Genomic DNA, 57,671 nt, shown 5'->3' on the forward strand with positions numbered 1-57,671 from the left:
ACTCTTCCCATGTTTCCTCTTGGATCGCTTCCTCGGCCTCTTCTTCAAACTCTTCCCATGTTTCCTCCTGGACCGCTTCCTGGGTCTTTTCTTCAACTTCTTCCCTTGTTTCCTCTTGGACCGCTTCCTGGGTCTCTTCTTCAACTTCTTCCCTTGTTTCCTCTTGGACCGCTCCCCGAGTCTCTTCTTCAAACTCTTCCCATGTTTCCTCTCGGATCGCTTCCTCGGCCTCTTCCCACATCACCACTTGGCGTTCAACGTGTTTTGATGCAGCAATTTCATCAAAATTAGCTCCACTCTTCTCTTCATACGTAGGTTGCATTTTCTTTCCTATAACAAAATCAGGTTCGATTTGCTTCTCTTCTTTTACAGGCACTTGTTCGATGTTTTCAAGGTTGTTTTTATAGATTTCTTCAAGGTTTTCACTAGGTTTAGTTGGGACTTCTTCCTTTCGTCCTGCTCTTATATCCTCCATATGAAATGGAGAAAAAGCCGAGCTTTCCCTCTTTGTATCTTGAGTCGACTGATTTCGAAACCCATGAATAGGAGAAGGAATTGAAGTCGGTTTAAACTGGTTATTTGAGAAAGGTTTTTTTTCAGAAGAGCCTTCACTGTTTGGGTTTGACTTATTCTCTTCACGCTTCTTATGTATCTTTCTATCAGTAGGTCTATTTTTAGGCTCCGCTCTCACATCTTTAACATTATCTTCTATTAAAGGGAAGCGAAATTTTCCTGCTTTCGCATATTGATAGGTTACCCTTGCTTCACTATATGATTCATCACGCTCAATGAATCCATATGCTCTCTTATCCTTCTCGGTTCTTTTTGGCTCCTCATGCTGTTTCTCTGCTATCTTCTCATTAGTAGAAAAAAGCTGCTGCACTCGTTTAAACCAATTTTGCAACATACTCAATGCTCCTCACTCGCTTTCACTAACGATTCAAAGATGATGTTATTTTAGGAGTCGTTATACTCTTGTACTCACTATTTCAGGGGTGTCTCAAAAGGTAGTCGTTCCTTTAAGACACCCCTTAACGTGAAGTATCCTATCCGTACGTATACCCCACCTATTTTTGTACGAATGGAGCACCAACTTCATACCCATCGTTAAGTACTAAAATCCCTTTCTCCTGCGGCGCATTCGGCAAACCAAGTTCCTTTGCCGAACAAATCATCCCAGAAGATTCAACCCCACGTAAAGCAGCCTCCTTTATAACTAAACCACTTGGCATGACTGCTCCTACTAATGCAACTACGACCTTTTGATCTTGATCAACATTTGGGGCACCACAAACAATCTGTAATGTTTCATTTCCTACATTCACATGACAAATGCTTAACTTGTCTGCATTTGGATGTTTTTCTTTCTTTTCTACATAACCTACAACAAAGGAAGGTCCACTTTCTAGCTTAACATTTTCCTCAATGCCGTTTTTCGAAAATGCCTGCTCAATTAATGCTTTAACTTTGTCGTTTAGCTCAATTGGGCCATTTCCTTCAACCTTTCCGTAAATTGATGCATTAAATAGGTTGTAGCCAGCTGTTTCATTTGATTCTCTATGATAGATTCGGACTACATCACCTTTTTTCTCAAACGTACGCTGCTTAAGCTCGATATCTTTGATAGAAAGTATTAGTGTATCACCAATACCATCATTATTATAAAAAACATTCATTCTCACATACCCCTTTTATATTAACTCTAGTTCTTATTGTACCATACTGGTCTATTTTCAGTTTTTTGGTTTTCTTTGAGCCAAAATAAACGTTGGTTCTAATTCTCCATTTTCGTACAGAAAAGGTAAAGCCGTAACAGGAACTCTCCCTTGGCCAAAAAACTGCAAGGCAACCTGCGCTAAGACATCATAACCACTATCATTAACAATATCAGCAAATATTAATACATCTTGATGGGGGATTGCAACGGCCAATTGTCCCTTTATTCTACTAGCCATTTTCTCTAATAAGGACTGATCAAGAATTCTACTCGCATCATAGCCATCCTTAGCCCTAAGAAAATAGAACGTATTACCAGCTACGACATCTTCTTTTAACGGTTGTGGCAACGATCTAACATTAAACAAGGCGATTTCTTTAAGTTTCGCTGCTGTAAAATCTGAATCAGCTAAAAGAGACTCGTCGATTAAAGTATAAGATTCTCCTAAATCTAATGCGTAGTATACTCTCGTTTCCGCTGTATGCACTTCATAGATAAGTTTCTGACCTTCTTTTGTTTCAGTAGGAAAGGAGGTCGCACGAATAACTGGGAATATCTTCTTCTCATTCCCTTTCAAAATGACTTGTTGCTTCATTGATTGTAAGCCAACTTCAACATAGCGAATCACTTCATCAATGGAATCAAATTCATTTCTCTCCCATTTTGCTAATAGTGGTTTTAATGATACCGTGACCCCTTTTTTTATCGTTACATCCTCGATGCGAAGTGTAGCCTCCTTATGATTGTAAGAAAATATCCATCCATCTCTTTGTAATTTATTTTCAATTTCTTTTCGAAACTCTCTTAATTCCATCACTAATCCTCTCCTTCATTCCATTCAAGTTTAACATGTTCTTGAGGGAGGTCCAAATTATCAGACATGAAAAAAGGATGTATTATAAGGGCTGTTTCACCTCTAATACATCCTTTTGTGAAGCCTTCAATTAATGTGCTTAAACACTTTTTGATTCTGCACGTGTTAGGAATTCTTCGATCTCTTCCTGTGTCTTTCGGTCCTTGCTAACAAATCTCTCTACTTCAGACCCATTGGCGTAAACCACAAAGCTAGGAATTCCAAAGACATCGAGCTCACCACATAAATCAATAAACTCATCACGGTCAACATAATAAAATGAGAACATTGGAAAATCCGCTTCAATCCGTGGTAGGATTGGCTCGATTACTTTACAATCTGGACACCAATCGGCTGAAAAAACAAAAACGACTGTCTCCTTTTCGGTTAACTCTCGAAATTGCTCAATACTTTTTAATGCTTCCATCTTTATTCTCTCCTTTATTAAGATTGTTCAATCTTCATATCCCCTAAACGAATCCAACCAATTTTCCGAAGCCACTCAGAGAAAATTAGACTTAAGAGCGCAGGTGCCACAAACTGTAACACCACTACAGCAATCACAACGTTCGTCGTAAATCCCATATCCGTGAAGGTCATAATCGGTCCAACAAACCCACTAGTTCCCATTCCGGCACCTGCAGGAATGTTTGTCATCCCGACTCCAACAGTAGCAACTGGCCCCAGTATAGCACCTGCTAACGTTGGGGGAATTAATATCAAAGGATTTTTGACGATATTTGGAACTTGCAGCATTGACGTTCCAATTCCTAATGATATTAGTCCAGACCAACCATTCTCACGATAACTACTAACTGCAAAGCCAACCATTTGTGCCGCACATCCGACTGTGGCTGCACCTGCTGCAATTCCTTCTAACTCTAACATAATAGCAAGTGCTGCACTAGAAATTGGCGCAGTTAAAGCCAACCCCATTAAGATAGCTATAATGATTCCCATAATAATCGGCTGCTGCTCTGTCGCCCACATGATTAATTGTCCAAAGTTTGTCATACCACTTTGAATCCACGGTCCAACCCATGTTGCTGTCAAAAAACCTGTCAAGATTGTAACGAACGGTGTAACGATAATATCAACCTTTGTTTCCTGAGACACGAGCTTTCCGATTTCTGTTGAAACGACTGCTGCAATAAAACTACCAGCAGGCCCCCCCAATGTTGCGCCAGCAGCGCCACTAATAACAGCTGAAAATAAGACCAATCTCGGTGCCTTGAGCCCAAACGCAACAGCGACACCGATAGCAGGACCCATTAACCCCATTGCTAGACCGCCGATCTCAACAAATAGGTTAGCAAACGGTACATTTATTCTTTCGCCTTGCTCTCCAAGTGTTCGAATAATTAAACCGATTATTAGTGACGAGAACAAGCCTAGTGCCATATGACTTAACGCAGTTATCAAATAAACGCGCCAAGAAAGATGCACTCCTTTTTTTTCAAAGAACGCTTTCAAATAAAAACCTCCTTATTCGACATCATAGGAATGTACGATTTCAAGCATTGTTTCTACATCATTCTGTAAATTCTCATATGAAGTTATTGTTGACAATTTTGCACCTCCTACACCTACAATTACTAGTAAATGCTCCTCTTTGTTTGGAACAACAACTAGATAAGAGTGAGCCTCACTAGACTGCTTCTCTTCAAAAAGAAGTGAGTTAGTCTTGTCTTCCCTATCCCTTTTTAAATTGATGTCACTCATTTTTCCTTCAAGAGGATTATGAAATAGAACAAAGGTCTGTCCACTTTTTTCAAGGACAACATTGTAGTCTACTTCCTCTACTATGTTAAAACCACTAGGTAGATAGAAAGATGCATCGGTTATCTCCGTATTTACGGACGTTGAGAGAACTTGATAATCCGCAAAATATTGTTTAACTGTATCTAGTGTCTCTTCTTGTGAGACAGAACAAGCTGTGGCCGTTAGACAAATCATGATCAACATTGCAAAGTGTTGGATTTTTTTTAATTGCATGAACGTTGACACCCCTTACTCATATGTTCCAGCATCCTTATAATCATAACTCTAAGCGACATAATATGACAAGCTGAGTTTTTCAATTGTTTTGATAAATGAGCTTACTTATAATTAAGAGGATCACAATTTTAGGAGGGAATTTTAATGGAATTGCATGTTTACTTAGCAGGAGAAATTCATAGTCCATGGCGAAAAGAACTCCAACAACTTGCAAGTCAAATGAATATACCAATTCATTTTAGTGGACCGATGGAGAATCACGACCGTTCCGATCAGATCGGGGAAGAAATAGTAGGAAAACAACCAAACGCCATATTAAAAGACGAGGCAGCTTCAAGTATAAATAATTTACGAACACAGATTTTACTACATAAAGCGGATGTTGTAATTGCTTTGTTTGGTGAACAATATAGACAATGGAACAGTGCTATGGATGCAGCAACGGCTGTTGCATTACAAAAGCCACTAATTCTCATAAGACCTGAGTCACTACATCATCCTTTAAAGGAGTTAGCAAATAAAGCACAAGTTGTAGTGGAAACACCGGAACAAGCAATGAAAGCACTTGCCTATATTTTTGAGTAAGACTATTTAAGCAAAGAACGAAGGTGCCATCTTTTATCTTTTTGGGTCACCTTCGTTTCTTTATAGTGAAACTATTGCCGTTGGGCATGTCGGAACAGACCAATGGCCATTGCGATGCTTGTTGCATAAATAAGTCCTGTAAATGAAAGCACAACTGCTAATATCGCCCCATCCATTCTCCTCACCCTTTCAGATAAGATTTACTCCCATCTTTATTTTAATTGAGAATGTGTAATTAAGAGCGGCTAAATGTGGCAATCATACGACATTTATAGGTATTTTTACCTATAACTACTGTATGTATAGTGTAAAGGTTAATGTTTAAATTCCTTATATTCAAATTGATATTGACCGTAAAGTAATTGAACAATATGACTAAACATGTTTTTACGAGTCATCCTTCCCCCAGTTAAAACACCAACCGCTCCTTCTTTTTTTCTTATGTCCTTATCTGTTGTTAATCGTGCCATCACGTCACCTAACTCTTCGCCATGTTGCAGCGCCTTTGCTATTTCTGTTGGCAACGGTAGCTTAGCTCCACTTGCAACCCATATTTGTCCTGAGCGGTGAACTAATGCCCCCCAATTACAAAGCATTAACCCTAAAGACGTTTCGGTAACGCCCCCTTCTAATCCTAAGCCTAATATCGCATCAGGAATCATCTCTATACTGGCTTTCGCTCGATTTATCGCGCCTTGCATTGTTTCCTCGTCTGAGAATGGCTGTGCTGATACTTCCGATGGCACATCCATGCTAATAACCGTGAACGGCTCACGTATGAAAGCTTCTTGTACAGCGTGTACTTTGGCTGGATTTTTCGTTCCAACAACTAGTTTCATTTATACCACCTCTGTCCGGTTTCTCTATCAAAAAGGGGCTGCCTCAGCTATGAGACACTCCCCCTCTTCTTTATACGTTAGCTGTTATCGTCTCCATCGTTGTCTTATCCGTTGCTTTTACTAAATTCACAAGTAATTCCTTTGCAGCAGCATAATCATCAATATGAATAATCGAAGCCGCTGTATGGATATAGCGAGAACAAATCCCAATCACGGCTGAAGGTACACCATGGCCTGACATATGTACACGACCAGCATCTGTCCCACCTTGTGAAATAAAAAATTGATAAGGAATATTCTTGGACTCTGCGGTGTCTAACACAAACTCCCTCATGCCTCGATGGGTGACCATCGTTCGGTCAAAAATCCGCAAAAGGGCCCCTTTCCCTAATTGTCCAAATGCATCCTTACCACCTGTTGCATCATTAGCTGGACTTGCATCTAATGCGTAAAACACATCTGGCTTAATCATATTTGCCGACGTAGCAGCTCCTCGTAAACCAACCTCTTCCTGAACGGTTGCACCAGAATATAATACATTCGGCAAGCTTATCTCTTGAATTTCTTTTAACAATTCAATTGATAAACCAACACCATATCGATTATCCCAAGCCTTAGCTAATATTTTCTTTTGATTGGCCATCGGCGTAAAAGGACAAATCGGGACTATTTGTTGACCAGGTTTTATTCCAATTTTCAGTGCATCATCTTTATCATCAGCACCAATATCAATATACATTTGTTTCATATCCATCGGTTTATTACGTTGAGCTTCTTCTAACAAATGAGGCGGAGTTGAACCAATCACACCAATAACCGGGCCTTCATCTGTGATAATTTGAACTCGCTGCGCAAGTAAGACCTGACTCCACCACCCACCAAGTGGTTGAAATCGAATTAATCCTTTTTCGTTAATGGATGTCACCATAAAACCGACTTCATCCATGTGTCCTGCTACCATAACAGTAGGCCCGTTTACGTCCCCTCTTTTCACACCGAAAATGCTGCCTAAACGATCTTGAACAATTTCATTTGTATACTTTTGAAGCTCGGAACGTACAAAATTCCTTATCTTATGCTCAAACCCAGGAGCTCCTTGTAATTCTGTTAACGTTTTGAATAACTTCAATGTATCTTGATTCATTATTTGCCCCTTTCACCTCATGTTATCTTTAGTTTAACTAAATTCGGAAATCTTTACCACTCTGTAAGTAAAATCAATTCGATTTGGAAAAGCTTGTCGATATTAGTATACTTTATACTAACGTAACAAAATAAATAGTTATCATCACGAAACACATACTAGAAATACCTTTTTAAATTTCAGGTACAGAAAGGATGAAATGACTGTTATGGGAATGAAACGATTCATCTTTGGGGTAGGTCTTGGGATTGCTGCAGGCTATATTCTTCGTCCAACATTGTCCGATAGAATCACCCCTGAGAAAGCATTGAAGCAAGTTAAGAAGACACTTTCACAAACATATGCAATTACAGGATCTTGGATTCAAATGATTCCAGAAACAATAGAGCGTCATCAAGTTACATATGACGTGTATCGCGGCGGTGTTTCCACAACATCTGAACAAGGAACGACTCAATATGAATTTACAATCGACACAAAAACGGGAACGATTTTGGACCTAATTGAGTCATAACATCAATGTGACAAAAGTTTGGATAACTTTTGTCACATTTTTATTTTATAAGCTCTTACGTTCAATGACCTGACTGATGTTTCCATCTGAATCCCTTTTTAATGCTCGATACATGCAGTCATGGTAAAACAAATACCAAGCCTTCCTTTCTTGCGCAAAAGCCGTCCATTGCAGCTTTGCTGCAATCGAGTCTAGTGGAAAGTCATCATAGGCAGTTACCCAAAGTGCATTTTCATGAGCATGAGTTGGCATAATATCTGCTAAATGAATATAAGTCTCTTCCTCATGCTCGAGAATGACAATACTATGACCATCACTATGACCACCTGTATGAATAACTTTAATACCTGGGATAACTTCCTTTTCATTTGTAAATGTTTCAACTTGATGTTCAATCGGTCGCCAGTTTTTCTCCCAATATGTATTTTGTGAACGAATATTTGGCTCCCTCATTTCACTCCACTCCACCTCCGATACGATGATTTTCGCATGACTAAAACACGGACGCTCCTTTCCTTCTTCCCCTTTCACAAGACCTGTAGCATGATCAAAATGTAGATGGGTCATAATAACCAAATCAATATCTTCTGGACCAAGGTCAAGCTTCTTAAGGTCGTTTTCCACCATTGACTCTCTAGTTACACCATAATTTCGTTTTTGTTTGTCCGTTAAACGCCCCTTTCCTATTCCTGCATCAACTAAAATCGTGTAGCCATCCTTTTGAATTAACATCGGATCGGTTGGAGTTTCAACTTGGTTTCGCTCATTCACTGGATATTTCCGTTCCCAAAGTGGTTTTGGTACAACACCAAACATCGCGCCACCATCTAAATTAACAACCCCTCCATTTAACCAAGTGATAGTTAACCCATTTCTTTGTAAAGAATCCATTATTACCTCCTATTGATGTTCTTAGTGCCTTCACTAGGGCACCTTCCTCATTTCAATTATACTAAAAGCAGAATTCTATTCTTATGAAAAAAAACCTCCAAGTTATTTGGAGGTTTTATACGTTAATCCCGATAAACAGCTTCACACCGATAAATACGCATGTTTTTCTTTGAAAATTTCTCTTCATATTCAGTCATAACATTTCCCTCAATATCGCTTTGATGGAGATCTAAACTTACATTGTTTAAAATCATTCCGTACTTAGAAAAGCTATGTAATGAATATTCAAAGAGCCCTTGATTATCTGTCTTAAAATGAATGTCTCCTCCTGGCTTAAGCACTTGTTCATATAAGCGCAAAAAGCCTTCAGATGTCAATCGACGCTTTTCGTGTCGTTTTTTAGGCCATGGATCTGTGAAGTTAATAAATAGGCGTTCAATCTCATTGTCAGCAAAAAACTCCAAAAGATTTTCAACATCTTCATTCAAAAACTTTACGTTTTCTTGTTTCGTTTCTTTTATTCGTTCTAATGCAGTAACGAGGACACTATCGTATTTTTCAATTCCGATAAAATTTATGTTCGGATAAAGCTTCCCCATTCCTGAAAGAAATTGTCCTTTCCCTGTTCCTACCTCAACATAGATCGGTTGATTATTGCCAAAAACCTTATTCCAGTTTCCTTTACACTCTTTAGGATTTGGAATAACAATATGAGGATATTTGCTCATCTCTTCTTTAGCCCAGGGCTTATTACGTAATCGCAACAAACTCACTCCTTATTCTCGTTAACGTATGCGTGTTTCATTTTGTAAGAACATCAATGCTTATTCCTGTATATTCCTCCTCATATCTACGCACGATATGAGTACGATTTAAGATAAATATAGTGCTCCCATCCTGTGGAAAATTTTAAAAAAGGAGCGATAAAACACATGAGCATGTCCAATTATGATAAATTAGGTTTGCTCCGCGATTTGCTTCAATCTCAAGCTACTGAAAAGTATATGACAACAGATGAGGCTACTCAGATTGAGCGGTTGTTATCTTCACTTGCAAACGATCAAAACTTCAGTCCTAGTATTCAACAAGTTCTTCAAGAAATGCGCTCAATGCATCGAATGAATCATGAGCCATTTCAACAAGAGTTTGTTGAACAATGGCTAAATACTATTTCCATTGATTAGTCGACATGTTATTTGCTAATTCCCCAGGAAATAGAAACTTTCTACAATCGATGAGCAATTTGGGGTAAGTCAAGGCTGACTTACCCCAAATCCCCCTATAGTAACGACTTTAAATAGTCCTTAAATTGACTAACCTGATCGAGTTGCTGACGTTCTAAATGCCAAAGCAGTACAGAGATCGTTTGCGAAACGACATACCAATGCATACGTTCACGTAAGGAATCACTAAGAGTGAGGCCATATTGCTTAAGCCATTGCTCCCACTCATACTCTGGGATATACGAGTACAAGAGTAACCCTAAATCAAGAGCTGGATCTGCAACCATTGCTCCGTCCCAATCGATTAAATATAAATGGTCTTCCTCAGCTAGCATCCAATTGTTATGATTAATATCACAATGACAAACGACATACTTAGAATAATGTACCTTTTCCATTCGCCTCTTCAAGTACGTCATGCCTTCCTCAATTACCGAATCCTCAACTTTGAAAAACTGTAATTTCTCACGTAAGTTCTCAATAATGACGTTAGGTGTTAGTGGTTCATTTCCAATACGCTTAAACATATATAGCAATTCACTTGAACCGTGAATTTTTGCTAATAGTTCAGCAACAATACGCTCTTTCATTTCATATGCTTTCAGTTCACGGCCTTGAACCCAGCGTTGCGCAGTAATCACATCGCCGTTTTCTAGCCTCCTTGTCCATAATAACTTCGGAACAATTCCTTCAGCAGAAAGAACGGCGAGAAATGGTGAAGAATTACGCTTTAAAAAAACCTTTTGGTCACCTTGCTGGGCAATATATGCTTCTCCCGTTGCACCTCCAGCTGGTTTTACCTTCCAGCCTTCTCCTAAGAACTCCAACCAATTCACCCTCAATTTCTTTTACTTTCCCACATTAGTATAGCTTATTTTTTAACATCTACATAGATCAAATCTTTCATTCATCAAAAAACACAAAGAGAGCAGAGCTCTACCACTTGGCTCTGCTCGAGTCATTACTGGACACATACAGTCGTTGATAGTGGGGCTACCCGCACATAATCCTTATTATATAATGTATATAATGGTATCAAAGATGCGCTATTCTCGTCAACGACTACTTCCCAATTCCCTTTTTTAGGTAGAAGGATTTGTTTAGCTTTTTCATTTGCATTATGGACGACAATAATATCGTTCCACCTGCCAAAGGCATTAACATTCTTTAAGGAATAAGCAATACAAAGTGGGTCTGTAACCATCCATTCTAAATGCTTATGAATATCAGAATAAGTTTCTAATCGAAAGGCTCCATGTGCTCTTCTAATGTTAATTAAACCTTTTACATAAGAAACATAATGATGAAAAAGGCGGCGACGCTCCCAATCAAATTGATTAATCCAATCAGGTGAACAATAACTGTTCTCAACACCATATTTTGTCCGATACCACTCCTGTCCAGCATGTAGAAATGGAATTCCCTGTGCCAAAAGGATAATGGAAGTAGCTAATCGGTGCCTTCTCATTAGTGTTGATGGAAGTTCTTTAGGGAGAGAAACTCTTAACTTATCCCATAGGGTATGATTATCATGAGACTCAACATAATGAATCGCTTGAGCAGGCTGTAAAAAACGGTACTCACTACCTGAAATTCCAGCTAAGATTTGATTAAGTGACGTTTCATTCCCACTGCAAAACCCGGTATCTGTTTGATGAAAGGTACTTCCTTTCAGTGCATCGCGGAATTCGTCTTGAAAAAATCCAATATCTGAAACGTCTTTCGCTTGATTCGTTGTTGCACGTTTTTCTTCAGGAAAAGCTGTCGGCAAATCCCACCCTTCTCCTAATAGAAAGACATTTGGATTTATATTCTTTGCTGTTGTAGCAATCGATTTTATCGTCTCAAGATCAAGAATCCCCATTAAATCAAAACGAAAGCCATCAATTTTGTATTCTTTCATCCAAAAAGAAATGCAGTCAACAATTAATTTTCGAACCATTCTTCTTTCTGTCGCCAAATCATTTCCGACACCAGTACCATTGCTTATTTCACCATTTTCTTGATAACGAAAATAATAACCTGGAACTATCTTTTCTAAATGTGAGAGCTCCCATATGTAAATATGATTAAAGACAACATCAAGAATAACTCGAAGCTGAGAACGGTGGCAAGCAGCAATTAATCGCTTCAACTCTCTCACTCTTGTATAGCCGTTATACGGGTCCGTTGCATAGCTTCCCTCGGGTACAAAATAGTGGACAGGATCATATCCCCAATTATAGCTAGTAAAACGATTGGATTCATCAACACTTCCATAATCATTTACAGGCAATAACTCAATATGTGTCACCCCTAATTGCTTTAAATAATCAAGCCCTGTTGGATTTCCCTCTTTATCTGATTTATTTACTTCCGTTAACCCAGTATATAAAGCTTTCCCTTCAATCCCATTATTTCTACCAATTGTAAAATCTCTAATATGAAGCTCATATATAATTGTTTCATTTAACTTTAACGCTTGTGTAAGTTCGGGCCATTCCGCTGGCTCTGTTTTATCCATCGAACCAACCATTGCCCTTTCACCATTCACTGACACAAAGGTAGCGTACGGATCGACAGCCCGATTCCATTTTCCATTAACATATACTTCATACACATACCAAACCGTTTCTAAATCTTCTTTAATTTTCACTCGCCAAGTCCCACTATTTTCACGTGAAAGCATAACCATCCTTCTAGTTTCGGTGTACCATGTTTTATATAGCACAACGCGAACTTCCATTGCAGTTGGAGCCCAACAAGTGAAAGTTGTTTCCTCTTTTGTATAAATAGCACCTAAATCCGTGCCATTATAGAAAAATCGTTCATCAAATTCCTTTGTTCTCACAATACTAGATAAATCAATGAAACAGTTTTTTTCTCCTAACGAAAGGTAACAATTCTCTCCAAACGGATAATCTTCTTTCAATGCCAAATAGACAACTTCTTGTTGTTGATTCATACGAGCTATTGGAAAAGATTGTTTGCCACAATGAAGGTTAATCATTGCTCGTTCTTCTTCTGTAAGTACTTTATTGAAGAGTACTTTAATGCAACGAAACGTAATAAGTTCAGCTTTTTCAAAAAGATAATTGACAGACTGTGGGTAGTTTTGCTTCAATGATTAAGGCCCCCTAACTTCCTTAGATTATTTCTCAGGCTGTTAAGACCATATCTTTCCAATTCCGTGTGTGGAAATAAAGAACTGAACGAGACAAGCTTTAAACAGATGATATTGATTTTCTACTTTATTAACTTTTCCTTATAATTATGAAGGGTTGATATAAACTGTTCATAGAAGATTATTTCAACGCACGATAAGGTAACAATGAATGGAGGAGCAAGGATGTTAAAAGAAACACCTTCAAATCGCGCACGTTTACTTATTTCATGTCATGACCGTCCAGGTATTGTGTCTGCTGTTTCAACTTTCCTTCATCAGCATGAAGCAAATATTGTACAATCTGACCAGTACTCAACAGACCCTAAGGGCGGCATGTTTTTTATGAGAATTGAGTTTGACTTACAATCAGATGACCGTTTTGAAAACGTAAAGTCTGCATTTCAAAGTGTTGCCGCAGCATTTGAAATGGATTGGCGAATGGAATTAGCGCTACGAAAAAAGAAAATGGCTATTTTTGTATCGAAAGAAGACCATTGTTTACTTGAATTACTGTGGAAATGGCGTGCAGGAGAGCTACACGTTGATATCCCGCTCGTCATAAGTAATCATGACGACAATCGAAGTGAAGTTGAGGCATATGGTATTCCTTTCTATTACATTAAAGTGACAAAGGAAACCAAACAAGAAGCCGAACAGCAAGCGATTGATTTACTAAAGGAACACGATGTTGATTTTATTGTTTTAGCACGTTATATGCAAATCCTATCTTCAACGTTCGTAAGTACTTTCCCTAGTCGAATCATTAATATTCACCATTCATTTCTTCCAGCATTCATCGGAGCAAATCCTTATGCAAAAGCATTTGACCGTGGTGTGAAATTAATTGGCGCAACCTCGCATTATGTGACAGATGATTTAGATGAAGGACCAATTATCGAGCAGGATGTGTTACGAGTCAATCACCGTTATACAGCAGATCAACTACGGGTAGCAGGGCGTAACGTTGAACGAATTGCACTTGCCCGTGCTGTATCTTGGCATACCAATGACCAAGTTATCGTTCACGGAAATAAAACGGTTATTTTCTCTTAGAAAAAAAGCAGCGATTCCAAATCACTGCTTCGGGGGGACCTAAAAGGTTAGAAGCAAACCTTTATGTCACCCCTTCTTTATGTTAATTTTTTTAATTCTGTATTAATATACTGGTATTCTTCATCTGTCATAGGTGGCTCTAAAAATACAATTTGGGCACCTTCCCTTGTTTCCGGTAGTGCATACTCACCAAAATGACGGATCCATACTAGAAGGGCTTCATATAACCCCTCTTTAGCCTGCTTGACTGAATCTCCGTAGCTCACACAGCCTTCAGCTCCGACAATTTCAATCATAATTGATGTTCCTCCTCGCCAGTTTGGGATTTTTCTCAGTTGCCAATTAAAGTCTTCAGGGCTGTTCATTTGTAAGACCCTTTCCATTTATGCCTCTCCTTTACTTTAGAGGATAATCTTAAACATTTATCCTTATTACCCTTTCTTCCCAACACTAAAACATCTATTCTTGTTCTGAAGAAACCTCTTGCTCTCGTTGATGTGCATTAGTTTGGCAATGACTTAACAAAAGACTTGTTACCTTCAGTTGATCATGCTTAAGTGGCGAAGGGTGCTTTTTTTGTTTTTCTTTCCAAGCTTCAAATGTTCGCTTGTCTATAAATTCAGCTCTTACACCTTGTACTTTATTATCGATGATACTATTTGGACATAAGACAACACTGCGGACCGGGAAATGAATCCCTGCTTCTTTAAGTAACGGTTTGACAACTCCAGTCATTCGGCTTAAAGATAATAAAGGGCTAATTCGTTTCTTACGTGTCTTTTCAACAAATTCAATCCAAAAACGGTCTGAACTAGCTTCAAAAACACTCAGTTCATCTCCTTCTAAGATCGTTAAGCAGATTAACTCCGTAGGGCTAATTAACAAAATATCCAAATCGATCGGGGCTTTCTTTATAAAAAATACAGGTTTGTACATTAAGAAATAATTATCGGGAATTTGTAATGAAAAAAAACGCAACCATGTATCCTGCTTATATCTCGGATGCAGTGTTGATTCTTCCATTAACGATGAACTTGCCCACCGTAGTTGTGAATAAAACAATTCATTTAAAAATTGTGCACGGAGCCTTTCCAAGCTTACGTTGGCTAATTGATGATCCATTTTCTCATACTCATTGAGCATGTCATCTTTTTTATGTCTTTTCCAGTTTTTAATGCGGTAAAGGGCTTGAGAGAAAAAACCTGCTTCAGGCTCAAGATCCTCTCCATGCCACATAGTCTGTTCACTCAGCGTAGCTTCAGACTGAGCTTGTTCCCATTCAGACTTCAAATAATACCACCGCTCTTTTTTCATTCTAGTAAATTGACTTGGATAACGGTTTAAATCATATTGATAACGCGAAATATAATCCTCAAGTTTAATTAAATGAGCCACGCTCAACCTCCAGCACTTTTATGAATTGATATTATCATAGTTTTTAATACAAAAGAAAGGTGATTACTGGACCAATAATTGAAACAAAAATCGCACTTAACGTCATCGCAACAGAGCTTAATGCTCCTTCTCTTTCCCCGTTTTCAAGCGCCTTCGCTGTTCCAATCGCATGTGAAGCAGTTCCAGTTCCAATCCCTCTTGCTAAATCATTTGTTACGTTAAATAACCGAAATGTATACGGTGCAATAACAGCTCCCCCAAGTCCCGCAAACATAACAAGAATAGCAGTTAATGGTGGAAGCCCACCAATTGATTGTGTAATTTCCATTGCCACTGGTGTCGTAACTGATTTCGGTAGCATGGAAAAAATAACTTCCTTCTCGAACCCAAACCATTGAGCGAGCCAAATCCCACTAAAAACCCCGATAAATGATCCGGTCATTACCCCTATTATAATTGGGAAGAAAAACTGTTTAAGCATATGAATTTGCTTATAAAGTGGATAAGCTAAGGCTACTACTGCCGGGCCTAATAATTGTTCTATCCACTGCCCTCCAAGATAATACGTATCATAAGGAATGTTAAACAGAAGTAGCAAGCTCACTAGCACTATCGTCGCAATTAATAATGGAAAAGTACAAGGATAATGATAGCGTTCATATAGCTTTTTAGCCCCTATATAAATAAAAATAGTTAACAGAAAAAAGAGGATCCCAAGAAAAAGACTCATAATTGAATCTCCTTTTTCTTTACAATGAATTGACATAGTATTCCTGTTATCCCCATAACAAGAACGGTGCTAAACATCGCAATAAAAAACAACCCAATTCCAATCGTTAGAAAAAGGTCGAGAAAATTAATGACGCCAACAGTAATTGGTACAAACAACAAAGGCATATGGCGAAGAATTAAGCCCGTCCCCTCTTCCAAAACGTGGAGAGGAAACAAGTTAAACAATAAACAAAGAAACAATAAAATCATCCCAATGATACTACCTGGAATAAATAAATTAAGCCAGTCTTGAATCCATCCCCCTGCTGTATAAAAACCGTAAAGAACACAGACCTGAATCGTAATTTTAAGTATATTCACCGTTCTCCCCCTTTTTAATTGAACGGTTTTACAAGTTTAAGTCATACTCCTGTTAATGGAAACCGTTCAACAACCTCATAACTTGGACGTTTATTCATATGCGTTTTGTATAAAACATACTCCTCGACTAACCAGCATTTCTCACTTAGCTGAAGGCTTGGGATATCGTTCGCGCTAAAGGGAAACGTCTCATTCCACTTCCTTGCCATCGTAATATGAGGAGAAAACGGACGTTGGTCAAGGGAGAAGCCTATTTCCTCCATTGCCGAAAAAACGTGCTGACGATGCCTATTCAACTGCTGCGACTTCTCGATACCAAGCCAGAAAATGCGAGGATGATTCGGACGACCAAATGTTCCAAACCCACTTACCGTTAAGTGATAAGGTTCATTAAAGGCATGTTGCTTACATGTGGTGATAACTTGTTCAACCTGCTCCTCAGAACAACCTCCTAAAAAGGCTAACGTAATATGTAAATCGTCATAATGAACCCAGCGTTTAAAGGCAAGTAACTCTTCAGATTGTTCTGCAAACACACGTAGTTCCTCTTTGAGTTGTTTTGGTAGCTGTATCGCCAAGAAGTAATTTGGTCGTATCATACAATTTCACTCCATTTCATTATATTTTAACGAAAATTGCCTTCGCTGTCTTTATATCTTTTCAAGTTTAGTATGAATGATACAGAACTCTTTCACATAAATAGGAATGACTATCTAACCTATGATAGACTGTTTAGTGAAAACTAAAGGAGACGTGAGTTTAGATGAACAAAATCGTTGAAAACATTTCGCAACTAATTGGTGACACTCCTCTTGTTCGATTAAACCGAATCACAAACAAAGGTGCTAGCGTTTATTTAAAAATGGAGATGCTGAACCCGAGTCGCAGCGTAAAAGACCGAGCTGCTTACAATATGATTATACAGGCTGAAAAGGATGGCTTGTTAAAAAAGGGAGCAACCATTATTGAGCCTACGAGTGGAAATACAGGCATTGGATTAGCGATGAATGCTGCTGTTAAAGGCTATCGAGCGATCCTTATTATGCCAGACACTATGTCTCAGGAACGGATAAATATCTTAAAAGCTTATGGAGCTGAGGTCATCTTAACAGAGGGAGACAAAAAAATGCCCGGTGCAATCAAGAAAGCACAAGAGCTTTTAAATAAGATCCCAAATAGCTTTATGCCGATGCAATTTGACAATGCTGCTAATCCAAACGCTCATCGAAAAACAACAGCAATAGAAATCAAACAAGCCCTCGAGCAAATTGGGAAACCTTTATCTGCTTTTGTGGCCGCTTCGGGAACGGGGGGGACAATTACTGGTACCGGAGAAGAATTGCAAACCTTCTACCCTAATGCAACAATCCATGTCGTTGAACCAGCTGGATCCCCTGTTTTATCAGGAGGAGAACCTGGTCCGCATAAGTTAGTTGGTACAAGCCCTGGCTTCATACCACCAATCTTAAATCAAAATATTTACCATGAGATCGTACAAGTTACAGATAAAGATGCGTATGAAGTTGCGCGTGATCTGGCAAGAAAGGAAGGGATTCTCGTGGGACCTTCCTCTGGTGCAGCCTGCTATGCTGCCCTTGAAATTGCCAAGAAACGCTCACCGGAAGAGATCATTGTTGCCATAGCTTGCGATACAGGAGAACGCTATTTATCTACTGACCTTTTCGAGAAAGGACACTGAAAAAGGGAAACCCACCCTTTTTCAGTGTCCTCCTTGAGGTTCTTTTTAAGGATCAAACATAGGTCAGGCAATATTCGACATACGTATGATTGAAACTACCTTAGGCTAAGGAGTGTGTTGAGAATTGTTTGAGAAAAACAGAAAAAAGGAGTTAGAAGCGCTGAAAAGAGAGACAAAGAAACGGGAACAACAAAAATGGCGTTTAACAATGAAACGACTAAAACAATTTCAAGACCAGCACCGTTCATAGTCAAAAAACGTTGCTTGGAAGGTTGTTCTTCCAAGCAACGCCACTCCTTATTCCCTTAGTATTACCGCGCTAATTCATAAATCGCTTCGGCATAGATCGCAGTTGCTCTTAATAAATCGTCGATAAGAATATATTCATCTCTTTGATGAGCAACTTCCTCACGCCCTGGAAAAAGTGGACCGAAGGCAACACCAGTATTAAGTGCACGAGCATATGTACCTCCACCAATTGCTAATAGCTCTACCTTTTCTCCCGTTTGCCGTTCATAGACCGATGATAATGTTTGAATAAGAGGATGATCTTTTTCAACATAACTAGGTTCCATATGATTTTTCACCTGAAGGGAAAAGCCTTCCTGCTTAGCAGACTGCGATAAATCCTTTAGCATCCCCTCTCCATTTACAGTGACAGGATAGCGAATATTTAAGCCAAGGCTTGCTCCTACACCGTCATTGTAGCGGATTGTTCCAACATTTACAGTTAATGGCCCAGATACTTCATCCTCTTGAAAGATACCAAGCTTCTTCCCATTTACATCCTTTGTAAAATAATGGTTGATATATTGAATAAAATGAGACGCTCCTTGCTGCAAAGACAGTTCTGCTAAAAACTCACAAATGTTCACCCCTGCATTGATTCCCTTTTCAGGTGTAGAGCCATGTACAGATTTTCCAACATACGTTAAGGTTAATTCCTGCTCTGTTATTAAATAAGTCCCTTTCGCTTTCGTTCGCTTAAGATATTCGTGAAAACGACGTCCAACGTCCTCTATTAATTGTTTATTACCCTTAAGGATAACGGTCGCTTCATCTGGTACCATATTAAAGCGCTCTCCAGCATGAAACTCAATAAGTTGCAATGATTCTTCTGAGTCCACATTAGCATGAAATTGCAACAGACAATCGGTAATTCCCTTTTCGGCATGTATAATGGGGAAATCTGCATCAGGAGCAAATCCAACGGTTGGCATTTCTTCATTATTAAAATAATGTGTTACACACCGCCAATCACTTTCCTCATCTGTCCCAAGAATCATACGAACACGCCTTGTCAGCGGTAATCCCAATTCTTTAACGATCATCATGGCATAAAAAGCCGCCATCGTCGGACCTTTATTATCGATCGCTCCACGTCCATAAAGCTTTCCATCACGAATATCTGCTGAAAAAGGCGGAGTGGTCCACCCATCACCAGCAGGGACCACATCAAGATGACAAAGAATCCCGACCGACTCTTCTCCTTCACCGTACTCTATATAGCCAGCCAGGTGATCCACATTTTTAACAATACATTTATGTTCTTCACCTTTGTTTAACATATAATTTAAAGCACTTTCAATTCCTTCACCAAATGGGCAAGTACTTGATCCTGTTGATGGATCTAATACACTTTTTATACGTAGGAACTGTTGTGTATTCTCAAGTAAAGAAGGTTTACGTTTATTTACTTCTTCCATCCAATTGATCTCATTCACGCTTCTTCCCACCTCTTCATACTTTTCAAAAAGACAACGACTTTGCCAAATTAACCGAATTATTGTAAAATGAATGTGTCGAGGGCACATACCAATTTATTTTCAACTTTGATTACAAGCTACTACCAACTTACCCTTCTTACTTAGAAAAATCAACCGACAGACAATCATTTCAGCTAAGGTAAAAGCAAAACCCTCCGACTTGTTGTTGTTTCACTGTTACCTTGCATGATGTAGCAACCGGCTACATAGACTTGAATTAGGATTAAGTCATGATTATGAATAAGGAGTGGTTATTTGAAAACTTCAACTGATCGTATGCTGACTCGTATTAAGTCCATCTACCTCTATATTAAACAAAGGGGGACCGTCACAACGACTGAATTGGTTGAAGAATTCGGTATTACACAACGGACAATCCAACGAGATTTAAATGTGCTTGAGTACAACAAGCTTGTGGAAAGTCCATCGCGCGGCAAGTGGAGTGTTACCAAGAAAAAAACACGTGTTTCTTAGCGATATGTATACAAAAAAGGCTACAGGATTGGATACCTGTAGCCTTTTTTGTTTCGGCATCTTTTTTAACTTATTCGTCTTTCATAAGTAAGCTATACTCGGCATCTGTCAACTCTCGATATTCACCAAGCTTCAGTGTTTCATCTAATTCTAACTGTCCGATTGAACATCTTTTTAAATAGGTTACTTTCTTACCGACCGCCTCAAACATCCGTTTTACTTGATGATACTTTCCTTCCGTAATCGTTAGTTCAATTTCAGAAACTGAGCCACTTTGTTTAATTGTTAAGTCAGCTGGCTTCGTTACATATCCGTCTTCTAGCGTGACCCCCTCTTTAAAACTAAGAACATCTCCTTCCGTCACTTCCCCTCTAACTCTAGCATAATAGGTTTTCGACACATGACGCTTTGGCGACATTAATGCATGTGAAAACTTTCCATCATTTGTGATCAGCAAGAGCCCCTCTGTATCTTTATCAAGCCGCCCTACAGGAAACGGGTCGTAAACAGCATGCTCAAAGGCTAAAAGGTCAATGACTGTTTGATGTTCATTATCTTCAGTCGCAGAAATAACACCCTGTGGTTTATTTAACATTAAATAGAGATACGGTTTGTATTCAACGACTTCACCTCTGATAGTCACTGTTTGCTCTTCCGGGTCAATTTGGGTTTTACCATCCTTTATGACCTCTCCCTCTACTTGAACGATGCCCGCTTTTAATACCTTCTTCACTTCTTTTCTTGTACCATAGCCCATATTGGCTAACAGCTTATCAATTCTCATGTGCTTCCCTCTTTTTCACATCTTCTATAATTTGTTTTGCAAACCCACCTAAATCTCCATTTAAATATGATTTTGCAACACCTCGAACAGTTTGAGCTAATGATTGTTTCACAAATTCTTCTGATAACCCTTCATTCGAAAGTTCAAGCTCTAATGAAACCATCATCTTCAAAACCGCTTCTGTTGTTTTTTTATTTGCAAGTAACGCTTCCTCCTCAGAAGCTGTCACAATTTTAATCATCGGAAATAACTGCTCTAATTCACTTTTCACATGTGAACAATGTTTTGGCAATGCAAAGAGACCATGCTTATCCTCATACATCTGCTTTGCGTGACCCACTAATTTACATGGAATAACATTGCCTTTGTCTGTTAAAGAACGAACCTCAGATTCTTTAAGCGCCGTTGCAAAATGATAAAGATGTACCTTCTTTGGAAGCCAACGATTAACTTCCGAAAAAAAGGATTCATATTCTCCTTTAGGTAAACAAAGGAAAAGACGCTTCGCTTTTTGTAGGTCCTCTTTTTCACACTCTTTTACATACCGGTTCTGTTCTAGCAAATTTTTTACTGAATGTTTATTTCGACTATATATCCCAACAGATTCACTACTTATCATCTCCAAAAGTACAGAACCGAGTCGCCCTGAACCGATAATAATATCCATCTAAACCCTCCACACTTGAAAAATAAAGAGAAAGAGCTGATAATCCATTGATTAACAACTCTCGTAATGATGTTATGAAACTGGTTCTTCTGCCTCAAACATATAATGACGTGTTCTCATACTAACATTTAACACAATCCCAACTGCTAACATATTTGTTAGCAACGCACTTCCACCATAACTAATAAAAGGTAAGGCTAAGCCCGTTATTGGCATTAAACCAATGGTCATCGCAATATTTTGGAAAACCTGGAAGACAAGTAATCCAATCACTCCACTTACTAAATACGTTCCATAATAATTATTACATGTTAATGCGATGATAATCATTCGATAAAACAGTAAAAAGTACGTAACAATTAACACCGTTGCACCGATAAACCCAAACTCCTCACCGATAACAGTAAAAATGAAGTCAGTATGAATTTCCGGAATTCGGTCACTTTGCGTTTGAACACCTTGTAAGAAACCACTTCCATAAAGCTGACCTGATCCGATTCCTTTCATTGCTTGAACAAGCTGATAACCATATCCAGCTGAATGCTCTTCAGGACTCAACCACCCATAAATCCGATCAAGCTGATGAGACTTAATAAAAATCTCAAATAGATCAAAGTAATGGTTATGCAACCAAATTAATACCATTAATCCTGCAATTACGCACATGCCTAACATAAATAAAATGCGCCAAGCAACACCTGACATTAATAGCATCGTTGCCATTACACTTCCTATAACAAGAGCCGTTCCTAAATCAGGTTGATCAAGAATTAAATAAAATGGAGGTAACCCAACAGCTAAAATCTTTCCAACGATTAGTAAATCCGAACGTAAATCCTCGCTTCTCTTCTCAGTCGTAATTCGATAGAGAAGATGAGCGAGCGCAATAATTAAAAATATTTTCATAAATTCTGAAGGCTGTAATAATGTAAATCCAAGGTCAAGCCAACGCTGAGAGCCATTTTTATAATAGCCTAATGGCGAAAACTTTACCAATAATAACGAAACAAGTCCAATCCCATAGAATAAAATCGAAAAGTTCTTTAAGAGGTCATAATCCAACACCATAACCATCACCATGACGACAATACCAATGATAAACCATATCACTTGTCGCTTTACAAAGTAAGTCGGATCCTCGGAATAATATTGTCCTGACCCACTATATATTGCCAATAAACTAAAACACATAAGAATAAACAACAGAAACAACAGTGTATAATCAATCTGCTGTAAACTCGTTTTACGCTCTTCCATTGTCTCCTCCAAACGAAACAACTAAATCTATTTTATTTTTATTATGCTGTCAGTTGTTCCTCTTTTCCAGCATTTTGTCGTTTTTGGCGAATGTTATATCTTGAAATATTAGCCAAAATGGCTAGGGAACATAAAGTAATGAGCAATGACGACCCACCATTACTAACGAGTGGTAAAGGTATTCCGGTAATCGGTAATAATCCCGATACAGCACCAACATTAAAAACGACTTGAATTGCAATCTGAAATACAATCCCAAACGCAAGTAAACTTCCAAACGGATTTTTACATCTTGCTCCTATGGAAACCCCTCGAAATAATATAAGACAGTAGCACCCTATAACAAATAACACACCAAATAAACCTAATTCCTCCGAAACAATCGCCAGTATAAAATCCGTATGTGGTTCCGGTAAATATAATAGTTTTTGGACACTTTGTCCTAGACCCTTTCCAGATATGCCACCATGAGCAATCGCAATATAGGCCTGGATTAATTGATGCCCTGTATCATAAGGATCGGCAAACGGGTCTCGGTAGGAAGTGAGGCGTTCAACTCGATACGGAGCAGAAACAGCAAAGGCTACAAACATCGATGCTCCAACTGTCCCTAGACCGATTAAGTGACGCCATTTTGCACCCGAGAAAAACACAATTAATAATGTAACCATTAATATTGACGTTGCCGTTCCTAAATCTGGCTGCATCATAATTAACCCAAAAACAATCCCAACAAGGACAAGCGGTGGCATAACACCACGAATAAATTGGTCAATATAGGCTTGTTTTTGCGAATAGACTTGGGCTAAATACATAATCATACCAATTTTAACAAACTCAGACGGTTGAATATTTAGAGGACCGATATCAATCCAACGCTGTGCTCCATTTATATTTACACCGATTTGTGGAATAAGCACAAGAATAAGTGCAATAACCGAAACTAGAAAAATAAACGGAGATAATTTTTTGTAAAAACGGTAAGGAACATGCATGACAAATAAAAAAGCAAATGCAGCCAATACAAACCACATGAATTGACGTTTTATAAAAAAGTAAGGTGTACCGTACATTTCAATTGACTGGACATAACTAGAACTAAATACCATTAGTAAACCAAATCCTGCTAATAGGAAGGTGGTGACAATTAAGAACCAGTCATTATCTTTACTAAAAGAATACTTCATCGCTTCCCCCTAGCATACAGCTTTATGAGCCCACTGGTTGCTTGATATATTATATCACTTTTACCTATTGTATGGCATGAAATGATCATGTAAACAAAGGAAAAAAACAGATAAACGATCTCCAGTGTACTAGCATCCTATTCTAGCTTTCCTGCATCAAATCCTCCCCTCTTTTAGCTTTACCCTAAAATGGACAAAAAAAAGAGGCGCCTTCAAATGAAGACACCACATGAATTATCAACCGTTATTTAACTATAGCCTATAATGAGCAATTCCAAACCTTTCTAACAACATAAATTGTTTTTATTCAGTAGAACGCTGCTGATTTCTTCGTTTTAAAAAAGAGAATCGATGTCCAAGTACTTGTTCCGCTAATCTTGAACGGTACGCGAGATAAAAGTAAGCCGCCCCCCCGACACTTACTCCGATAAATAAAAGGATAAAGCTATTAACTAATGATGTTAAAGAAATAAATAGCTGGAGGAGCTGATTAGTGATAATGACCACAACCGCCATTACAGTTGCAAACATTGAGATTAATAAGGCTCGTTTCGCAATAAAGGCATAGCGAAATTCTGCAAACTTCCCTATTGCCCAAACATTCACAGCAATAGCGAGTAAAAAACCTAGATACGTAGCCCATATTGCCCCTAATGGACCTATTAGCTTTAATAATACGTAATTAATCGATAGCTTTAATACTAGGCCAACCGTTAACGCGATAACGGCGTATTTTTGCCGATTCATCCCTTGTAAAATAGCCGAGGTAACAGAAAATAAAGAAAAAAACAAAGTAATCGGTCCATAATAACGTAATACCATACCACCAATCTCAACATCTGTAATTCCATATAACGATCCGAAAATAGGATATGCTAGTGTCGCCATCCCCACAGCAGCGGGAATCGTAATAAAAAGAATAATTTGATACGTTTGCGTGATTTGCTGCTGTAGCATTCGTTGGTCACCAGCAGTAAATGATTTCGTGATTGTAGGGACAAGTGTAATCGATAGTGCTGTTGCTAATGCCATTGGTATTAACACAATTTTATGAACAGACAATGTTAAAACAGCATAAAACTTTTCAGATGCTTCTCTCAAACCAATACTTTGTAAAGCCGCATTTACTGTGAATGTATCAATAGTCTGGAATAATGGAATCGCTAATCCGACAAAGGACAAAGGTAATGCGTACGAAATTAGCTCTTTATACATTTCCTTAAGAGATAAATTATGACGAACCGTACTTTCCTCAACCTGCTTTAAAATATTTGCCTTTCGCTTAAACCAATAAAAAAGCAATACTGCTAAGCCACCAAGTGCACCAACAAAAGCACCAAACGTTGCAAAACCAACAGCGAGCTCTAAATTCCCATTACCAATATGTACGATTGAAAAAGTCACCGCTAAAATAAACACAATGCGGACAATTTGCTCGATCACTTGAGATACACCCGTCGGTCCCATTGATTGAAACCCTTGAAAATATCCGCGAATAATCGACATAACCGGAACAATAAGTAGCGCTGCACTTACCATTCTTATTGTCAACGTAACTCCCTCATGTGTATTACCACCAGGTACTTCTTCTGGCAAAACGAGAGGAGCAATGACGGGCGCCATAAAGAACAAGACGCAAGCTGCGAATAAACCGGTAATAGACATAAACACTAAACCTGACTTGAATAAGCGATGCCCTGTTTCATAATCACCTAAGGAATGATACTTTGAAACAAATTTTGATACAGCTAACGGTACACCGAGTGTAGCCAAGCTTAATAACACCGTATATGGAATATAACCATAATTGTAAAGGGCAAGCCCTGTTTGGCCAACAATTAAAGAAAAAGGAACAATATAAATAAAGCCTAGTACTTTTGATATTAAGGTAGCGGCTGTTAGAACCATCGTCCCCCGCAAAAGCTTAGAATCTGCCATCTCTTCCTCCCAAACAAGAAATCCGTGCTAATTTCATCTAGTAAGCATTGTAGCACAGTCACCCTAGGTTTACTCTTCAATTTTTCAATCAACAAACTTTTTTCACTTTCAACTTACTTTTTACATAAGTATGTTAATCATTTGTTGAGAAAAACTATTCATAGATGAGTATAATTGAAAAGAGCAAATGAAAGTATTATTTAAATTGAGGTGGTAAATGAATGCAAGACGTAATTGTCATTGGCGGAGGACCTGCGGGCTTAATGGCTTCTATTGCAGCAGCAGAGCATGGAGCGAGTGTCCTTTTATTAGATAAAGGGGACAAGCTTGGCCGAAAGCTTGCGATTTCAGGAGGAGGTCGCTGTAACGTAACAAATCGAATGGAATTACAGGAGTTAATTGCCCATATTCCAGGTAATGGTCGATTTATGCACAGTCCATTTTCTGTTTTTAATAATGAAAATATTATTACCTTTTTCGAGGGACTTGGTATCAAATTAAAAGAAGAAGACCGTGGTCGAATGTTTCCAGTAAGCGATAAGGCAACAACTGTCGTAGAAACATTATTAAAAAAAGTACGTGAATTAGGAGTTCAAATACGAACAAACACCGCCGTTGCTTCCATAGAGTATACAGATGACGCCGTATCAGCTGTTATTTTAAAGGATGGACAACATATTAAAACCCGTTCCATTATTGTTGCAACAGGCGGAAAATCGGTACCACATACAGGGTCAACCGGTGATGCCTATCCATGGGCGGAAAAAGCCGGGCACACGATAACAGAACTGTATCCAACCGAAGTACCGATTACATCAAATGAACGATTTATTCGAAAGAAAGAGCTCCAAGGACTTTCATTAAGAGAGATCGAATTATCCGTTATAAATCCAAAAGGAAAATTGATCAAAACTCACGATGGCGATATGATTTTTACCCATTTTGGAATCTCCGGCCCCGCAGCTTTAAGATGCAGTCAGTACGTAGTTAAAGCATTAAAAAAATTCAAAACTGATACAATTGAAATGAGACTCGATTTATTCCCTAAGCAATCGAAGGAAGATGTATTTCAAGGACTAGTGAAGCGTATGAAGGAAGAGCCGAAGAAAACGATAAAAAATGCGCTGAAAGGGTTTGTGCCTGAACGCTTTTTAAGCTTTTTATTTGAACAGCTCAATATTGAAACAAATACGGCTTGCTCGAATGTTTCACATGAGACACTGCGTTCGGTCGCTTCTTTTTGTAAAGAATTTTCCTTTCAAGTTAATGGGACATTATCAATTGAAAAGGCCTTTGTTACAGGTGGAGGCGTTTCTGTAAAGGAAATTGAACCAAAGACGATGCATTCGAGAAAGAAACAAGGATTGTATTTTTGTGGTGAAGTCCTTGATATCCATGGGTACACAGGCGGGTATAATATTACTTGTGCGTTTTCAACAGGCTATACAGCTGGTAAAGCTGCTGCAGAGCAGCTTATTCACAAATGATATCCACAATATCCACAACGTTTACAAAAGTTATTCACATCTTTTCATTCTTTTTTACAACCTGATGTATTAAAGGATATTTTGTCGAACTTTAATTTATGTGTGCATAAGTTTCTACTTACACACAAAGTTATCAACAGAAAAAAAGGAACAACCGATATGTTTTTGAAATTTTCTGTAAAAACATACCGTGAAACCATCGTTTCTAATAAGTTTTTGTCGAATATGTTTTTACACACTATCCACAGCACTTCAGATATAGTTATCAACAAATAAATTTAACAAAAATAACAGTTTCATAAGGGTTTTTTACCTATTTAATATAACGTTGTGGATAACATCATACTTATTAACATTTTTATTCACATTAAAAGCATTTTTCCAGAAAAAAGAGCGTCTTAGGAAGAACAAACCTTCCAAAGACGCTCCCTTTCTGTTTATTAGCCAACGACAATATTAACTAGCTTTCCTGGTACAGCTATTACTTTTCGAACGGACTTATCCCCAATAGCTTCTTTCACTTTCTCATCCTGCATAGCTAGCTCCTCCATTTGTTCACGCGAGGCGTTAACAGGGATTACTAACTTAGATTTTACTTTACCATTAATTTGTGCAACGACCTCTATCTCATTTTCTACAAGCAAGCTTTCGTCATAGGTTGGCCATGCTTCGTACGCAATTGTCCCCTCATGCCCTAGTTTCTCCCATAGTTCTTCTGCTAAATGTGGGGCTATTGGAGCCAATAATTTAACGAAGCCTTCCATTAGATCACGTGGTAATGTTTCCTGCTTATACGCTTCGTTAATGAAAACCATCATTTGTGAAATTCCTACATTAAAACGTAGGTTAGCATAATCATCGGTAATTTTCTTGACTGTTTGATGATAGACCCGAACAAATGGGTCCGAACCGTTTTCATTGCTAATCTTGTTATTTAATTGCTCAGTTGCTTCATCAATAAATAAGCGCCAAATCCGATCTAAAAAGCGTCGAGCCCCATCTAAACCATTTGTAGACCATGCTATCGAAGCATCAAGTGGTCCCATAAACATCTCATACAAACGAAGCGTATCGGCTCCGTGACTTTCAACAATATCATCTGGGTTTACAACGTTCCCCTTAGATTTACTCATTTTTTCGTTATTTTCACCAAGGATCATACCTTGATTATAGAGTTTCTGGAATGGCTCTTTTGTTGGAACAATTCCTACATCATATAAAACTTTATGCCAGAAACGAGCATACAACAAGTGTAGCACAGCATGCTCAGCACCACCGATATAAATATCTACCGGTAACCACTTTATAATTTTTTCAGGATCAGCTAGAGCATCACTATTTCTTGGATCAATGTATCGTAAATAATACCAACAGCTTCCTGCCCACTGTGGCATTGTATTTGTTTCACGACGACCCTTCTTCCCTGTTTCCGGATCGACCACTTCGAGCCAGCTTTTTTCATTTGCAAGTGGTGATTCTCCCGTACCTGACGGACGAATTTCCTTCATTTTTGGAAGTTGTAGTGGTAACTCTGATTCAGGGACAGCTGACATCGTTCCGTCTTCCCAATGAATAATAGGAATTGGTTCTCCCCAATAACGTTGACGACTGAATAACCAGTCTCTTAACCGATATGTTACTTTTTTCTTGCCTAGTTGATTCGTTTCTAGCCAATCAATCATATTTCTAATTGCAGTTTCTTTATCTAAACCATTAAGGAAATCGGAGTTTACATGCTCACCATCACCTGTATATGCCTCTTCCTCAACATTTCCACCTGCAACAACTTCACGAATTGGCAAATCAAACGTTTTCGCAAATTCATAATCGCGCTCATCGTGTGCAGGTACTGCCATGATCGCGCCTGTTCCATAGCTGACAAGCACATAATCTGCAATCCAAACAGGAATTTTTTCACCACTGACGGGATTTATAGCAAATGCTCCTGTAAACTCACCCGTTTTTTCTTTAGAAAGCTCGGTTCTTTCTAAATCGCTTTTCGTTGCTACTTTCTTTTTATATGTTTCGATTCTTTCCTTTTGGTCTTCTGTTGTAATTTTATCAACAAGCTTATGCTCAGGAGCTAAAACCATATACGTTGCGCCAAAAAGTGTATCAGGTCTAGTTGTAAAGACCTCTACTTTCTTACCAGCATGTCCATCAATTTCAAAGACAACCTCTGCTCCCTCTGAACGTCCAATCCAGTTACGTTGCATGTCTTTAATGCTTTCTGGCCAATCAAGTTCTTCTAGATCCTCTAATAAACGATCCGCATAAGCCGTAATTTTTAACATCCATTGCTTCATCGGTCTCCGTTCGACCGGGTGACCACCGCGCTCACTTTTCCCATCAATGACTTCTTCATTTGCAAGGACTGTTCCAAGTGCAGGGCACCAGTTCACAGCGACTTCGTCAATATAAGCGAGTCCTTTTTCATAAAGCTTCAAGAAAATCCATTGTGTCCATTTATAGTACTCAGGGTCTGTCGTATTAACTTCCCTGTCCCAGTCATAGGAAAACCCTAGTGACTTAATTTGGCGACGAAAGTTATCAATATTTTGCTTTGTAAACTCAGCTGGATCATTTCCAGTATCAAGCGCATATTGCTCAGCAGGCAAACCAAACGCATCCCACCCCATTGGATGTAGGACGTTATAGCCTTGCATACGCTTCATTCTAGATAGTATATCCGTTGCTGTATAGCCTTCAGGGTGTCCTACATGTAACCCTGCTCCTGATGGATACGGAAACATATCCAATGCATAAAACTTAGGCTGGTTTTCTTCTTCCTTTGTTTTAAAGGTTTTGTTTTGTTCCCAATATTGTTGCCATTTCTTTTCAATCTTCTGGTGTGAAAACGACATTTCGATAATCCTCCTACTAATATCCTTGTCTATCCTTGTTTAATTTATATTCTAATTCTTTCATAAACTTATTATCCCTACAGTCGGGGCCGGCGCTGCTTCGCTATCGCCTATAAAACCTTGCCTCCCTACGGTCGGGGCTGGCGCTGCTTCGCTATCGCCTATTAAAACCTTGCCTCCCTACGGTCGGGGCTGGCGCTGCTTCGCTAGCGCCTATTAAACCTTCCCTCCCTCCGGTCGGGGCCGGCGCTGCGTCGCTATCGCCTATCACACCTTGCCCCCCTCCTGACGGGGCCGGCGCTGCGTCGCTATCGCCTATCACACCTTGCCCCCCTCCTGACGGGGCCGGCGCTGCGTCGCTATCGCCTATCACACCTTGCCCCCCTCCTGACGGGGCCGGCGCTGCGTCGCTATCGCCTATCACACCTTGCCCCCCTCCTGACGGGGCCGGCGCTGCGTCGCTATCGCCTATCACACCTTGCCCCCCTCCTGACGGGGCCGGCGCTGCGTCGCTATCGCCTATCACACCTTGCCCCCCTCCTGACGGGGCCGGCGCTGCGTCGCTATCGCCTATCACACCTTGCCCCCCTCCTGACGGGGCCGGCGCTGCGTCGCTATCGCCTATCACACCTTGCCCCCCTCCTGACGGGGCCGGCGCTGCGTCGCTATCGCCTATCACACCTTGCCCCCCTCCTGACGGGGCCGGCGCTGCGTCGCTATCGCCTATCACACCTTGCCCCCCTCCTGACGGGGCCGGCGCTGCGTCGCTATCGCCTATCACACCTTGCCCCCCTCCTGACGGGGCCGGCGCTGCGTCGCTATCGCCTATCACACCTTGCCCCCCTCCTGACGGGGCCGGCGCTGCGTCGCTATCGCCTATCACACCTTGCCCCCCTCCTGACGGGGCCGGCGCTGCTTCGCTATCGCCTATTAAAACCTTGCCTCCCTACGGTCGGGGCTGGCGCTGCTTCGCTATCGCCTACTATTAAAACCTTGCCTCCCTACGGTCGGGGCCGGTGCTGCTTCGCTATCGCCTATTAAACCTTGCCTCCCTACGGTCGGGGCCGGCGCTGCTTCGCTATCGCCTATTAAACCTTGCCTCCCTACGGTCGGGGCCGGCGCTGCTTCGCTATCGCCTATAAAAAAAACTCCCATCCCTAACTGTTGTCAGGGACGAGAGTTGATTATACAAATCCCGCGGTACCACCCATTTTTAACGAGTCATTGACTCATTCGCTCTTCACAAGTAACGGGCGTGACCCGTTGAGAGCTACTATAATTGTTCACTCTCAAGACTCAAAGGTGAGTTCGTGATGCCGTTCGACCGACTCGCACCTACCGTCAGCTCTCTTAATACCCCAAGCATTACTACTAGTCCTTCTCAACGTCGCCATATCAACTTACTAGTATTGTATGAATTGAGACGAGTGCTGTCAAGTTCACTTTCGTACTTTAGAACCTTCTTCTAACAGTTTTTAGCCTTTTTATTATAAATAGAAGCATTTGAATCCATCTCAACTCGTTTATTCTAAGTTTGGCTGCAATCATGATGCATGCTACAATAACTCATGTTAGACGAATGACATAAGAAAGGTGAAAAGAATGGATCCTACGAATCAACCTCCCATTCATTTTGGAGACAAACGCTATTACACATGGAATCAGCATTTAAAAGACCATTTCGGTGTGAAGATATTTAAGATTCCATTAGACGCCGGATTTGACTGTCCAAATCGAGACGGCAATGTAGCCTATGGAGGCTGTACATTTTGTAGTGAACGTGGTTCTGGTGATTTTGCAGGCGACAGAACACAAGACCTTGTTACACAATTTCATACAATAAAAGAACGTATGCATAAAAAATGGAAAAACGGAAAATACATTGGGTACTTTCAAGCTTATACAAACACTTATGCTCCAGTTGAAACACTACGGCAATATTATGAAGAAATCTTAGCCCAAGAAGATATTGTCGGTCTCTCAATTGCAACGAGACCCGATTGTTTACCTGATGAAGTTGTAGAATACCTAGCTGAATTAAATAAACGAACGTATTTATGGATTGAGCTCGGCTTACAAACAGTACATGAACATACAGCCCAACTCATTAATCGCGCTCATGATTTTCAATGTTATGTGGATGGTGTCCAAAAGCTTCGTAAACATGGTATTCGTGTTTGTTCACATATTATCAATGGGCTTCCACTAGAAACGCATGAGATGATGATGGAAACCGTTCGTGAAGTTGCAAAATTAGATGTTCAAGGCATAAAAATCCACTTGCTTCATTTATTAAAACGAACACCTATGGTTAAGCAATATGAAAAAGGGCTTTTGGAATTTATGAGCCTTGAAGATTATGTTCAACTTGTTGTCGATCAGCTAGAGATCCTTCCCCCTCATATTATGATTCACCGTTTAACAGGAGATGGGCCAGGTGCTTTAATGATTGGTCCGATGTGGAGTATGAATAAATGGAATGTATTAAATGCAATTGAAGCCGAACTAGTTAGGCGGAATAGTTGGCAAGGAAAATTTTATCAAAGGGAGGCTATCGGATGAAGTTGCTTGGGATTCTCCCCTTTGCACGTTTTTTATTAGAACAAGCGCTCGAACCAGGCGATATTGCTATTGATTGTACAGCTGGGAATGGACACGACACTCTATTTCTAGCAAATATCGTTACAGAATCAGGGAAAGTCTATAGTTTTGATATACAAGAACAGGCTATTAAACAAACACAAATAAAAATGGAAGAAAACGGTATTAATAACCGAGTATGTCTTATAAACCAAGGACATGAAACGGTAGCACAGGTCATTCCAGACGAAGAACACCGCAAAGTGAAAGCTGCCATTTTTAATCTTGGCTACCTTCCCGGTGGTGATAAGGACATTGTGACTAGACCAGATTCAACATTGCAAGCCATTCAAGCCCTTTTAACAATTATGCCTAAAGGGGGAACCATAGTTCTTGTTATTTATCATGGACATGAAGAGGGAAAAAATGAGCGAAAAGAAGTAGAAACATTTACTGAGGCACTCGACCAACGGAAAGCCCATGTCTTAAAGTATCAATTTACCAATCAAGCAAACAATCCCCCCTTCATTATCGCTATCGAAAAAAGATAAAGTCTTGATAATTTTAGTAACTCGATAAAAAATGGTAATTATCATAAGGCCGTTTAACCAGTTCTAAAAGAAGTGTCTTTTCAATGGCTATGCTAGATTATTATGTGGATGCAAAGATTATTAGAAACGCAGGAGCCGTCATCTCCCATCCTTTTGGAAGTGCCCTATGACACAAAAGAGGGCTGCCTCAGGAAGCTTAAAACATGCAAGGCTGTGCCCAAAGGTAAAAAACAACCTTTGGGCACAGCCTCTTTCTTTACTTTGATCCCCGACGAAAAATCCAACTATTTAAATAGAATAAAAATGTTGGGAGTCCACCCATTTTAATCATTTTTTTTGATTTTAGCTTCATCTCTTTGTCACCTTGAACTTTATCATCAGATAAATACATAGCAATTACACCACGTAAAATCATTCTATGAAATTTCGGATCTGGTAGGTTCTTTAACCCTTTTTCCGCTTGCTTAACAAAGTAGTTAAAACGTTCAATCATTTCTTCTTCGCTGTCGTAATAAAAGAGAAAGTTTAACTCATCGTCAGCGATATCTTCTTCTTGATCAATAAAATAGTCAAGTAGAATATGGACTCCTTGAACCCATGGATAATATCCATCTTTAATCGATTTGGCTGTCTCTAACGCTATGTTGTTTTGTGCACCATAACTAGCCAACGTGTAAAGACCTAGAGTGGAAGCTGTACAGGCTGAAAATTCAAACCAAGTCATTGTCGGATGTTTTTCTCGGTGTAATTCAAACCATTCTTTTAAAAGAGGGATTCGCTCTTCTTTTTTAACATGCTTATATACTTGCAAATCACCATAGTACCCGCTTAGTTCAAGCATATCTTTTTTTACAGCATCAAACGACGGAAAGGTTAAAAGTACTCTCCGGCATGTTCCAATCAATTCACGCAGATACCCCCCGTCCTCTTGCTCCTTGCGATGTGCATAAAAATTTTCAAGAGGGCGTTCTGGGTCAACCGCACACAAAAGTGCATTATGTAAAGAACGAAAATCATTTGGATCAAGTGAATCACTTTGGTCACAAAGGTTATCTAAATAATCACACATAATTTGATAAGCAATAATAAATTGAACGATGTCTTCAAAACGGTCCTGAGTCACTAGACCGAATACGCCTCCCCCTTCACAATGGAAAGCTTTCTTTTTAAGAGCATCTAAAGCTTGCGAACGTAACTCCTCATCAGGAATGGCTTGAGCCTTCTCTATCCATGGATTAAAGTAACGATGAACGGTTGGTACAACTTCACGATAGATCATTAGTAGTAATGGAATTGGTTTAGTAGGAACCATTAAATACGTCTTCCTCCTCAAATAACATACATAAATAGTACCATAGCATAATTGGTTCATAGAGACAACGAGGCCGCTTAATTCTTTTAGAAATTGACAAAGAAGGCTACCTCGCTGTTTGAGATAGCCTTTTATCTATTACATCTATCTTCAAAAGTGTGTTGCCTCCCTTTGGTCGGGGCCGGCGTAGCAAGCTCCGCCTCTTTAAAAAAAACCTCCCTTTGGTCGGGGCCGGCGTAGCAAGCTCCGCCTCTTTAAAAAAAACCTCCCTTTGGTCGGGGCCGGCGTTGCAAGCTCCGCCTCTATCGTAATATCATGTTTACAAAGCCGATGGCGTGTCGGAAGACTTCTTCTCTTTCTGGTTCATTAAATATTTCATGATAGAGTCTGTCCCATTCTTTGTAGTGTTTATTAGTCAATGCTAGGCTGTTAAACCAATCTCGTACTGCAAATTTATCTACAATATAATCTTCACCCGATTGCAGTACTAAAAGTGGGAGATCAGGAAATTTTTCAGGGTATCGGTGTGAAAGCCTCATTGCCTTTGTTAACTCCTGATACCACCGAGCGGATACCTTTGTTACTCTTAGTTCATCTCTTATATAAGCCTCACGGATCTGTTCGTTCCGTGTTGTTAGTTCAGGTTTTATCCCTGATTTCGCTGAAAAAGATGGTGCCACTATATGAACAAGCTTCATCGCAAATTCTTTATTTTTCCCTGGGGGTTGAGTCAATCCTAAGCAAGGCGATGATAAAATAACACCTTCAATGTAGGCATAGCTTCTATCCATTAATGTCCGGATCGCGACGAGTCCTCCCATGCTATGACCGAATAAAAAGATAGGTAATTTTTTTTTCCTTCCTTCTTCAATCCATCCCTCTACGGTATCAATATATTGATTAAACGACTGAATATGACCTCGCTTTCCACGTGTCTGTCCTTGTCCAGGCAAATCACCCATAATCACTTCGAGTCCATGTTGATTCCATTTCTTTGCTAACCATTGATAACGACCATGGTGTTCCCCAGCTCCATGAACAATAATGATGACCCCACGTGGCTCTGCAACTTCCCATTTCCACATTTGTCTTCCTCCTCGTTGTTTCAGGTTTTCAACAACAATATGTTATTTGAAAACCTTTTCTAGGATTTTTTACAGATTATGAAGTATCGCGGCATTGATGATTACGTTAAAATTAGTATAGCTGTTTTTTAAATCTACGAAAAGGATGTGTACATATGATTTACCCATACAAAGACAAAACACCCTCTATTTCTAAAAGTGCTTTTATCGCTAACTACGTAACAATTACAGGAGATGTCACTATTGGTGATGAGACGAGCATATGGTTTCAAACAGTTATTCGTGGTGACGTTTCCCCGACTATAATTGGTAATCGGGTCAATATTCAAGATCAATCAATGCTCCATCAAAGTCCAAAATATCCTCTCATTATCGAAGACGATGTCACAGTTGGTCATCAAGTCATGCTACATAGCTGTACAATAAAGAAAAATGCATTAATCGGAATGGGGTCGATTGTTTTAGATGGTGCCGAAATTGGAGAAGGGGCTTTCATTGGAGCTGGAAGTCTAGTCCCACCAGGTAAAAAGATCCCTGCTAATTCACTTGCCTTCGGTCGCCCAGCCAAGGTCGTACGTGAATTAAATGAAGAAGATTTGAAGGATATGGCACGGATAAGAAGAGAATACGTCGAAAAAGGGCAATATTACAAGAGCCTCCAAAAATAATAGCGCTAATATTGCGATATTTGATTAGAGCTAAGAGATTTCCATTCCAGCTTTTGGCTCTTTTTTTCTCTTTACATTTTTGTATGATTTTAAACTTTTCTTGATAATTCCTCAATATTTGCTTGTTATGATTAAACAAAGATAAAAGGGGGGGTTATTATGCAAAAAGCGTTGTCTAAGCTTTATTTAACGGATCAGCAACTTTTTCATTGGATTAATGGAATAAGCAAGAAAGCTTTATTTCTAGCGGTGATGAAGCAAATTACTCATGTTGGTGGGGCGACATTCACAATCGGCACTTCTTTAATCCTTTGCATATTCACAAGGGATGCAGTCCGCCATATTTCAATTATTGCTGCACTTTCACTTCTATGTAGTCATCTTTTAGTTATGGTCCTTAAGCGTTCATTACCTAGACTACGCCCTTATCTCGTCCTTCCTCAAACGATTGTCATTGAAAATCCCTTTAAAGATTATTCTTTCCCCTCTGGTCACACAACGGCGATTTTTTCCGTGACCATCCCTTTTATATTCACCTTTCAATGGCTTGCCATTCCGTTATTTTCTCTTGCTGCCATTGTTGGTGTTTCCCGAATTGCCCTTGGGCTTCATTATCCTTCAGACGTGTTAGCTGGAGCTCTACTAGGGACACTTTCAGCAGGCTGCATCCTCTTTTTTATTGGCTAGTTTTAACATTATCCTTACTTTAACGGAGGGGTTTTATGAAAGTTGCCATTTTTTCTGATACGTTTGTACCTCAAGTTAACGGTGTTGCCAAAACAATTAAACGACTTATCGACCACTTTGAACAACAAGGGATTGACTATCAACTATTTGTTCCTGATGCCTTAGAACAGAGTGATTTATTCTCAAGTAATATTCATTCGTTCGTAAGTTTACCTTTCTTTCTTTACCCAGAATGCCGGATGGCTTTACCAAACCTTTTCTCTATTAAAGAAAAAATTGAAGCATTTAAACCAGATTTAATTCACATTGCTACACCATTTAATATCGGACTTACCGGATTGCATTTCGGTAAAAAATATCAGATTCCGATGGTTGGTTCATATCATACCCATTTTGATTATTATTTACGTTATTATAAGCTTACATTTATGACTGAAATGCTTTGGAAATATATGAAATGGTTCCACACACCCTTTGAGAAAACATTTGTACCATCTGAAGAAACGAAAGATTATTTAGCCGACAAAGGATTTCAAAACATTGAGCTATGGACTCGTGGTGTTGATTGTCAACTTTTTCATCCACGTTATGATAAGGAGTCAGTTCGTAAACAATATTCCATATCAAGAAAATACACGTTGCTTTATGTAGGAAGAATGGCTCCTGAGAAAGATTTAGAGACACTTCGCCATATCATGCGACTTCTACCTAAGAATATTCAAGACGAGGTTCATTGGCTCCTTGTTGGAGACGGCCCTTTGCGTGCAGAGATGATGGAGGAATATCAGGAACATGTTACGTTTACTGGATATTTGAAAGGAGAAGCATTAGCCTCCGTTTATACATGTGCTGATTTATTTGTATTTCCATCTAGTTCAGAAACGTTCGGAAACGTCGTATTAGAAGCTCTCGCCTCTGGTACCCCCGCAATCGTTGCTGATCAAGGAGGGGTGAAAGAAATTGTTCAGCATCGTAAAACAGGTCTTATTTGTGAAGCAAAAAATCCGCACTCATTTTCGAATGCTATCGTTTCCTTATTAACGAATCATAGTATTCGGAAAGAAATGGGTTATGAGGCCAGGGAATATGCAAAATCGCAATCGTGGGACACAATCTTTGCTCAATTAGTGAAACAATACGAACTTGTTGCTCAAAAACAAAAAAACTTACGTCAACTTGCTTAATACCTTGAATAGAATTGATTATTATTATCAATACTAGAAGTAATGTTTCATAAACTAAAAAAGGGCGTTTCGCGAAAAGGGTGCTTTTCCCTTTTTCAATGCCCTCGAAGCAATGTGCGGAGCCGTTGCCATCTTTTTAAAAGCCTGCTATGAGTGGGTTTCTCATAGCAGGCAAGCAACGTGTGGATCCATTGCTACTGAGGCATTGAAAAAGGTTGGTTTTTACCTTTTTCGTGGCTTCCGTTTCCGCCGCCCTTTTTAGTGAGTAGGTTCAAATGTTTGGCAATCTGTTTCTTTTTGAGATTCTGCTTCCTTACCGGTGTGGCTAACAACATAAATTCGATCAGCTTGACAAAGGTTTCCCTCTGCCCAATACGTACAGTTATTCACTTCACATAATACATCTTGAGCCATATTAACACCTCCTTCTCACTAACAGTTTGACCAGTTTTCTATAACGGCATACAGGGGATGAATGGCTTTTTCTTAATGACATTTCTAAAGGTTTTCCTCAGAATAAAGAAGCCCGCTAGCATATTAGCGGGCTTGTCTATTTTATAGTCCTGCTTGTTCTTTTAACGTACTTGCTTTGTCCGTTTGCTCCCAAGGAAGTTCAACATCTGTACGACCAAAGTGGCCATATGCTGCTGTTTGCTTATAGATTGGGCGTCTAAGATCAAGCATTTTAATAATTCCGGCTGGACGAAGGTCAAAATTGTCTCTTACTAGAGAAACTAATGTCTCTTCTGAAACTTTTCCTGTGCCAAATGTATCAATAGAAATAGATACAGGCTGTGCTACCCCAATGGCATAAGCTAGCTGAACTTCACATTTATCCGCTAAACCAGCTGCTACAATGTTTTTAGCAACATAACGTGCCGCATAAGCACCTGAACGGTCAACCTTTGTCGCATCCTTACCAGAAAATGCTCCACCACCGTGTCGAGCATAACCACCGTACGTATCAACAATAATCTTACGCCCAGTAAGGCCAGCATCTCCTTGAGGCCCACCAATGACGAAGCGGCCTGTTGGGTTGATAAAGTACTTCGTATCTTCATCAATTAATTCAGCTGGTACAACATGATTAATGACATACTCTTTTAAGTTACGTTGAATTTGCTCAAGTGAAACTTCTGGATGATGTTGCGTTGAAATGACAATCGTATCAATACGAGCTGGCTTTCCATCTTCATCATACTCAACTGTTACCTGAGTTTTTCCATCTGGGCGAAGATACGGAAGAATTTCTTCTTTACGTACCTCCGTTAAGCGACGTGCAAGTTTATGACTTAATGAAATTGGTAAAGGCATTAACTCTTTTGTTTCGTTATTTGCATAACCAAACATTAAACCTTGGTCACCAGCACCAATTGCTTCGATTTCAGCATCTGTCATTTGCCCTTCGCGCGCTTCAAGCGCTTTATTGACACCTGCTGCAATGTCAGCTGACTGCTCATCAATTGAAGTTAATACCGCGCATGTTTCAGCATCAAATCCGTATTTCGCACGAGTATAGCCAATTCCCTTAACCGTTTCACGTACAATTTTCGGAATGTCTACATACGTACTTGTCGTAATTTCACCGGCCACTAGGACTAATCCTGTATTTACAGATGTTTCACACGCTACACGTGCATTTGGGTCACTTTTTAAAATTTCATCGAGAATCGCATCCGAGATTTGGTCACAAATCTTATCGGGATGACCTTCCGTTACTGATTCCGATGTAAATAAGCGACGACTTTTCTTTTCTACCATGTTCAAATATCCTCCTCTGCACAAACTAGCATGTGCGAATAATTGATACGGCACTCGTTCCCCGCTAAAGGCTAAGACCCTTAGCTGTAGACGTGTATAAACGAGAAAAACCCAATTCCGTAGAGGAAAAGGGTTGAATGTTTACCTTCCGCCTCTTATCGTCCAAGGCAATGCCTTGCAGGTTAGCACCTTTTCACTCAGGGCATGAGTGTTGGTTGCTGGGTTTCTTCGGGCCTGTCCCTCCACCTACTCAGGATAAGAGTATCCGTTCGCGACATATCATATCGCACATACTTCTTAATGTCAATGTCTTAGACGTGAAAAAAGGAAGACCCAAAAATAGTCTTCCTAATAAGGTGTTCGGTTATTCTCTTGATTGCTTTCTTGCTTTCTTTTTTCTTCCTCTTCCTGTCTTATTTGCTCCCGCATTTGAAGTCGAAGCAATTCATCTTGATTATCTCTCGGCTTCACTTGACTGTAAACACCACTAGCGGTTAATCCAATGACTAATGCCACTAATAATTCTTCTCCCCACTCTCTCGGAATAAACCAAAGGATACAAGCGATGGCGATAGCAACTAATGCCCGATATTTTTTTTCAATTCCAAATGCATTTCCTATTACTGTCACCAAAGCCGCTACAACAGCGGAGACCGTCGCTAAGTCCATCATTGACACTTCCTGCATGTTGAGAACCTCCTCACTATTCCTTTTCTTACCGTATGCAAAACAAATTAAATTGGTTACTAAAAGCAAAATGCACATTTTTTTCTTAATGTTCACAAAAAGTCTAGACGAATTCATATAATGTGTTATACTAAATAAAAATTATGACACATTAATATCTATTAAATAACTAAACGAAAGGATTTGTGATGAATGAAAGCACTTAAAAAGCTATCCAAACTTGAATATATTCTAGATGGGACAGGTGCACTACACGATTTACCATTACCTACTTTGATTGAAAAATCATTAATGAGAAAAGAAGGTGTTTTAACTGCATCTGGGGCTTTAAGTGTTGAAACTGGCGCCTATACAGGACGTTCACCTAAGGACAAATTTATAGTAAAAGAACCTAGCGTGGCCGATAAAATTAATTGGGGAAAAGTAAACCAACCAATTGAGAAAGCTGTATTCAATCATTTATTAAACAAAGTTCTTGATTTTCTTGCTGAGAAAGATGAGCTTTTCGTTTCGAGAGGTTATGCCGGAGCAGATTCTCGCCACCGTTTACCGTTACTAGTTGTGAATGAGTTTGCTTGGCATCAAGTTTTTGCAAGACAATTATTTATTCGACCTGATAACCATGATATTAGTGAGAATCAACGTCCATTTACGATTATTTCGGCACCAACCTTTAAGGCTGATCCTGCTGTTGACGGAACGAATTCTGAGGCTTTTGTTATTATTTCATTTGAGGAAAGAATTGTGTTGATTGGCGGTACAGAATATGCTGGAGAAATGAAGAAATCTATTTTTTCCGTAATGAATTACTTGTTACCTGAACAAAATGTACTTCCGATGCACTGTTCGGCTAATGTAGGAAAAGAGGGAGATGTCGCTCTATTTTTCGGACTTTCTGGAACTGGAAAAACAACGTTATCTGCTGATCCAAATCGGTTCTTAATCGGAGATGATGAACACGGCTGGTCAACGAACGGGGTGTTCAATATTGAAGGTGGCTGTTATGCAAAATGCATCAACCTTTCGGAAGAGAAGGAACCTCAAATTTGGAATGCGATTCGATATGGGACAGTACTTGAAAATGTAATCATTGTACCTGAAACGAGGTTACCAAATTTTAACGATACAGCAATAACAGAAAACACGAGAGCAGCCTATGCATTAGATGCAATTCCTAATGCCTTAACACCTAGTGTTGCAGGTCATCCTGACACAATTATTTTCTTGACTGCTGATGCTTTCGGTGTCCTACCACCGATTAGTAGATTGACGAAAGAACAAGCGATGTATCACTTTCTTTCTGGATACACGAGTAAGCTTGCTGGAACAGAACGTGGTATCACCGAGCCAGAAGCAACGTTTTCTACATGCTTCGGTGCCCCATTTCTCCCATTAGCTGCTCACCGTTATGCTAAAATGCTTGGTGAAAAAATTGCTTCTCATGATGTCCAGGTGTTCCTAGTAAACACAGGCTGGTCTGGGGGGCCTTACGGAGTCGGAAAGCGGATGAACCTCGCACATACTAGAGCAATGATTCAAGCGGCACTTCAAGGTGAACTAAAACAAGCAGAAACGACAATTGATCCTATATTCGGTATGCACATTCCTCTGCATTGCCCTGGTGTTCCGGATAACGTTTTACAACCAAGAGACACATGGGAAGACAAAGCAGCCTATGATGAAAAAGCAAGAGAGTTAGCCCTTAATTTCAAAGAAAACTTCGAAAAATTCTCACCCGTCGCTTCAGAAATCAAGCAAGCTGGACCACTAATTTGATAACAACAGCGGCTTTGCCGCTGTTGTTAGAAGCAATCGGCGGTGCCTCTGCCTTCTTTTTAAGTCCCAACAAGCACTCTTCTTGTTGGGACGTGCAGAGCGTAAGCCATTGCTCTTCTATGATTAAACTCTCAAGATTCTTTTCGGCTTTGCCGCTGTTGTTAGAAGCAATCGGCGGTGCTTTGACTTCCAAGTCCCTACGAACTTGAGAAGGCTTCAAAAGTGTAAAATATTTAAGTAGTGCGTCGGAGTCGACCCACTACTTTTATTTTATTTGAGCCTTCATCCATTTAGCAGCCTGTTGTAAGACATATAATTGATCTTTTACAGGGAATTGATGCGAAAACTGAGGATATATCCATGTATTGAATGATTTATTATGTTCCCGTAAAGCTCGTTTAAGCCGAAGTGCATGTTCAACCGATACATGCTCATCTTTTTTTCCATGAATAATTAAGACAGGTGAATTAAGCTGGTCTAAATGTAATAAAGGCGTACGCCATTCATATCTTTCCGGATACTTTGCGGGTGAACCTATAACTCGCTTCATCATTCTTCGTAAATCAACCCGTTCTTCATACGTTAAAAACATATCACTTACCCCGTTCCAGCTTGTAACCGAGGCAACCTCTCTTCTTTCTAATGCTGTTAATAGAGCCATCACTCCACCACGAGAAAATCCAACAACATGGATTTGATGCTGTTTAACGTTTGGATGAGCCTTTAACAAATCAAAGGCATAAACCGCATCCATCCGATCTTCACCACAAAAATCTTCTTGCCCCTCTCCTCCAAGGTTACCACGGTAAAAAGGTGCCATGACGATAAATCCTTGGGATGCCCATTGAATGACACGTTGAATTCGAACCATACCTACTTTTTTTATTCCACCTCTTAAATAAAGAAGCCCAGGTAAAGAAGCATTGTCTAATTGTGGAATAGCCAAATACCCCTTTACACGAAGACCTTCACTTTTATATGTGACAATAAATAAGGATACACGTGGATGCGGAGAAGGAACCCGTTCAGTATGTAAGATTTCACTATTCAAGCCCTCATCTCCTTTCAAAGTTAGATTAACACATTTCGTTAGTGATACATACACTATTACATCACAGAGGTATTTTAAAGGAGTTGACCACCATGAAAGCGATTTTCAAAAAATCGTTTATTCTCTTCTCGGGCGTCTTACTTATTCTCGTTTCAACATCTTGTTCTCGTTCCTCAAATGATACGGTGCGACTAGCAGAAGTGACCCGTTCCATCTTTTATGCCCCCCTATACGCTGCTATCTCTCAAGGCTTTTTTGAAGAGGAAGGTATTGACTTAGAACTAACAACAACATGGGGTGGGGATAAAACTATGACAACTCTCCTATCCGACGGAGCAGACATTGCCCTAGTTGGGGCAGAAACCTCTATCTATGTATATGCTCAAGGCTCAACCGATCCTGCAATCAATTTTGCTGCCCTTACTCAAACCGACGGTACCTTTTTAGTGTCTAGAGAGAAATTGGACTCATTTGAATGGGATGATTTGAAAGGTGGTACCTTCTTAGGTCAGCGGAAAGGTGGAATGCCACAAATGGTGGGTGAGCATGTTTTACGTTTACACGGTATCAATCCTCAGCAAGACTTAGAACTCATTCAAAACATTGATTTCGGAAACATTCCAAGTGCCTTTGCATCTGGGACTGGTGACTTTGTTCAACTTTTCGAGCCACAAGCAACTCAGTTTGAGAACGAAGGAATCGGTCATGTCGTCGCCTCATTCGGGACCGAGTCAGGGAAAGTTCCATACACTGGTTTTATGGCAAAACAAAGTACAATTAAAAAGGATAAAGACGTGTTAGAACGTTTTACAAAAGCATTATACAAGGGGCAGCAATGGGTACAGGAACAGCCCGATGACGTCGTAGCAGAAGCTATCGTTGGTCATTTTGAAGATACACCAGTTGAACTTGTTACCCAAGTCGTTGATCGTTATAAATCTCAAGGTTCTTACGCTACCACTCCCCTTTTAAGCCCTGAAGCATGGGAAAATCTCCAAATGATCATGGAAGAATCCGGAGATTTGCCGGAATATGTAGATTACGAGGAACTTGTTGATACCTCAATTGCTGAGAGTGTGATGAATTAGGAAGGTGGTATCGATGTCTAAATTAAGGCTTGATCATGTTTCAATGACCTATTTAACAAAAAAAGAGGCAACAACTGCTCTTGAGAATATCAACTTGAATGTCGAGGACGGAGAATTCATCTCCATCCTCGGTCCAAGCGGGTGTGGAAAGACTACTCTACTTTCTCTAATTGCCGGTCTTCTTTCCCCAACCTCTGGATCGATTTTACTCGATGGGAAAAATGTAAAAGAAAAAGATATAAATATCGGCTATATGCTTCAGCAGGATTATTTATTTCCATGGTTAACGATCGAAGCCAATATTACCATCGGTCAAAAAATCCTACGGCAAGACTTAAAAAAAGGCTTAAAGGAAGCCGTCACCTTGCTAGATAAAATGGGGCTAGCGGATAAACGAAATCATTATCCTAATCAATTATCAGGAGGGATGCGTCAACGTGTCGCACTCGTTCGCATGCTTGCGACCAACCCATCCTTAATGCTACTGGACGAACCATTTTCAGCACTGGATTACCAGACAAAACTTAAGCTAGAAGACTTGGTCTTTACAACCTTAAAAACAGAACAGAAAACAGCCATTCTCGTTACCCACGATATTGGAGAGGCCATTGCGATGTCCGACAGAATCGTTCTACTCTCCCCTAGACCCGGTCGCATTCATCGAATCTTTCAGATGCCAAAAGACGTTAGAAACGCCTTGCCTTTTGAAGCAAGACAATCTTTTGCATATAACGAACAGTTTCAGATAATATGGAAGGAGTTGGAGAGCCTTGAATGAGCGTAAACGACATGAAGAATATGTGCAATCATTAAAAAAGGAAAGGAAGATTGTTTTCACTGTTCAGCTCGGTATTCTCTTGATCTTCTTCACTCTATGGGAATTTGCTGCAAGGTTTCACGTCATAGATCCACTACTCTTTAGCATGCCATCAAGAGTTTTCGGCCTTCTATATCATCGAATCATCGATGGAAGCTTATTGGCTCATACATCCATCACTCTCTTTGAAACAGTGTTAGGATTTTTACTTGGAACCTTACTCGGAACAATCATCGCAGCTATTTTATGGTGGTCACCATTTATTTCAAAAGTGATAGATCCTTATCTCGTCATTCTTAATTCAATGCCAAAGGTTGCGCTTGGTCCAATATTAATTGTTGGGTTAGGACCTGGTTTCACTTCTATTATTGCAATGGGCGTGCTCATCTCTATTATTATAACAACCCTTGTTGTTTACACCTCATTTAAGGAAGTTGATCATAATTATATTAAAGTCATGCAGACGTTCGGCGCTTCAAAAAAACAAACCTTTCAAAACGTAATATTACCAGCTTCAATTCCAACTATTATTTCTACATTAAAGGTGAATGTTGGTTTATCCTGGGTAGGAGTCATTGTCGGAGAGTTTTTAGTATCTAAGCAAGGTTTAGGCTATTTAATCATTAATGGCTTTCAAGTATTTAATTTCACACTTGTACTCATGAGCCTTATCGTTATAGCCGTGCTCGCAACCTTAATGTATAAAGGCGTCGAATTGCTTGAGCATAAATTAATGAAGCATTTTTAAAGACCACTGAAAAAAGGTAATATCGGCCTTTTTCAGTGGTCTTTTAAACAAGTTGCTTTTTCTTTAAGTAAGTAAGGCAATGTGTTAATACATCATCTTTCATAATGAAGCTAAAGCGCTTATCATTTTTCAAATCATCTGGAAAATCTGATACTAAGACAGGACCTTCAGTTTCCAAATAACTTTCTCTCGGTTTCATTGTTTCGATCGTAGCAAAATAAATGCATTTTCCAAAACGCTTATTCATACAATGGACGACATACTGCCCAATATAGGAAAGAGAGGAAATTGTAGCTCCTGTTTCCTCTTCTACTTCACGGATCGCAGCTTCTTCAAGGGACTCCCCTTCCTCAACTTTGCCACCAGGAAACTCAAGCCCTCTCTCTTTATGCTTTGTTAAGAGATACCGCCCTTGGTAGACACAGATTATCCATACATGCTTTGGTTTTAGTGTTAAAGACTGATCAAAAGTCAGTAATACTTTGCAACCTTGTTGATCCATAAATGTATACATTGCTTTAACCGCTCCTTCTATCTCTATACTAAGCAGTATACTCCCTTTTGCAAAGATTACCAACAGTTAACCCCAAGTTTGTTTCACCGTTTCTTCTGGTCTAATCATAAGAATCGTAATGACAATCGCCAGTAAACAAATCAATGCATTGCTGGAAAACAAGAAAAAGTGTGAGCCTTTCATTAAAAAAGCAAACACAGGTGGACCAAGTGCTACACCTGCAAACCGCATGCTGCTGTAAAGAGACGTGATTGAGCCGCGCTGTTCTTTTTCGATTCCTTCAGTAACAAATGCATCTAGGCTAGGTAATGCAAAGCCTATTCCAATTCCACTTACAAATAAAGCAGTAAGTAATACATAAATATCTTTCGAAAATGAGATCGAAAAAGTAGCAATTGTTAAAAGCAACAAACCAAGTAATGTTATTTTCCTCATTTTCTGTTTATCCTGACCGATTGACTTTCCGGTTATATATGACGAACCACAAAGCGCTGCAAGCGGAATCGCTAAAATAATCCCCTTCTTCACGCCTTCTATTTGATAAGAATCTTCGAGCATCGTTGATAAGTAAAATAAAATCCCAAACAGAATAAACATACAAATTGTACCGACTGCGAATACAGCATATAGCCAACGTCCTTCTCGTTTAAACGTAACTTTAATTTTTTTTACAAATTCTTTAAATGCTAACGGCTTTTCTTTCAAAGGGGGGGACTTAACTAAAAAAATAAGCAGTAAAATTGAAATAAAACAAAAAACAGGAATAGCAAAAAAAGGCATATACCAAATAATTGACGCTAAGAGCGCACCTAGTATCGGACTTAATACTTTTCCAAAGGTGTTAGATGTCTCTATAATACCAAGTCCTCTACTGACATCCTTCTCACTTTTAAATAAATCACCTACTAATGGAAGGACAATTGGTGCTGCACCAGCCGCTCCAATCCCTTGTAAAAATCGGCCAATAAGTAAAAGGTTGTAAGGATTTTCTGCATTCAAGCCTGCAAACCCTGAAATAAGCCCGCCGATTCCCGCTAAGATTAGACTTGGGATAATTACGCGCTTTCTTCCAATATGGTCGGAAATATAGCCTGCAATCGGAATACATAAAATCGCTACAATCGAATAGACAGTAATGAGCATGCTCGCCTGAACAGAACTAATGCCTACCTCCTTTTCAATGATAGGAAGAACAGGGATTAACATTGAGTTTCCCAATGTCATGACGAGAGGAATTGAAGCAATTGACAGGACGTCCCAATTTTTTTTCTCCTCCATTTTTTTTCCTCCTTCATTACACCGATTCTTATCTAGTATGAGATGTCCAGTCCTTTCTATGCATTTGCTGCGCAACCAAAAAAAGGGTGAAGTAAGTGGTTTGCTTACCACTTACTTCACCCTTTGTCTTGTCTTAAACCAATTGATATTTTCCACTTTCCTTTAGGAGCGTATAAACCTCGACAAGTGTTCGCTGTGAATAAACAGCAAGATCCTCTTTTCGATGTTTAAATTCATCAAAGAAAGCATCTCCAGAGAATCCTTCTTTTACAAGAGTTTCAACAACGTCCTCAATAATGTCATCTTTACGTAACACTAACTTTGCTTCAAGCAGTATACTGAAGTTTTCGCTAAGTTCTGTTATAGCTGAGACGGACGTAATCATAGCTGCTGGATGGTTTTCCTTACTTGTAATCACAACATCTACTAGAATATTTTGATTATGTTCACGAACGTTTTCAAAATACATCTTATGCTCTTTTGAGACGACAGCATCAATGTACCAAGTCTGTTCTTTGTTTTCCAAGTTAATGATTAAGCCATCTTTAACCGGAATCGGTTTATGAACGACCTCTCCTTCTTCCTTTTCAAGCAATGATAAAGAGTAAAGTCTAAATGTTTTCACGAGGCTTGTCCTCCTTTTTGTGATTCCATTACTTACATTAAACCACAACTCATCCAAATGAACAAAATGAAAAAACAGCTTTCCTCCTTTTTCTGAAGCGTTCGAAGCGATTGACCTTTCATTCGCTTCCTTTCCAGACAAAAAAAGAGGCACCATAAAGGGAATTTCCCTTTTGATACCTCCTCAAGATAGCCCCAATTATGAGCTTTTCATCTGTTGAAATAGTGATTCATATTGCTTTTCTTGAACCCATTGAATAAGTTCCACTTCTTTTCCAGTCAATTCTCTGCCAAGTTTACTTGTACATTCACTTACGAGCTCTTGATATAAATTTTCAACTGCCATTTAGTAAATGTCTCCTTCTTCGCAAATCTATACTTTGTTCTAATCTATTCTCTAACGCCTCAAGTTATTCGTATCAAGTTAGTATTTCGATGTTTAATTTCGATTTCCTGCTATCATTAAAAAAATCAGCAAATACTCATTAGAACTTTATGACTTCTTTCGAGTTCGGGTGTAAGGTTTCGACAATGAAGCTCTTCTAAAAGCATGTCAATAAAATCCTGCTCTAATCGTAACTCTTTTGCTCTAAAATAGGCTTCAATTAACACTTCATTACTCAACATATCCATTTCCGTTCCCCCAACACGCTCTTGTTTCTTATTTTAAAAACGCTTCTCATAAGCCGCCCTCATTCGATTCAACCCTTCTTGTAAAATCGATCGCGGACATGCCAAATTCATACGTTCAAAATTACTTCCTTCTTCACCAAACATCGGCCCATGATTTAAGGCTACTTGCGCTTCTTCAATTAACCACTTTTTTCGTTCGGCATCCGTTAAACCTAACTCAGAGCAATCGAGCCATAGCAAATAGGTACCCTCTGGTTGGATTGGTTTAATTTTAGGCATTTTCGCTTCAATAAACTCAACAACCATTTGATAATTTTTTTGTACATAGTCCATTAACTCTTCTAACCAAGCTTCACCATGTCGGTAAGCAGCTTCCGTTGCTATTTCTGCAAAGCTATTAAGAGAGTTCATAAATGTCCCTGCAAGGAAATTCTTTAATTTTCGTCTTAACTCTAAGTTTTCAACAACAACGTAGGATGTTTGTATTCCTGCTAAATTAAATGTTTTACTTGGAGCTAAGCATGTAAATGTTCGTTCTGCCATTTCTTTGTCAACAGAGGCGAAAGGAACATGAGAATACCCATCATATAATAAATCCGCATGAATCTCATCCGAAATCACAAATAGGTTATGTTTTTTACAAACGGCTGCTAAAGCCTCTAGCTCAGCTCTTGACCAAACCCGACCACCTGGATTATGAGGGTGACAAAGGATAAGCATTTTCGTCTTCTCGGTAATAACAGACTCTAACTGGTTTAAGTCCATTTCATATTTTTCCCCATTGAAATGGAGTGGATTTTTGACTAACACACGATCGTTCTTCTTAATCACATCATAAAATGGGTAGTAGACCGGTGTTTGAATAATGATTTCATCCTGCTTCTCCGTAAAAGCCTGTATAATATGACTTAACGTTGGAACAACCCCAGGTGTATAAATAAACGAGCTTGGGTCAACCTTCCAATGATAACGTCTTTCTAACCAACTCTTTACGGCCTCATCGACTGAAGGCGAATGAGCTTGATAACCAAAAACCCCATGATCAATTTTTTCCTTTAAAGCATCTAAAACCGCTTGCGGTGCTTGGAAATCCATATCAGCAACCCACATCGGCCAAAGATCTTCTGCTCCAAATCGTTCTTTTAACATATCCCATTTCATTGAGGAGGTTCCTTTTCTCTCAATGACTTTGTCGAATAACTCACTCATGCATGTACACGTCCTTTCTAAAAGAAACCGAACCGTCTCTATCGATTATATAAGCCCTTTTCTCGTATCGCCGTTCATTATAATGCCCTTCTATATATTACATCAACCTCTATACGATTCCTTCCGTTTATCGAAATTTGTTCGTATTTAGGTACAAAGAACTAACCTTGGGAAGGCACTTGTGTTTTTAAAGGCTGAGCGGCTAAACCTAACAGAACATTTTCTACTGCTAACTTAGCCATCTCCATTCTCGTTTGAATAGACGCACTTCCGATATGTGGAACAGCGGTAACGTTCTTTAACTTTAAAAGAGGATGCTTTGAAGTAATCGGTTCGTTCTCGAAAACATCCAATCCAGCTGCGTAAATCTCTTGGTTAACTAAGGCCTCATACAGCTCTGCCTCATCAACGTTCGTTCCACGAGACGTATTAATAAAAACAGCTGTTTTTTTCATTTTTGCAAATTGTTCCTTTCCGATCATTCGATACGTGTCAGGCGTTGAAGGTGCAAGTAATACAATAAAATCAGACCGCTCAAGCAGTTCGTCAAGGGAACAATAAGTTGCTGATACCTCCCTTTCAGCCTCACTATGTCGGCTTCGGTTATGATAAAGAACATTCATCGAGAATCCTTTCGCTCTCCTCGCGACACTTAATCCAATCCGGCCCATGCCGATAATGCCAATCGTTGCCCCGTAAACCTGTTGACCTGTTAATAAAAATGGAGACCAGCTCGCCCATTTATCCTCACGAATTAGTTCTACCCCTTCGACAAGTCTTCTCGCTGATGCAAGGAGTAATGAAAAGGTTAAATCAGCCGTTGCTTCGGTTAAAACGCCTGGTGTATGACCGATAGCAATCCCCCGCTTCGTCGCCTCTTCTACATCGATATTGTCAAAACCGACAGCCATTGTACTAATAACCTTCAGTTTAGTTGCCCGTTCTAGTAACTCTTTATCAATCGCATCCGATAAATTAGTTAATAGACCATCAGCATCTTCTATCTCTAATAATAACCGTTCACGAGGCATCGGTTCATCTTCCTTATCCCAGACGACAACCTGAACATTCGAAAATAAGTCGATAATTTCGTTTGGAAGCTTTCGCGTTACAACAACCTTCATCACATTGCTCCTTCCTCTTTCGAACTCTATTTAACATCGTACAAAAGAATTTCCCATTTTTCCACTTTCATGATTATTTTCCAAACAGACGTAGCATGAGAGTTGTGGTAAGATGAGGATGGTAAAAGGAATAGGTATTTTGTTAAAGAAAGGTGTTTTCAATGAGTATCTTATCTGTCAAAAATCTTAGTCATGGGTTCGGCGATCGCGCGATTTTCCATGATGTTTCGTTTAGATTATTAAAAGGGGAGCATATTGGACTTATTGGTGCAAATGGAGAAGGTAAGTCCACCTTTATGAATATTATTACTGGAAAGCTTATGCCAGACGAAGGAAAAGTTGAATGGTCAAAAAAGGTGCGTGTCGGTTACCTAGATCAGCACACAGTCCTTGAACGCGGGATGACGATGCGTGATGTATTAAAGAGCGCATTCCAGTATATGTTTGACCTCGAAGCTGAGATGACAGCCATGTACGATAAAATGGCGGATGTTACCCCAGAAGAGCTTGAAAAACTGCTAGAAGAAGTTGGTATCATTCAAGATACATTAACGAATAATGATTTTTATGTGATCGATGCCAAAGTTGAAGAAATCGCTCGTGGACTCGGTTTAGATGAAGTTGGGTTAGATAAGGATGTTGAGGACTTAAGCGGTGGCCAACGGACAAAGGTTCTTCTTGCAAAGCTTTTATTAGAGAAGCCAGACATCCTTTTATTGGACGAGCCAACAAACTACCTTGATGAACAGCATATTGAATGGCTGAAGCGTTACTTACAGGAATATGAAAATGCTTTTATTCTCATTTCTCATGATATTCCGTTTTTAAATAGTGTGATTAATCTCATTTATCATATGGAAAATCAAGAGCTTAATCGTTACGTTGGCGATTATGATCACTTTTTAGAGGTTCATGAAATGAAAAAGCAACAGCTTGAAGCAGCTTATAAAAAGCAGCAACAAGAAATCTCTCAATTAAAGGATTTTGTTGCTCGAAATAAAGCCCGTGTTTCCACGCGTAATATGGCGATGTCCCGCCAAAAGAAGCTTGATAAAATGGAAGTTATCGAGCTTGCAAAAGAAAAACCAAAGCCAGAATTTCATTTTAAAGAAGCTCGAACACCGAGTAAATTGATCTTTGAGACGAAGGACCTTGTGATAGGATATGAGGAGCCATTATCAAAGCCATTGAACTTACGAATGGAGCGCGGACAAAAAATCGCGCTAGTCGGTGCAAACGGAATCGGAAAATCAACACTATTAAAAAGTATACTAGGCTTAAATCCTCCCGTTTCTGGCTCGATAGAACGTGGCGAATACCAGGAAGTTGGCTACTTTGAGCAGGAAGCGAAAGACTCGAATAACACTTGTATCGAGGAAGTATGGCAAGCCTTCCCTTCCTATAATCAGGCGGAAATTCGTGCAGCATTAGCCAAGTGTGGCTTAACAACGAAGCATATTGAAAGTAAAATTGTCGTTCTAAGTGGAGGAGAAAAAGCAAAGGTACGACTTTGTAAACTGATTAACCGCGAGACGAATATCCTGGTGCTTGATGAGCCAACAAACCATTTAGATGTTGATGCTAAAGATGAGCTTAAACGTGCGCTTCAGAGCTACAAAGGAAGCATCCTTCTCATCTCCCATGAACCAGAGTTCTATCAAGACGTTGTAACAGACATTTGGAATTGTGAATCTTGGACCACAAAGCTAGTTTAAGTTAAAACCCATTTTACAAAAAGCAACTTCCCTCACTAGAGAGCACTAAAAAAAATCTTTTACGTTGCTCGCCAAACTATGAGAAAACCGCTCATAGTGAGGCCGCTGATAAGGAAACCCACCCTTTTCAGCGACCTTCACTGGTGAGTTGCTTTTTTTATCCTCTAACCGTTATAGACGATTTTTACTTTTTCTGCTGCTTCTTTTGCTTTTTCGTTTGCAACTTCAACTGTTTCAGCCGTACTAAGCGTTACCGCCATACGACGGCCAATCTTTGTCTCGGGCTTACCGAACAGACGAACCTCTGTATTAGGTACTGCTAATGCTTCTCCAATTCCTGTAACTTGATACGTCTTACTTTCCTCCCAAGCCTTTATGGCATGACTTGCTCCTGGTGTATGTAGCACAATCTCTGTAATTGGAAATCCTAAAATCGCACGAACATGCAAAGCAAACTCAGATAGATTTTGAGTTGCTAGTGTCACCATTCCCGTATCATGTGGGCGAGGAGAGACTTCACTAAAGTAAACCTTATCCTTTGTTAGAAATAATTCTACACCAAATAAGCCATAGCCGCCTAGCTCATCCGTGATTGTTTTTGCAATCTGTTCTGCTTCTTGAATTTGCTCTGTACTCATTTGATGTGGCTGCCACGACTGGATATAGTCACCGTCCTTTTGGATGTGGCCAATTGCTGGGCAATACGCAGTCCCCGATACTGAACGAACCGTTAATAACGTTATTTCTGAATCGAAATGAATAAATTGTTCAACAATGACACGGGTACTTTTTCCGCGAGCACCATCAAGTGCAATTTGCCAAGACGTTTCAACATCGTCAAAGGTATGACAAAGACTTTGTCCTTTTCCTGAAGAGCTCATCAATGGTTTAATCACACAAGGTGTTCCAATTTTATTTACCGCCTCTTTTAATTCCTCTAAAGAATTAGCGAACTCATATTGAGCTGTTGGCAACCCTAACTTCTCGTTCGCTAGTCTTCGAATGCCTTCACGGTCCATCGTTAACTTTGTAGCGGATGCAGTTGGTACGACATGATACCCTTCCTTTTCTAAATCAACTAGCACCTGTGTTTGAATCGCTTCAACTTCTGGAACGATGAAATCAGGCTTTTCCTTTTCAATTACATTACGTAACTGCTGTTCATTTAGCATGTCTACTACATGATATCGATGAGCAACCTGCATGGCAGGCGCATGTTCGTAGCGGTCAACAGCGACCGTTTCAACTCCAAGTCTCTGAGCCTCGATAATTACTTCTTTTCCTAACTCCCCTGAGCCTAATAGCAATAACTTTTTTGCTTGTGTAGTAAATGGCGCACCTTGCACGACTCGTTCCCCCTAGTTTACATTGTGAATTCCATTCCATCTTAGCATAAAATCCCACTAACCGTAATTGACTATAACAACGACTCTGCACCATCTATAAAGATTTGGCTGCCTGTTATATGGTTTGATGAATCCGATGCTAGAAAGTGAACAAGCTCCGCTACTTGCTCAGGTTTTCCAGGTTGGTGCTCTAACGGCTGTGACCCTTCAGGAAATTCGATTGGTATTTTAATTTTTTCAAGCTCTTCTTGGTCTGGAAACGTATTTTTACTAATATTCGTTTCGATCGCACCCGGACAAATAATGTTCACCCTTATCCGGTACCTCGCTAGCTCTAAAGCTGCCATTTTGCCGAAAGCCACTTGCCCTGCTTTGGATGTACTATAAGCTGACATACCAAAGCTTCTAAAGGTTCGCGTCCCATTTATTGAGCTTGTTATGATAATACTGCCTCCATTTTTCTTCATATGGGGGATCGCATATTTCACCGATAAAAACGTACTTCTTAAATTTGTTGATAATGTTTGCTCCCAATCATTCGCTGTTAAATCCTCAATTGGTTCCACCTTGCCATTAATGCCTGCATTCGCGAAAACAATATCAAGACGGCCCCACTGCTGTATCACTTTTTGGAAACTCTCCTCCATTCTTTTCGGATCCGCCACATCTGTATCCGTGACAATTGCTTCTCCACCGAATTGTTCGATTTCTTGTTTTACTTTTTCTGCATTCTCTTCTTTCAAATCTACTAGAGCTACTTTTACACCACTTTTCGCTAATTGAATCGCACTCGCTCGTCCTATTCCTGAAGACCCCCCCGTGATAATCGCCACTTTATCCTGTAATGTTTTCATTGTTTCGCTCCTTCTACAATTCGACTTTACAGGTAAACTTCCCCTCAGCATTCCATTTCATTCACTAGCATCTATAACGAAGAAACCGGGCGACATTATGCCGCCCGGTTATGATTCGAATCATCACCATCCTCTTCTTCCCAATAATAAACACGTGGAAGATGAACAAACCTAACATATTCTTGCAATAATGAAGCACCAACAAATAGTGCCATTTGCCAATCAATTCCTTTTAACATGCAGGCCCACCCCCTCGCTAATAAATATGGAAGATGGAGGATGTCTTATGTCATATCTGAAATTTTTAGGCTTTGTAAAAATAGTCCCCTGATTGAATAAGCCCCCGCTTGTGCTCATTTTCAATTAAACTATTCGCTGCTAAATACTCCACTGGCTCATCAGGTGTTTCAATTAATGCCTGTACTTTCTCAACGTCTCCCTTTTTAAACAAATGAATCATTTCGATTAAATCTTCACGATCAATAATTTTTACAGAAGTTGCTGTCGCTAACTTCAAACAAGGCTCGGAAAGTTCATTTGATGATGTAACAATTAATGCTGTATCTGCATCATAAAAAGCTTGAGCCGAATACACCTCTTGCACTGCGGAGAGCCCTACCTTATCAAGATATCGCTTTGCTTGAACAACAGTCCGTTGCTCCATTGTTGTAACAAACAGTAAATCGGCTCCAAAGTCGCGGCTTTTCTTTGTTTGATATGTTTCGTAACCAACAGCACAAAAAAACACATATAAGTAATCCTCAAATTCAAAGCCATCCATTTTATCGATATCCTTTATCGTAATTTTGGATAAATCATAACGTTTTTTCCGTTTACTTTTTAGCCAGAGAACGAAAAGTACAAACGAGCCTCCAACAATTAGGCTTAGCCATAAATTTGTAATGACAAAGTCAATCACAATATCCCACTCCTTCTTTCCACTATCTTATAAGGAAAAAGAAAAAGATGCAAACATTCGTTTGCATCTAAATGCTAGCTTCCCAAAAAGAAAGCACCATAGCAAATACCACCTAATATCACGAAAGAAGGATGTACCTTCCACTTTTGTAACAAAAGAAAACTAGCAACCAAGAGAAAGAATGTGTGCCAGATCCCTGTTTCAACATAAGCCGTTTCTAAAAATTGATACGTTAAAACACCTAACAAAACAGCAATCGTCGGTCGAATGTAGGCAGTCATTTTCTTTACCTTTGGAGAATCTTTAAATGTATATAATAGTCCTAGCAAAACAATCATCAAAAACAGTGATGGTGCAACAGTTGCAAATACACCAATAAATGCACCAAATATTCCACCGACTTCATACCCGATATAGCCGGCCATTTTGGTTGCAATCGGGCCAGGAAGTGCATTGCCAATCGCTAAAACTTCACTAAACTGTTCCACTGTCATCCAACGATAGCGTTCTACAACCTCATGCTGGATAAGTGGAATCGAAGCAGGCCCCCCACCATAGCCGACGATTCCAGGAATGAAAAACGCGAGAAAGAGCTCAACATAGATCATCTCTGCTCACTTCCTTCTTTATTTCTCGTCCTCAATCGGTTCGGTATCAACAACGCACCCAATAATAACGCAGCAATAACGAAAGCGGGATGAAGCTCTATCCATTCAATGAGTAAGAAACTACACACTAGAATCAATATAGTGCCGATCCACCCTAATCCTTTTTTCGCATTCAACAAGAATTCCCATGTTAAGATTGCAAGCATAACAGTGACAACAGGGATAACCCCCTTTGTAATACCTGCTACCCAAGCTTGCTCTTTATAGGCTGCTAACGAGG

62 protein-coding genes, 1 riboswitch and 1 other annotated feature (1 of these 64 running past the window's edge) are annotated in these 57,671 nt (G+C 39.6%); of the genes, 18 read left to right on the forward strand and 44 right to left on the reverse strand.

The window, feature by feature from the left end:
- From B1R93_RS23195 to B1R93_RS10135, 6 genes are all read right to left on the reverse strand, one after another.
- Positions 1-907, reverse strand: a 907-nt coding sequence (locus tag B1R93_RS23195) for a hypothetical protein (RefSeq protein ID WP_207634145.1), incomplete at its 3' end; no start/stop codon positions are given.
- A 160-nt stretch (positions 908-1,067) separates the two neighbouring features.
- Positions 1,068-1,676: a YtpR family tRNA-binding protein gene (ytpR, locus tag B1R93_RS10115; protein WP_088103857.1), complete on the reverse strand. Its 609-nt coding sequence runs from the start codon at positions 1,674-1,676 to the stop codon at positions 1,068-1,070.
- 57 nt (positions 1,677-1,733) lie between these two features.
- Entirely contained in the window at positions 1,734-2,531 is a 798-nt protein-coding gene (locus B1R93_RS10120; RefSeq protein ID WP_088103858.1) for a DUF1444 domain-containing protein, read from the reverse strand.
- Positions 2,532-2,670: 139 nt separating this feature from the next.
- Positions 2,671-2,997, reverse strand: coding sequence for a thioredoxin family protein (locus B1R93_RS10125; RefSeq protein ID WP_088103859.1), 327 nt, complete (start codon positions 2,995-2,997; stop codon positions 2,671-2,673).
- Positions 2,998-3,014: 17 nt separating this feature from the next.
- Positions 3,015-4,043 (reverse strand): PTS sugar transporter subunit IIC, encoded by a 1,029-nt coding sequence (locus B1R93_RS10130; RefSeq protein WP_088103860.1) that lies wholly within the window; start codon positions 4,041-4,043, stop codon positions 3,015-3,017.
- Positions 4,044-4,055: 12 nt separating this feature from the next.
- Positions 4,056-4,565, reverse strand: coding sequence for a hypothetical protein (locus B1R93_RS10135; protein WP_088103861.1), 510 nt, complete (start codon positions 4,563-4,565; stop codon positions 4,056-4,058).
- A gap of 147 nt (positions 4,566-4,712) precedes the next feature.
- On the opposite strand from B1R93_RS10135, the gene B1R93_RS10140 reads away from it, so the two are divergent.
- On the forward strand, positions 4,713-5,153 hold the full coding sequence (locus tag B1R93_RS10140) for a YtoQ family protein (RefSeq protein ID WP_088103862.1): 441 nt from the start codon (positions 4,713-4,715) through the stop codon (positions 5,151-5,153).
- Between the two features lie 314 nt (positions 5,154-5,467).
- Here B1R93_RS10140 and B1R93_RS10145 read toward each other — a convergent pair whose 3' ends face one another.
- Both B1R93_RS10145 and B1R93_RS10150 read right to left on the reverse strand, forming a co-directional pair.
- Positions 5,468-5,992: a DUF84 family protein gene (locus tag B1R93_RS10145; protein WP_088103863.1), complete on the reverse strand. Its 525-nt coding sequence runs from the start codon at positions 5,990-5,992 to the stop codon at positions 5,468-5,470.
- A 70-nt stretch (positions 5,993-6,062) separates the two neighbouring features.
- Complete coding sequence (locus B1R93_RS10150) at positions 6,063-7,136, reverse strand: M42 family metallopeptidase (protein ID WP_088103864.1); 1,074 nt, start codon at positions 7,134-7,136, stop codon at positions 6,063-6,065.
- A gap of 208 nt (positions 7,137-7,344) precedes the next feature.
- On the opposite strand from B1R93_RS10150, the gene B1R93_RS10155 reads away from it, so the two are divergent.
- Complete coding sequence (locus B1R93_RS10155; RefSeq protein ID WP_088103865.1) at positions 7,345-7,650, forward strand: PepSY domain-containing protein; 306 nt, start codon at positions 7,345-7,347, stop codon at positions 7,648-7,650.
- Positions 7,651-7,695: 45 nt separating this feature from the next.
- Here B1R93_RS10155 and B1R93_RS10160 read toward each other — a convergent pair whose 3' ends face one another.
- Positions 7,696-8,541 carry a YtnP family quorum-quenching lactonase gene (locus B1R93_RS10160; protein WP_088103866.1) on the reverse strand — a complete coding sequence of 282 codons (846 nt, stop codon included), beginning with the start codon at positions 8,539-8,541 and terminating at the stop codon, positions 7,696-7,698.
- A 122-nt stretch (positions 8,542-8,663) separates the two neighbouring features.
- The gene (gene trmB / locus B1R93_RS10165) at positions 8,664-9,305 is read right to left on the reverse strand and encodes a tRNA (guanosine(46)-N7)-methyltransferase TrmB (RefSeq protein ID WP_088103867.1); all 642 of its coding nucleotides are present in this window, start codon (positions 9,303-9,305) and stop codon (positions 8,664-8,666) included.
- 168 nt (positions 9,306-9,473) lie between these two features.
- On the opposite strand from trmB, the gene B1R93_RS10170 reads away from it, so the two are divergent.
- The gene (locus B1R93_RS10170; RefSeq protein ID WP_088103868.1) at positions 9,474-9,725 is read left to right on the forward strand and encodes a YtzH-like family protein; all 252 of its coding nucleotides are present in this window, start codon (positions 9,474-9,476) and stop codon (positions 9,723-9,725) included.
- Positions 9,726-9,820: 95 nt separating this feature from the next.
- Here B1R93_RS10170 and B1R93_RS10175 read toward each other — a convergent pair whose 3' ends face one another.
- Together B1R93_RS10175 and pulA are read right to left on the reverse strand one after the other, a co-directional pair.
- On the reverse strand, positions 9,821-10,591 hold the full coding sequence (locus tag B1R93_RS10175; RefSeq protein WP_088103869.1) for a phosphotransferase family protein: 771 nt from the start codon (positions 10,589-10,591) through the stop codon (positions 9,821-9,823).
- Positions 10,592-10,725: 134 nt separating this feature from the next.
- Positions 10,726-12,867, reverse strand: coding sequence for a type I pullulanase (gene pulA / locus B1R93_RS10180; protein ID WP_088103870.1), 2,142 nt, complete (start codon positions 12,865-12,867; stop codon positions 10,726-10,728).
- 225 nt (positions 12,868-13,092) lie between these two features.
- Between pulA and purU the strand changes: the two genes are divergently transcribed.
- Complete coding sequence (purU, locus tag B1R93_RS10185) at positions 13,093-13,962, forward strand: formyltetrahydrofolate deformylase (RefSeq protein ID WP_088103871.1); 870 nt, start codon at positions 13,093-13,095, stop codon at positions 13,960-13,962.
- 77 nt (positions 13,963-14,039) lie between these two features.
- Here purU and B1R93_RS10190 read toward each other — a convergent pair whose 3' ends face one another.
- The 5 genes from B1R93_RS10190 to thpR all read right to left on the reverse strand — a co-directional run bounded on the left by B1R93_RS10190 (position 14,040) and on the right by thpR (position 17,048).
- Positions 14,040-14,345 (reverse strand): HicB family protein, encoded by a 306-nt coding sequence (locus B1R93_RS10190; RefSeq protein ID WP_088103872.1) that lies wholly within the window; start codon positions 14,343-14,345, stop codon positions 14,040-14,042.
- 76 nt (positions 14,346-14,421) lie between these two features.
- Positions 14,422-15,357 (reverse strand): hypothetical protein, encoded by a 936-nt coding sequence (locus B1R93_RS10195; protein WP_088103873.1) that lies wholly within the window; start codon positions 15,355-15,357, stop codon positions 14,422-14,424.
- A gap of 43 nt (positions 15,358-15,400) precedes the next feature.
- Positions 15,401-16,087 carry an LrgB family protein gene (locus B1R93_RS10200; RefSeq protein WP_088103874.1) on the reverse strand — a complete coding sequence of 229 codons (687 nt, stop codon included), beginning with the start codon at positions 16,085-16,087 and terminating at the stop codon, positions 15,401-15,403.
- Complete coding sequence (locus tag B1R93_RS10205; RefSeq protein ID WP_088103875.1) at positions 16,084-16,449, reverse strand: CidA/LrgA family protein; 366 nt, start codon at positions 16,447-16,449, stop codon at positions 16,084-16,086. Before B1R93_RS10205 ends, B1R93_RS10200 begins: the two co-directional genes overlap by 4 nt.
- Before the next feature lie 41 nt (positions 16,450-16,490).
- The gene (thpR, locus tag B1R93_RS10210; protein WP_088103876.1) at positions 16,491-17,048 is read right to left on the reverse strand and encodes an RNA 2',3'-cyclic phosphodiesterase; all 558 of its coding nucleotides are present in this window, start codon (positions 17,046-17,048) and stop codon (positions 16,491-16,493) included.
- 164 nt (positions 17,049-17,212) lie between these two features.
- On the opposite strand from thpR, the gene cysK reads away from it, so the two are divergent.
- Together cysK and B1R93_RS23650 are read left to right on the forward strand one after the other, a co-directional pair.
- A complete protein-coding gene (cysK, locus tag B1R93_RS10215) occupies positions 17,213-18,148 on the forward strand; it encodes a cysteine synthase A (RefSeq protein WP_088103877.1) in 936 nt (311 codons plus the stop codon).
- Positions 18,149-18,272: 124 nt separating this feature from the next.
- The gene (locus tag B1R93_RS23650) at positions 18,273-18,398 is read left to right on the forward strand and encodes a hypothetical protein (protein ID WP_280949471.1); all 126 of its coding nucleotides are present in this window, start codon (positions 18,273-18,275) and stop codon (positions 18,396-18,398) included.
- A gap of 61 nt (positions 18,399-18,459) precedes the next feature.
- On the opposite strand, the gene pepV is transcribed toward B1R93_RS23650, so the two are convergent.
- On the reverse strand, positions 18,460-19,872 hold the full coding sequence (gene pepV, locus B1R93_RS10220) for a dipeptidase PepV (RefSeq protein ID WP_088103878.1): 1,413 nt from the start codon (positions 19,870-19,872) through the stop codon (positions 18,460-18,462).
- Positions 19,873-20,169: 297 nt separating this feature from the next.
- Here pepV and B1R93_RS10225 point away from each other — a divergent pair, with 297 nt between their 5' ends.
- Positions 20,170-20,388, forward strand: a complete 219-nt coding sequence (locus B1R93_RS10225; protein ID WP_207634146.1) for a DeoR family transcriptional regulator — start codon at positions 20,170-20,172, stop codon at positions 20,386-20,388.
- Between the two features lie 70 nt (positions 20,389-20,458).
- Here B1R93_RS10225 and B1R93_RS10230 read toward each other — a convergent pair whose 3' ends face one another.
- From B1R93_RS10230 to B1R93_RS10250, 5 genes are all read right to left on the reverse strand, one after another.
- Positions 20,459-21,172, reverse strand: coding sequence for a pseudouridine synthase (locus B1R93_RS10230; RefSeq protein WP_088103879.1), 714 nt, complete (start codon positions 21,170-21,172; stop codon positions 20,459-20,461).
- A complete protein-coding gene (locus tag B1R93_RS10235) occupies positions 21,162-21,839 on the reverse strand; it encodes a hypothetical protein (protein WP_088103880.1) in 678 nt (225 codons plus the stop codon). The genes B1R93_RS10230 and B1R93_RS10235 overlap by 11 nt, the downstream gene beginning before the upstream one ends.
- 72 nt (positions 21,840-21,911) lie before the next feature.
- Complete coding sequence (rodA, locus tag B1R93_RS10240) at positions 21,912-23,096, reverse strand: rod shape-determining protein RodA (protein WP_088103881.1); 1,185 nt, start codon at positions 23,094-23,096, stop codon at positions 21,912-21,914.
- A 41-nt stretch (positions 23,097-23,137) separates the two neighbouring features.
- On the reverse strand, positions 23,138-24,283 hold the full coding sequence (ftsW, locus tag B1R93_RS10245) for a putative lipid II flippase FtsW (RefSeq protein ID WP_088103882.1): 1,146 nt from the start codon (positions 24,281-24,283) through the stop codon (positions 23,138-23,140).
- A gap of 303 nt (positions 24,284-24,586) precedes the next feature.
- Entirely contained in the window at positions 24,587-26,221 is a 1,635-nt protein-coding gene (locus tag B1R93_RS10250; protein ID WP_088103883.1) for a putative polysaccharide biosynthesis protein, read from the reverse strand.
- Positions 26,222-26,442: 221 nt separating this feature from the next.
- On the opposite strand from B1R93_RS10250, the gene B1R93_RS10255 reads away from it, so the two are divergent.
- Complete coding sequence (locus tag B1R93_RS10255; RefSeq protein WP_088103884.1) at positions 26,443-27,708, forward strand: BaiN/RdsA family NAD(P)/FAD-dependent oxidoreductase; 1,266 nt, start codon at positions 26,443-26,445, stop codon at positions 27,706-27,708.
- Positions 27,709-28,148: 440 nt separating this feature from the next.
- On the opposite strand, the gene leuS is transcribed toward B1R93_RS10255, so the two are convergent.
- A complete protein-coding gene (leuS, locus tag B1R93_RS10260) occupies positions 28,149-30,572 on the reverse strand; it encodes a leucine--tRNA ligase (RefSeq protein ID WP_088103885.1) in 2,424 nt (807 codons plus the stop codon).
- 1,166 nt (positions 30,573-31,738) lie between these two features.
- Positions 31,739-31,966, reverse strand: a binding site (T-box leader).
- Positions 31,967-32,174: 208 nt separating this feature from the next.
- Between leuS and mnmL the strand changes: the two genes are divergently transcribed.
- Together mnmL and mnmM are read left to right on the forward strand one after the other, a co-directional pair.
- Positions 32,175-33,134: a tRNA modification radical SAM protein MnmL/YtqA gene (gene mnmL / locus B1R93_RS10275; protein WP_088103888.1), complete on the forward strand. Its 960-nt coding sequence runs from the start codon at positions 32,175-32,177 to the stop codon at positions 33,132-33,134.
- A complete protein-coding gene (mnmM, locus tag B1R93_RS10280; RefSeq protein ID WP_088103889.1) occupies positions 33,131-33,703 on the forward strand; it encodes a tRNA 5-(aminomethyl)-2-thiouridylate-methyltransferase MnmM in 573 nt (190 codons plus the stop codon). Before mnmL ends, mnmM begins: the two co-directional genes overlap by 4 nt.
- A 256-nt stretch (positions 33,704-33,959) precedes the next feature.
- Here mnmM and B1R93_RS10285 read toward each other — a convergent pair whose 3' ends face one another.
- Both B1R93_RS10285 and B1R93_RS10290 read right to left on the reverse strand, forming a co-directional pair.
- Positions 33,960-35,015, reverse strand: a complete 1,056-nt coding sequence (locus tag B1R93_RS10285) for a tetraprenyl-beta-curcumene synthase family protein (RefSeq protein WP_245308256.1) — start codon at positions 35,013-35,015, stop codon at positions 33,960-33,962.
- 302 nt (positions 35,016-35,317) lie between these two features.
- A complete protein-coding gene (locus tag B1R93_RS10290; RefSeq protein ID WP_088103891.1) occupies positions 35,318-36,100 on the reverse strand; it encodes an alpha/beta hydrolase in 783 nt (260 codons plus the stop codon).
- A gap of 155 nt (positions 36,101-36,255) precedes the next feature.
- Here B1R93_RS10290 and B1R93_RS10295 point away from each other — a divergent pair, with 155 nt between their 5' ends.
- The 3 genes from B1R93_RS10295 to B1R93_RS10305 all read left to right on the forward strand — a co-directional run bounded on the left by B1R93_RS10295 (position 36,256) and on the right by B1R93_RS10305 (position 38,639).
- Positions 36,256-36,768: a gamma carbonic anhydrase gene (locus B1R93_RS10295; RefSeq protein WP_088103892.1), complete on the forward strand. Its 513-nt coding sequence runs from the start codon at positions 36,256-36,258 to the stop codon at positions 36,766-36,768.
- 159 nt (positions 36,769-36,927) lie between these two features.
- Positions 36,928-37,455, forward strand: a complete 528-nt coding sequence (locus B1R93_RS23655) for a phosphatase PAP2 family protein (protein ID WP_088103893.1) — start codon at positions 36,928-36,930, stop codon at positions 37,453-37,455.
- 35 nt (positions 37,456-37,490) lie between these two features.
- On the forward strand, positions 37,491-38,639 hold the full coding sequence (locus B1R93_RS10305; protein ID WP_088103894.1) for a glycosyltransferase family 4 protein: 1,149 nt from the start codon (positions 37,491-37,493) through the stop codon (positions 38,637-38,639).
- 258 nt (positions 38,640-38,897) lie between these two features.
- Here B1R93_RS10305 and B1R93_RS10310 read toward each other — a convergent pair whose 3' ends face one another.
- The 3 genes from B1R93_RS10310 to B1R93_RS10320 all read right to left on the reverse strand — a co-directional run bounded on the left by B1R93_RS10310 (position 38,898) and on the right by B1R93_RS10320 (position 41,087).
- On the reverse strand, positions 38,898-39,053 hold the full coding sequence (locus B1R93_RS10310) for a DUF1540 domain-containing protein (protein WP_088103895.1): 156 nt from the start codon (positions 39,051-39,053) through the stop codon (positions 38,898-38,900).
- A gap of 141 nt (positions 39,054-39,194) precedes the next feature.
- Complete coding sequence (gene metK / locus B1R93_RS10315) at positions 39,195-40,400, reverse strand: methionine adenosyltransferase (RefSeq protein ID WP_088103896.1); 1,206 nt, start codon at positions 40,398-40,400, stop codon at positions 39,195-39,197.
- A 152-nt stretch (positions 40,401-40,552) separates the two neighbouring features.
- A riboswitch (SAM riboswitch) is annotated at positions 40,553-40,662 on the reverse strand.
- Positions 40,663-40,748: 86 nt separating this feature from the next.
- Positions 40,749-41,087, reverse strand: a complete 339-nt coding sequence (locus B1R93_RS10320) for a hypothetical protein (protein ID WP_088103897.1) — start codon at positions 41,085-41,087, stop codon at positions 40,749-40,751.
- A 192-nt stretch (positions 41,088-41,279) separates the two neighbouring features.
- Between B1R93_RS10320 and pckA the strand changes: the two genes are divergently transcribed.
- Complete coding sequence (gene pckA, locus B1R93_RS10325) at positions 41,280-42,863, forward strand: phosphoenolpyruvate carboxykinase (ATP) (protein ID WP_088103898.1); 1,584 nt, start codon at positions 41,280-41,282, stop codon at positions 42,861-42,863.
- Here pckA and B1R93_RS22705 read toward each other — a convergent pair.
- Entirely contained in the window at positions 42,838-43,056 is a 219-nt protein-coding gene (locus B1R93_RS22705) for a hypothetical protein (RefSeq protein ID WP_133058633.1), read from the reverse strand. The genes pckA and B1R93_RS22705 overlap by 26 nt on opposite strands.
- A gap of 72 nt (positions 43,057-43,128) precedes the next feature.
- Complete coding sequence (locus B1R93_RS10330) at positions 43,129-43,914, reverse strand: alpha/beta hydrolase family protein (RefSeq protein ID WP_088103899.1); 786 nt, start codon at positions 43,912-43,914, stop codon at positions 43,129-43,131.
- Positions 43,915-44,006: 92 nt separating this feature from the next.
- On the opposite strand from B1R93_RS10330, the gene B1R93_RS10335 reads away from it, so the two are divergent.
- From B1R93_RS10335 to B1R93_RS10345, 3 genes are read left to right on the forward strand one after another with little or no spacing between them, the layout of a single operon-like run.
- The gene (locus tag B1R93_RS10335) at positions 44,007-45,002 is read left to right on the forward strand and encodes an ABC transporter substrate-binding protein (protein WP_088103900.1); all 996 of its coding nucleotides are present in this window, start codon (positions 44,007-44,009) and stop codon (positions 45,000-45,002) included.
- Positions 45,003-45,015: 13 nt separating this feature from the next.
- Positions 45,016-45,780, forward strand: coding sequence for an ABC transporter ATP-binding protein (locus B1R93_RS10340; RefSeq protein ID WP_088103901.1), 765 nt, complete (start codon positions 45,016-45,018; stop codon positions 45,778-45,780).
- Entirely contained in the window at positions 45,773-46,567 is a 795-nt protein-coding gene (locus tag B1R93_RS10345; protein ID WP_088103902.1) for an ABC transporter permease, read from the forward strand. The genes B1R93_RS10340 and B1R93_RS10345 overlap by 8 nt, the downstream gene beginning before the upstream one ends.
- A gap of 43 nt (positions 46,568-46,610) precedes the next feature.
- Here B1R93_RS10345 and ytkD read toward each other — a convergent pair whose 3' ends face one another.
- The 7 genes from ytkD to B1R93_RS10375 all read right to left on the reverse strand — a co-directional run bounded on the left by ytkD (position 46,611) and on the right by B1R93_RS10375 (position 51,949).
- The gene (gene ytkD / locus B1R93_RS10350; RefSeq protein ID WP_425348947.1) at positions 46,611-47,144 is read right to left on the reverse strand and encodes an RNA deprotection pyrophosphohydrolase; all 534 of its coding nucleotides are present in this window, start codon (positions 47,142-47,144) and stop codon (positions 46,611-46,613) included.
- A gap of 3 nt (positions 47,145-47,147) precedes the next feature.
- Complete coding sequence (gene bcbE / locus B1R93_RS10355; protein WP_088103903.1) at positions 47,148-48,359, reverse strand: bacillibactin exporter BcbE; 1,212 nt, start codon at positions 48,357-48,359, stop codon at positions 47,148-47,150.
- A gap of 133 nt (positions 48,360-48,492) precedes the next feature.
- Positions 48,493-48,984 (reverse strand): YwpF-like family protein, encoded by a 492-nt coding sequence (locus tag B1R93_RS10360; RefSeq protein ID WP_088104646.1) that lies wholly within the window; start codon positions 48,982-48,984, stop codon positions 48,493-48,495.
- Between the two features lie 198 nt (positions 48,985-49,182).
- Positions 49,183-49,329: a hypothetical protein gene (locus B1R93_RS22990; RefSeq protein WP_165763783.1), complete on the reverse strand. Its 147-nt coding sequence runs from the start codon at positions 49,327-49,329 to the stop codon at positions 49,183-49,185.
- A gap of 125 nt (positions 49,330-49,454) precedes the next feature.
- Positions 49,455-49,616 (reverse strand): sporulation histidine kinase inhibitor Sda, encoded by a 162-nt coding sequence (sda, locus tag B1R93_RS10365; RefSeq protein WP_088103904.1) that lies wholly within the window; start codon positions 49,614-49,616, stop codon positions 49,455-49,457.
- A gap of 33 nt (positions 49,617-49,649) precedes the next feature.
- Positions 49,650-50,825 (reverse strand): MalY/PatB family protein, encoded by a 1,176-nt coding sequence (locus tag B1R93_RS10370; RefSeq protein WP_088103905.1) that lies wholly within the window; start codon positions 50,823-50,825, stop codon positions 49,650-49,652.
- Between the two features lie 161 nt (positions 50,826-50,986).
- On the reverse strand, positions 50,987-51,949 hold the full coding sequence (locus B1R93_RS10375; RefSeq protein ID WP_088103906.1) for a 2-hydroxyacid dehydrogenase: 963 nt from the start codon (positions 51,947-51,949) through the stop codon (positions 50,987-50,989).
- A 161-nt stretch (positions 51,950-52,110) separates the two neighbouring features.
- Between B1R93_RS10375 and B1R93_RS10380 the strand changes: the two genes are divergently transcribed.
- Entirely contained in the window at positions 52,111-53,664 is a 1,554-nt protein-coding gene (locus B1R93_RS10380) for an ABC-F family ATP-binding cassette domain-containing protein (RefSeq protein WP_088103907.1), read from the forward strand.
- A gap of 164 nt (positions 53,665-53,828) precedes the next feature.
- Here the strand turns inward: B1R93_RS10380 and purT are convergent, their stop codons facing one another.
- From purT to B1R93_RS10405, 6 genes are all read right to left on the reverse strand, one after another.
- A complete protein-coding gene (purT, locus tag B1R93_RS10385) occupies positions 53,829-55,010 on the reverse strand; it encodes a formate-dependent phosphoribosylglycinamide formyltransferase (protein ID WP_088103908.1) in 1,182 nt (393 codons plus the stop codon).
- A 71-nt stretch (positions 55,011-55,081) separates the two neighbouring features.
- The gene (locus B1R93_RS10390; RefSeq protein WP_088103909.1) at positions 55,082-55,864 is read right to left on the reverse strand and encodes an SDR family oxidoreductase; all 783 of its coding nucleotides are present in this window, start codon (positions 55,862-55,864) and stop codon (positions 55,082-55,084) included.
- A gap of 95 nt (positions 55,865-55,959) precedes the next feature.
- Positions 55,960-56,103, reverse strand: coding sequence for a hypothetical protein (locus B1R93_RS22995; RefSeq protein ID WP_165763784.1), 144 nt, complete (start codon positions 56,101-56,103; stop codon positions 55,960-55,962).
- Between the two features lie 65 nt (positions 56,104-56,168).
- The gene (locus B1R93_RS10395) at positions 56,169-56,783 is read right to left on the reverse strand and encodes a restriction endonuclease (protein WP_088103910.1); all 615 of its coding nucleotides are present in this window, start codon (positions 56,781-56,783) and stop codon (positions 56,169-56,171) included.
- A 74-nt stretch (positions 56,784-56,857) separates the two neighbouring features.
- Positions 56,858-57,391, reverse strand: a complete 534-nt coding sequence (locus B1R93_RS10400) for a chromate transporter (protein WP_088103911.1) — start codon at positions 57,389-57,391, stop codon at positions 56,858-56,860.
- Positions 57,388-57,671 carry the 3' end of a chromate transporter gene (locus tag B1R93_RS10405; RefSeq protein WP_088103912.1) on the reverse strand. 289 nt of this gene lie beyond the right edge of the window, so 284 of the gene's 573 nt are visible here — the last part of the coding sequence; its start codon lies off the right edge, out of view; the stop codon is at positions 57,388-57,390. Before B1R93_RS10405 ends, B1R93_RS10400 begins: the two co-directional genes overlap by 4 nt.

Origin of the sequence: Halalkalibacter urbisdiaboli (assembly GCF_002156385.1) — a bacterium.
Lineage (GTDB): Bacteria > Bacillota > Bacilli > Bacillales > Bacillaceae_D > Halalkalibacter_A > Halalkalibacter_A urbisdiaboli.

Coding starts and splice junctions, on each gene's coding strand:
- ytpR (WP_088103857.1), bottom strand. CDS start 1,676: ATGAATGTTTTTTATAATAATGATGGTATTGGTGATACACTAATACTT.
- B1R93_RS10120 (WP_088103858.1), bottom strand. CDS start 2,531: ATGGAATTAAGAGAGTTTCGAAAAGAAATTGAAAATAAATTACAAAGA.
- B1R93_RS10125 (WP_088103859.1), bottom strand. CDS start 2,997: ATGGAAGCATTAAAAAGTATTGAGCAATTTCGAGAGTTAACCGAAAAG.
- B1R93_RS10135 (WP_088103861.1), bottom strand. CDS start 4,565: ATGCAATTAAAAAAAATCCAACACTTTGCAATGTTGATCATGATTTGT.
- B1R93_RS10140 (WP_088103862.1), top strand. CDS start 4,713: ATGGAATTGCATGTTTACTTAGCAGGAGAAATTCATAGTCCATGGCGA.
- B1R93_RS10145 (WP_088103863.1), bottom strand. CDS start 5,992: ATGAAACTAGTTGTTGGAACGAAAAATCCAGCCAAAGTACACGCTGTA.
- B1R93_RS10150 (WP_088103864.1), bottom strand. CDS start 7,136: ATGAATCAAGATACATTGAAGTTATTCAAAACGTTAACAGAATTACAA.
- B1R93_RS10155 (WP_088103865.1), top strand. CDS start 7,345: ATGGGAATGAAACGATTCATCTTTGGGGTAGGTCTTGGGATTGCTGCA.
- B1R93_RS10160 (WP_088103866.1), bottom strand. CDS start 8,541: ATGGATTCTTTACAAAGAAATGGGTTAACTATCACTTGGTTAAATGGA.
- B1R93_RS10170 (WP_088103868.1), top strand. CDS start 9,474: ATGAGCATGTCCAATTATGATAAATTAGGTTTGCTCCGCGATTTGCTT.
- purU (WP_088103871.1), top strand. CDS start 13,093: ATGTTAAAAGAAACACCTTCAAATCGCGCACGTTTACTTATTTCATGT.
- B1R93_RS10190 (WP_088103872.1), bottom strand. CDS start 14,345: ATGGAAAGGGTCTTACAAATGAACAGCCCTGAAGACTTTAATTGGCAA.
- B1R93_RS10200 (WP_088103874.1), bottom strand. CDS start 16,087: ATGAGTCTTTTTCTTGGGATCCTCTTTTTTCTGTTAACTATTTTTATT.
- thpR (WP_088103876.1), bottom strand. CDS start 17,048: ATGATACGACCAAATTACTTCTTGGCGATACAGCTACCAAAACAACTC.
- cysK (WP_088103877.1), top strand. CDS start 17,213: ATGAACAAAATCGTTGAAAACATTTCGCAACTAATTGGTGACACTCCT.
- B1R93_RS10230 (WP_088103879.1), bottom strand. CDS start 21,172: ATGAGAATTGATAAGCTGTTAGCCAATATGGGCTATGGTACAAGAAAA.
- B1R93_RS10235 (WP_088103880.1), bottom strand. CDS start 21,839: ATGGATATTATTATCGGTTCAGGGCGACTCGGTTCTGTACTTTTGGAG.
- rodA (WP_088103881.1), bottom strand. CDS start 23,096: ATGGAAGAGCGTAAAACGAGTTTACAGCAGATTGATTATACACTGTTG.
- ftsW (WP_088103882.1), bottom strand. CDS start 24,283: ATGAAGTATTCTTTTAGTAAAGATAATGACTGGTTCTTAATTGTCACC.
- B1R93_RS10250 (WP_088103883.1), bottom strand. CDS start 26,221: ATGGCAGATTCTAAGCTTTTGCGGGGGACGATGGTTCTAACAGCCGCT.
- B1R93_RS10255 (WP_088103884.1), top strand. CDS start 26,443: ATGCAAGACGTAATTGTCATTGGCGGAGGACCTGCGGGCTTAATGGCT.
- leuS (WP_088103885.1), bottom strand. CDS start 30,572: ATGTCGTTTTCACACCAGAAGATTGAAAAGAAATGGCAACAATATTGG.
- mnmL (WP_088103888.1), top strand. CDS start 32,175: ATGGATCCTACGAATCAACCTCCCATTCATTTTGGAGACAAACGCTAT.
- mnmM (WP_088103889.1), top strand. CDS start 33,131: ATGAAGTTGCTTGGGATTCTCCCCTTTGCACGTTTTTTATTAGAACAA.
- B1R93_RS10285 (WP_245308256.1), bottom strand. CDS start 35,015: ATGGTTCCTACTAAACCAATTCCATTACTACTAATGATCTATCGTGAA.
- B1R93_RS10290 (WP_088103891.1), bottom strand. CDS start 36,100: ATGTGGAAATGGGAAGTTGCAGAGCCACGTGGGGTCATCATTATTGTT.
- B1R93_RS10295 (WP_088103892.1), top strand. CDS start 36,256: ATGATTTACCCATACAAAGACAAAACACCCTCTATTTCTAAAAGTGCT.
- B1R93_RS23655 (WP_088103893.1), top strand. CDS start 36,928: ATGCAAAAAGCGTTGTCTAAGCTTTATTTAACGGATCAGCAACTTTTT.
- B1R93_RS10305 (WP_088103894.1), top strand. CDS start 37,491: ATGAAAGTTGCCATTTTTTCTGATACGTTTGTACCTCAAGTTAACGGT.
- B1R93_RS10310 (WP_088103895.1), bottom strand. CDS start 39,053: ATGGCTCAAGATGTATTATGTGAAGTGAATAACTGTACGTATTGGGCA.
- metK (WP_088103896.1), bottom strand. CDS start 40,400: ATGGTAGAAAAGAAAAGTCGTCGCTTATTTACATCGGAATCAGTAACG.
- B1R93_RS10320 (WP_088103897.1), bottom strand. CDS start 41,087: ATGCAGGAAGTGTCAATGATGGACTTAGCGACGGTCTCCGCTGTTGTA.
- pckA (WP_088103898.1), top strand. CDS start 41,280: ATGAAAGCACTTAAAAAGCTATCCAAACTTGAATATATTCTAGATGGG.
- B1R93_RS10335 (WP_088103900.1), top strand. CDS start 44,007: ATGAAAGCGATTTTCAAAAAATCGTTTATTCTCTTCTCGGGCGTCTTA.
- B1R93_RS10340 (WP_088103901.1), top strand. CDS start 45,016: ATGTCTAAATTAAGGCTTGATCATGTTTCAATGACCTATTTAACAAAA.
- bcbE (WP_088103903.1), bottom strand. CDS start 48,359: ATGGAGGAGAAAAAAAATTGGGACGTCCTGTCAATTGCTTCAATTCCT.
- B1R93_RS22990 (WP_165763783.1), bottom strand. CDS start 49,329: ATGGCAGTTGAAAATTTATATCAAGAGCTCGTAAGTGAATGTACAAGT.
- sda (WP_088103904.1), bottom strand. CDS start 49,616: ATGGATATGTTGAGTAATGAAGTGTTAATTGAAGCCTATTTTAGAGCA.
- B1R93_RS10370 (WP_088103905.1), bottom strand. CDS start 50,825: ATGAGTGAGTTATTCGACAAAGTCATTGAGAGAAAAGGAACCTCCTCA.
- B1R93_RS10375 (WP_088103906.1), bottom strand. CDS start 51,949: ATGAAGGTTGTTGTAACGCGAAAGCTTCCAAACGAAATTATCGACTTA.
- B1R93_RS10380 (WP_088103907.1), top strand. CDS start 52,111: ATGAGTATCTTATCTGTCAAAAATCTTAGTCATGGGTTCGGCGATCGC.
- B1R93_RS10390 (WP_088103909.1), bottom strand. CDS start 55,864: ATGAAAACATTACAGGATAAAGTGGCGATTATCACGGGGGGGTCTTCA.
- B1R93_RS22995 (WP_165763784.1), bottom strand. CDS start 56,103: ATGTTAAAAGGAATTGATTGGCAAATGGCACTATTTGTTGGTGCTTCA.
- B1R93_RS10400 (WP_088103911.1), bottom strand. CDS start 57,391: ATGATCTATGTTGAGCTCTTTCTCGCGTTTTTCATTCCTGGAATCGTC.